This window comes from Stenotrophomonas sp. CC22-02 (genome assembly GCF_004365115.1).
Classification (GTDB): Bacteria; Pseudomonadota; Gammaproteobacteria; order Xanthomonadales; family Xanthomonadaceae; genus Stenotrophomonas; species Stenotrophomonas forensis.
In genome coordinates this window covers 55,053-112,723 of record NZ_SOCO01000001.1, presented here as the reverse complement: position 1 = coordinate 112,723, position 57,671 = coordinate 55,053, and the positions used below count along the sequence as shown (strand labels likewise).

The 57,671-nt window shown below is 64.7% G+C and carries 46 protein-coding genes; 24 read left to right on the top strand and 22 right to left on the bottom strand.

The features are described 5' to 3' along the window. The first annotated feature begins 33 nt into the window (after positions 1-33). Genes N440_RS00510 through N440_RS00495 form a run of 4 tightly spaced genes read left to right on the top strand, consistent with a single transcriptional unit; the run spans position 34 to position 3,552 of the window. Positions 34-1,155 (top strand): ABC transporter permease, encoded by a 1,122-nt coding sequence (locus tag N440_RS00510; RefSeq protein ID WP_004154116.1) that lies wholly within the window; start codon positions 34-36, stop codon positions 1,153-1,155. 1 nt (position 1,156) lies between these two features. Then, a complete protein-coding gene (locus N440_RS00505; protein ID WP_133933750.1) occupies positions 1,157-1,984 on the top strand; it encodes an ABC transporter ATP-binding protein in 828 nt (275 codons plus the stop codon). Positions 1,985-1,987: 3 nt separating this feature from the next. Further along, positions 1,988-2,914 carry an MlaD family protein gene (locus tag N440_RS00500; RefSeq protein ID WP_004154114.1) on the top strand — a complete coding sequence of 309 codons (927 nt, stop codon included), beginning with the start codon at positions 1,988-1,990 and terminating at the stop codon, positions 2,912-2,914. Further along, positions 2,911-3,552 carry an ABC-type transport auxiliary lipoprotein family protein gene (locus tag N440_RS00495; RefSeq protein ID WP_133933749.1) on the top strand — a complete coding sequence of 214 codons (642 nt, stop codon included), beginning with the start codon at positions 2,911-2,913 and terminating at the stop codon, positions 3,550-3,552. Before N440_RS00500 ends, N440_RS00495 begins: the two co-directional genes overlap by 4 nt. Before the next feature lie 43 nt (positions 3,553-3,595). Here the strand turns inward: N440_RS00495 and N440_RS00490 are convergent, their stop codons facing one another. After that, the gene (locus N440_RS00490) at positions 3,596-4,183 is read right to left on the bottom strand and encodes an alpha-ketoglutarate-dependent dioxygenase AlkB (RefSeq protein WP_133933748.1); all 588 of its coding nucleotides are present in this window, start codon (positions 4,181-4,183) and stop codon (positions 3,596-3,598) included. A gap of 118 nt (positions 4,184-4,301) precedes the next feature. Here N440_RS00490 and N440_RS00485 point away from each other — a divergent pair, with 118 nt between their 5' ends. After that, positions 4,302-6,350: a glycoside hydrolase family 99-like domain-containing protein gene (locus N440_RS00485; protein WP_133933747.1), complete on the top strand. Its 2,049-nt coding sequence runs from the start codon at positions 4,302-4,304 to the stop codon at positions 6,348-6,350. 41 nt (positions 6,351-6,391) lie between these two features. On the opposite strand, the gene N440_RS00480 is transcribed toward N440_RS00485, so the two are convergent. Beyond that, positions 6,392-7,024 (bottom strand): CoA transferase subunit B, encoded by a 633-nt coding sequence (locus tag N440_RS00480; protein WP_133933746.1) that lies wholly within the window; start codon positions 7,022-7,024, stop codon positions 6,392-6,394. Position 7,025: 1 nt separating this feature from the next. Then, the gene (locus N440_RS00475) at positions 7,026-7,760 is read right to left on the bottom strand and encodes a CoA transferase subunit A (RefSeq protein WP_004154108.1); all 735 of its coding nucleotides are present in this window, start codon (positions 7,758-7,760) and stop codon (positions 7,026-7,028) included. Between the two features lie 139 nt (positions 7,761-7,899). On the opposite strand from N440_RS00475, the gene N440_RS00470 reads away from it, so the two are divergent. Together N440_RS00470 and N440_RS00465 are read left to right on the top strand one after the other, a co-directional pair. Next, positions 7,900-9,246 carry a phosphomannomutase gene (locus tag N440_RS00470; RefSeq protein ID WP_133933745.1) on the top strand — a complete coding sequence of 449 codons (1,347 nt, stop codon included), beginning with the start codon at positions 7,900-7,902 and terminating at the stop codon, positions 9,244-9,246. 11 nt (positions 9,247-9,257) lie between these two features. Beyond that, positions 9,258-10,661, top strand: coding sequence for a mannose-1-phosphate guanylyltransferase/mannose-6-phosphate isomerase (locus N440_RS00465; RefSeq protein WP_004154105.1), 1,404 nt, complete (start codon positions 9,258-9,260; stop codon positions 10,659-10,661). Between the two features lie 75 nt (positions 10,662-10,736). Here N440_RS00465 and rfbD read toward each other — a convergent pair whose 3' ends face one another. The 4 genes from rfbD to rfbB are packed head-to-tail and all read right to left on the bottom strand — an operon-like array spanning position 10,737 to position 14,138. Then, positions 10,737-11,630: a dTDP-4-dehydrorhamnose reductase gene (gene rfbD / locus N440_RS00460; protein WP_133933744.1), complete on the bottom strand. Its 894-nt coding sequence runs from the start codon at positions 11,628-11,630 to the stop codon at positions 10,737-10,739. Continuing rightward, positions 11,627-12,184: a dTDP-4-dehydrorhamnose 3,5-epimerase gene (gene rfbC / locus N440_RS00455; RefSeq protein ID WP_133933743.1), complete on the bottom strand. Its 558-nt coding sequence runs from the start codon at positions 12,182-12,184 to the stop codon at positions 11,627-11,629. Before rfbC ends, rfbD begins: the two co-directional genes overlap by 4 nt. After that, complete coding sequence (rfbA, locus tag N440_RS00450) at positions 12,181-13,068, bottom strand: glucose-1-phosphate thymidylyltransferase RfbA (protein ID WP_049458173.1); 888 nt, start codon at positions 13,066-13,068, stop codon at positions 12,181-12,183. The genes rfbC and rfbA overlap by 4 nt, the downstream gene beginning before the upstream one ends. 14 nt (positions 13,069-13,082) lie before the next feature. Then, positions 13,083-14,138 carry a dTDP-glucose 4,6-dehydratase gene (rfbB, locus tag N440_RS00445; RefSeq protein WP_133933742.1) on the bottom strand — a complete coding sequence of 352 codons (1,056 nt, stop codon included), beginning with the start codon at positions 14,136-14,138 and terminating at the stop codon, positions 13,083-13,085. A 297-nt stretch (positions 14,139-14,435) separates the two neighbouring features. Here rfbB and N440_RS00440 point away from each other — a divergent pair, with 297 nt between their 5' ends. From N440_RS00440 to wecB, 11 genes are all read left to right on the top strand, one after another. Then, positions 14,436-15,182 carry an electron transfer flavoprotein subunit beta/FixA family protein gene (locus tag N440_RS00440; RefSeq protein WP_133933741.1) on the top strand — a complete coding sequence of 249 codons (747 nt, stop codon included), beginning with the start codon at positions 14,436-14,438 and terminating at the stop codon, positions 15,180-15,182. Next, on the top strand, positions 15,182-16,120 hold the full coding sequence (locus tag N440_RS00435; protein WP_133933740.1) for an electron transfer flavoprotein subunit alpha/FixB family protein: 939 nt from the start codon (positions 15,182-15,184) through the stop codon (positions 16,118-16,120). Before N440_RS00440 ends, N440_RS00435 begins: the two co-directional genes overlap by 1 nt. Before the next feature lies 1 nt (position 16,121). Next, positions 16,122-17,090, top strand: a complete 969-nt coding sequence (locus N440_RS00430; RefSeq protein WP_279587418.1) for a lysylphosphatidylglycerol synthase transmembrane domain-containing protein — start codon at positions 16,122-16,124, stop codon at positions 17,088-17,090. Positions 17,091-17,211: 121 nt separating this feature from the next. Continuing rightward, positions 17,212-18,633: a UbiA family prenyltransferase gene (locus tag N440_RS00425; RefSeq protein ID WP_133933738.1), complete on the top strand. Its 1,422-nt coding sequence runs from the start codon at positions 17,212-17,214 to the stop codon at positions 18,631-18,633. Further along, on the top strand, positions 18,630-19,943 hold the full coding sequence (locus tag N440_RS00420) for an FAD-binding oxidoreductase (protein ID WP_133933737.1): 1,314 nt from the start codon (positions 18,630-18,632) through the stop codon (positions 19,941-19,943). Before N440_RS00425 ends, N440_RS00420 begins: the two co-directional genes overlap by 4 nt. Before the next feature lie 2 nt (positions 19,944-19,945). Then, positions 19,946-20,677: an SDR family oxidoreductase gene (locus N440_RS00415; protein ID WP_133933736.1), complete on the top strand. Its 732-nt coding sequence runs from the start codon at positions 19,946-19,948 to the stop codon at positions 20,675-20,677. Position 20,678: 1 nt separating this feature from the next. After that, the gene (locus tag N440_RS00410) at positions 20,679-21,623 is read left to right on the top strand and encodes an NAD-dependent epimerase/dehydratase family protein (protein WP_133933735.1); all 945 of its coding nucleotides are present in this window, start codon (positions 20,679-20,681) and stop codon (positions 21,621-21,623) included. Positions 21,624-21,651: 28 nt separating this feature from the next. Further along, a complete protein-coding gene (locus tag N440_RS00405) occupies positions 21,652-22,959 on the top strand; it encodes an NAD(P)/FAD-dependent oxidoreductase (RefSeq protein WP_049458165.1) in 1,308 nt (435 codons plus the stop codon). Next, the gene (locus N440_RS00400) at positions 22,956-23,363 is read left to right on the top strand and encodes a GtrA family protein (RefSeq protein WP_049458164.1); all 408 of its coding nucleotides are present in this window, start codon (positions 22,956-22,958) and stop codon (positions 23,361-23,363) included. The genes N440_RS00405 and N440_RS00400 overlap by 4 nt, the downstream gene beginning before the upstream one ends. A 49-nt stretch (positions 23,364-23,412) precedes the next feature. Next, positions 23,413-25,062, top strand: coding sequence for a hypothetical protein (locus N440_RS00395; RefSeq protein ID WP_133933734.1), 1,650 nt, complete (start codon positions 23,413-23,415; stop codon positions 25,060-25,062). Positions 25,063-25,247: 185 nt separating this feature from the next. Beyond that, complete coding sequence (wecB, locus tag N440_RS00390) at positions 25,248-26,375, top strand: UDP-N-acetylglucosamine 2-epimerase (non-hydrolyzing) (protein WP_208322772.1); 1,128 nt, start codon at positions 25,248-25,250, stop codon at positions 26,373-26,375. Between the two features lie 85 nt (positions 26,376-26,460). Here the strand turns inward: wecB and N440_RS00385 are convergent, their stop codons facing one another. From N440_RS00385 to N440_RS00340, 10 genes are all read right to left on the bottom strand, one after another. After that, positions 26,461-27,087, bottom strand: coding sequence for a tetratricopeptide repeat protein (locus N440_RS00385; RefSeq protein ID WP_133933733.1), 627 nt, complete (start codon positions 27,085-27,087; stop codon positions 26,461-26,463). 22 nt (positions 27,088-27,109) lie between these two features. Then, entirely contained in the window at positions 27,110-30,676 is a 3,567-nt protein-coding gene (locus N440_RS00380; RefSeq protein ID WP_166671526.1) for a glycosyltransferase, read from the bottom strand. A 121-nt stretch (positions 30,677-30,797) separates the two neighbouring features. Continuing rightward, complete coding sequence (locus N440_RS00375) at positions 30,798-33,059, bottom strand: class I SAM-dependent methyltransferase (RefSeq protein ID WP_166671525.1); 2,262 nt, start codon at positions 33,057-33,059, stop codon at positions 30,798-30,800. Continuing rightward, positions 33,056-34,489: an ABC transporter ATP-binding protein gene (locus N440_RS00370; RefSeq protein WP_133933730.1), complete on the bottom strand. Its 1,434-nt coding sequence runs from the start codon at positions 34,487-34,489 to the stop codon at positions 33,056-33,058. The genes N440_RS00375 and N440_RS00370 overlap by 4 nt, the downstream gene beginning before the upstream one ends. Beyond that, positions 34,479-35,303, bottom strand: a complete 825-nt coding sequence (locus N440_RS00365) for an ABC transporter permease (protein ID WP_004154081.1) — start codon at positions 35,301-35,303, stop codon at positions 34,479-34,481. The genes N440_RS00370 and N440_RS00365 overlap by 11 nt, the downstream gene beginning before the upstream one ends. A gap of 116 nt (positions 35,304-35,419) precedes the next feature. After that, positions 35,420-36,601, bottom strand: a complete 1,182-nt coding sequence (locus tag N440_RS00360) for a cystathionine gamma-synthase (protein WP_133933729.1) — start codon at positions 36,599-36,601, stop codon at positions 35,420-35,422. 133 nt (positions 36,602-36,734) lie between these two features. After that, complete coding sequence (locus N440_RS00355; protein WP_004154078.1) at positions 36,735-38,105, bottom strand: pyridoxal-phosphate dependent enzyme; 1,371 nt, start codon at positions 38,103-38,105, stop codon at positions 36,735-36,737. A gap of 301 nt (positions 38,106-38,406) precedes the next feature. Continuing rightward, positions 38,407-38,643, bottom strand: coding sequence for a YdcH family protein (locus N440_RS00350; protein WP_004154075.1), 237 nt, complete (start codon positions 38,641-38,643; stop codon positions 38,407-38,409). Between the two features lie 323 nt (positions 38,644-38,966). Beyond that, positions 38,967-39,851, bottom strand: coding sequence for an OmpA family protein (locus tag N440_RS00345; protein WP_133933728.1), 885 nt, complete (start codon positions 39,849-39,851; stop codon positions 38,967-38,969). Next, positions 39,848-40,213 carry a DUF4398 domain-containing protein gene (locus N440_RS00340; RefSeq protein WP_005415160.1) on the bottom strand — a complete coding sequence of 122 codons (366 nt, stop codon included), beginning with the start codon at positions 40,211-40,213 and terminating at the stop codon, positions 39,848-39,850. Before N440_RS00340 ends, N440_RS00345 begins: the two co-directional genes overlap by 4 nt. A gap of 121 nt (positions 40,214-40,334) precedes the next feature. Here N440_RS00340 and N440_RS00335 point away from each other — a divergent pair, with 121 nt between their 5' ends. The 3 genes from N440_RS00335 (at position 40,335) to N440_RS00325 (ending at position 44,311) form a co-directional block, all read left to right on the top strand. Beyond that, the gene (locus N440_RS00335) at positions 40,335-41,462 is read left to right on the top strand and encodes a PilT/PilU family type 4a pilus ATPase (protein ID WP_053508796.1); all 1,128 of its coding nucleotides are present in this window, start codon (positions 40,335-40,337) and stop codon (positions 41,460-41,462) included. Positions 41,463-41,586: 124 nt separating this feature from the next. After that, positions 41,587-42,870, top strand: coding sequence for a putative DNA modification/repair radical SAM protein (locus tag N440_RS00330; RefSeq protein WP_133933727.1), 1,284 nt, complete (start codon positions 41,587-41,589; stop codon positions 42,868-42,870). Then, positions 42,851-44,311: a UdgX family uracil-DNA binding protein gene (locus tag N440_RS00325; protein WP_133933726.1), complete on the top strand. Its 1,461-nt coding sequence runs from the start codon at positions 42,851-42,853 to the stop codon at positions 44,309-44,311. The genes N440_RS00330 and N440_RS00325 overlap by 20 nt, the downstream gene beginning before the upstream one ends. A 46-nt stretch (positions 44,312-44,357) precedes the next feature. Here N440_RS00325 and maiA read toward each other — a convergent pair whose 3' ends face one another. Next, complete coding sequence (maiA, locus tag N440_RS00320) at positions 44,358-45,026, bottom strand: maleylacetoacetate isomerase (RefSeq protein ID WP_133933725.1); 669 nt, start codon at positions 45,024-45,026, stop codon at positions 44,358-44,360. Between the two features lie 14 nt (positions 45,027-45,040). Next, positions 45,041-46,030 carry a fumarylacetoacetate hydrolase family protein gene (locus N440_RS00315; RefSeq protein ID WP_133933724.1) on the bottom strand — a complete coding sequence of 330 codons (990 nt, stop codon included), beginning with the start codon at positions 46,028-46,030 and terminating at the stop codon, positions 45,041-45,043. 875 nt (positions 46,031-46,905) lie between these two features. Here N440_RS00315 and N440_RS00305 point away from each other — a divergent pair. Next, positions 46,906-48,327 carry a DEAD/DEAH box helicase gene (locus tag N440_RS00305; protein WP_049455876.1) on the top strand — a complete coding sequence of 474 codons (1,422 nt, stop codon included), beginning with the start codon at positions 46,906-46,908 and terminating at the stop codon, positions 48,325-48,327. Positions 48,328-48,848: 521 nt separating this feature from the next. On the opposite strand, the gene N440_RS00300 is transcribed toward N440_RS00305, so the two are convergent. Beyond that, positions 48,849-51,443 (bottom strand): M14 family metallopeptidase, encoded by a 2,595-nt coding sequence (locus N440_RS00300; RefSeq protein WP_133933723.1) that lies wholly within the window; start codon positions 51,441-51,443, stop codon positions 48,849-48,851. A gap of 74 nt (positions 51,444-51,517) precedes the next feature. After that, entirely contained in the window at positions 51,518-54,157 is a 2,640-nt protein-coding gene (locus tag N440_RS00295; RefSeq protein ID WP_133933722.1) for a TonB-dependent receptor, read from the bottom strand. Between the two features lie 193 nt (positions 54,158-54,350). On the opposite strand from N440_RS00295, the gene queD reads away from it, so the two are divergent. Both queD and N440_RS00285 read left to right on the top strand, forming a co-directional pair. Continuing rightward, complete coding sequence (gene queD / locus N440_RS00290; RefSeq protein WP_053448692.1) at positions 54,351-54,713, top strand: 6-carboxytetrahydropterin synthase QueD; 363 nt, start codon at positions 54,351-54,353, stop codon at positions 54,711-54,713. Between the two features lie 116 nt (positions 54,714-54,829). Continuing rightward, the gene (locus N440_RS00285) at positions 54,830-55,177 is read left to right on the top strand and encodes a phasin family protein (RefSeq protein WP_133933721.1); all 348 of its coding nucleotides are present in this window, start codon (positions 54,830-54,832) and stop codon (positions 55,175-55,177) included. A 435-nt stretch (positions 55,178-55,612) separates the two neighbouring features. Here the strand turns inward: N440_RS00285 and asnB are convergent, their stop codons facing one another. Further along, the gene (asnB, locus tag N440_RS00280; RefSeq protein ID WP_133933720.1) at positions 55,613-57,514 is read right to left on the bottom strand and encodes an asparagine synthase (glutamine-hydrolyzing); all 1,902 of its coding nucleotides are present in this window, start codon (positions 57,512-57,514) and stop codon (positions 55,613-55,615) included. Between the last annotated feature and the right edge of the window lie 157 nt (positions 57,515-57,671).

Sequence of the window (57,671 nt, the reverse complement as noted above, 5' to 3'; positions counted from 1 at the left end):
TGCCCAAGACAGACCGGTTATGCTGCGACCCGAATGGCCCAAGTGACCCCGAACCTCGCCCCCCAGCTCGAACAGGACGCCCATGACCCGGGCCTGATCCGCCTGTCCGGCACCTGGACCCTGAAAACCGCGCTGGCCGCGGCCGAAGTCCTGCGCGGCGTTCCCGAAAAACTGACCGGCATCGATGCCACCGGCATCGAGCAGATGGATTCGGCCGGCGTGCTGCAGGTGCTGCGCGTGGCGCATCGCGCCGATCTCGGCGAAGACGCGCTGCAGTTCCGTCAGGACCACCAGGCGCTGGTCTGCACCATCGAAGAGGTCGCCGACGACCGGCCCAAGCCCAAGCGCGACTTCGGCGTGCTGGCGGCACTGGAGCGTCTGGGTGTCAGCGTCCATGCCACCGGCCACAACATCAAGGCGCTATGCAGCTTCCTCGGCGAGAACCTGGTCAAGGCCGCGCGCCTGGTCAAGGAACCCCGCCGCTTCCGGCTGACCGCCACCGTGCACCAGATGGAGCAGGTCGGGCTGGATGCGGTACCGCTGGTGGCGTTGTTGTCCTATCTGGTCGGCGCGGTGATCGCCTTCCTCGGCTCGACCATCCTTCGCGATTTCGGCGCCGAGATCTACGTCGTCGAGCTGGTCAACATCGCCTTCCTGCGCGAGTTCGCCGTGCTGCTGACCGCCATCGTGCTGGCCGGCCGCACCGCCAGCGCCTTTACCGCGCAGATTGGCGCGATGAAGGCCCGCGAAGAGATCGATGCGATGCGCACCCTCGGCCTGGACCCGGTCGACCTGCTGGTGCTGCCACGCTTGCTGGCGCTGCTGGTGACCCTGCCGCTGCTGACCTTCATCGCCATGGTCGCCGGCCTCGCCGGCGGTATCACCGTCGGCGCATTCGACCTGGACATCCCGCCACAGATGTACATCGCGCGCATGCACGAGACGATGGAAGTGCGGCACATGCTGGTCGGCCTCTCGAAGGCACCGGTGTTCGCGCTGGTCATCGGCCTGATCGGTTGCCTGGAAGGACTGAAGGTGGAAGGCACCGCGCAGTCGGTCGGCGAACGCACCACCTCCAGCGTGGTGCAGACGATCTCGCTGGTGATCATCATCGACGCCTTCGCGGCGTTGTGGTTCATGCACATGGACTGGTGACATGAGCACATCCGCCCGCCCCGAAATCCTCGACATGCGTGACGACCAGGGCCATGAACTGGCGATCCGCGTGCGCGGCCTGGTCAACCGCTTCGGCAGCCAGACCGTGCATGAGGACCTGGACCTGGACGTGCGCCGCGGCGAGATCCTGGGCGTGGTCGGCGGCTCCGGTACCGGCAAGTCGGTGCTGATGCGCTCGATCCTCGGCCTGCGTACGCCCGACGAAGGCCAGATCGAAGTGCTGGGCCGCGACGCGCGTGCCGACGATGCCGAGAGCCGCCTGCACATCGAGCGCAACACCGGCGTGCTGTTCCAGGACGGTGCCCTGTTCTCCTCGCTGACCGTGGGCGAGAACGTGCAGGTGCCGCTGAAGGAGCACCACCGCGAGCTGCCCGAGCGCTGGCACTACGAACTGGCGCTGCTGAAGGTGAAGCTGGCCGGCCTGCCCGCCGACGCGATCAACAAGCTGCCGTCGCAGCTGTCCGGCGGCATGCGCAAGCGCGCCGGCCTCGCCCGCGCATTGGCGCTGGATCCGCCGCTGCTGTTCCTGGACGAGCCCACCGCCGGCCTCGACCCGATCGGCGCGGCCGCGTTCGACCGTCTGATCAAGACCCTGCAGGAAGCGCTGGGACTGACCGTGTTCCTGATCACCCACGACCTGGACACGCTGTACGCCATCTGCGACCGCGTTGCCGTGCTGGCCGACCGCAAGGTGGTGGCCAATGCACCGTTGCCGGAAATCGAGAAACTGGATCATCCGTGGATCCAGGAATACTTCCACGGACCGCGCGCGCGTGCTGCGCGCGGCGAACAGATCGAGAGTGCCTGAGCCATGGAAACCAAAGCCAATTACGTGCTGATCGGCGCGTTCACCCTGATCACCGGCCTGGCCCTGCTGGCCTTCGGCCTGTGGGCCGCCAAGTACTCCTCCGACCGTACCTGGCAGGAATACCGCGTGGTGTTCCGCGAAGCGGTGACCGGCCTGTCGGTGGGCAGCCCGGTGCAGTACAACGGCATCGCAGTCGGTTCGATCACCGAGCTGAACCTGGTGCCGGACGATCCGCGCCAGGTGGTCGCACGCATCCGCCTGAACTCGACCACGCCGGTCAAGACCGATACCCGCGCCAAGCTGGCGATCACCAGCCTCACCGGCCCGTCGATCATCCAGCTCAGCGGCGGCACGCCGCAGTCGCCGGCGTTGACCACGGTCAACAAGGACCCGGCACCGATCATCCCGACCACGCCCTCGGCGCTGCAGAACATCACTGACGTGGCCAACCGCATCGTCGAGCGCATGGACCAGATCCTCAGCGACCGCAACGTGGCTTCGATCAACGCAACGCTGGCCAATCTTGAAACCATCAGTGGTGGCCTTGCCGACCGTGACCAGGGCACCCAGGCACTGCTGCTCAGCGCGCGCGATGCCGCACGCAGCCTGGACACCACCCTGAAGACCACCAACGGCACCATCGAGCGCCTGGACAAGAACCTGGTGCAGCAGCTGCCGGGCATCATCGACAAGCTCGACGCCACGCTGGGCAAGCTCGACTCGGCCGCCGGCAATGCCGATTCGATCCTGGGCGAGAACCGCGCGGCGATCAACAGCTTCGCCAACGACGGCCTCGGCCAGCTTGGCCCGACGCTGACCGAGCTGCGTGGCCTGATCCGCGACCTGCGCCGGGTCAGCGACCGCCTCGAGAACAACCCCGCGCGCTACCTGCTGGGCCGCGACGCACCGAAGGAGTTCGAACCCAAATGAGCACGACCACCCTTCCGCGCCTGCTGCTGGCCGCCTCGATGGTCACCCTGCTGGGCGGCTGCTCCATCCTTGGCAGCAGCGAGAAAACCGCAGTGACCCTGTACTCGCCTGCGGTGCAGGTGAAGGCGGATCCGACATGGCCACAGGCCAGCTGGCAGCTGGTACTGGCCAAGCCCAGCGCCGCGCGCATGGTCGACAGCCCGCGCATCAACGTGCGCCCGACGCCGTCGCAGATGGAGATCTACAAGGGCGCCAGCTGGGCACAGCCGGCCACCGACATGATCGAGGACACCCTGCTGCGCGGTTTCGAGGACTCCGGCCGCATCCGCGGCGTGGCGCGCAGCAGCGCGGGCATCCGGGCCGACTACAAGCTGTCCACCGACGTGCGCCGCTTCGAATCGGATTACCAGGGCCAGGCCACGCCGACCGTGGTCATCGAGGTCAACGCCAAGCTGATCCACGTCGCTGACCAGCGCGTGGTCGCCGACCGCACCTTCCGCCAGGCGCAGCCGGTCGGCAGCACCGACGTCCCGGCGGTCACTGCCGCGTTCGAACGCGGCCTGCAGCAGCTGGCACAGGACGTGGTCGGCTGGACGCTGGTGAGCGGGCAGGCCGACCAGCCGGGCGTCACGCGCTGACCCCAAGCCCCGGTAGCGCCGGGCGATGCCCGGCGGCCGCCCATCAGCGCGGCGCAATCCAGCGGAACGTCAGGTTGATGCGCTCTCCCAGCACCCGCGCCATCTTCGGTAGCGCGTGCTGGTAGAACCGCTGGGTCTGTCCGGCCATCAACAACAGATCGCCATGGCCAAGCAGGAACTCTGCCTTGCGCGTCGTGTCGTCTCGCCGCCGCAGCAGGAAACGCCGGGCCGCCCCCAGGCTCAGCGACGCAATCACCGGCGCCGGGCCCAGTTCGGGCTCGTCATCGCTGTGCCAGCCCATATGGTCAGTGCCGGCGCGATAGCGGTTCAGCAACACGCTGTTGAAGCGACCGATGCCCGCGGCCTGCAGGCGCTCACGCAGGGCCTGCAACACAGGTGGCCAGGGGTGTGGCACGAACTCGGCACCGGAGTAACGGTAGCGGGCCTGTGGGTCGCCGATCCAGCAGCTCAGCCGCGGCGAATCCACCCAGTTGCCGAACATGCGGATGCGATGGACTTCCCATGGCACTTCGGCCTGCAGCGCGGCCATCAGCCGGTCGGCGTCAGCCGAAGCCAGCCAGCCCGGCAGGTGCTGGACATGGGCATCGGGCAGGTCGTGGGGGAACAACATGGCTACACGCTAGCATGCTGGCGTTTGCCGTCGCGGCCGCCAGCACCGAAAATGAACCCATGACCGTCGCCCTTATGCTGATTCACTCCGCTTGCCCTCCTCCGCGGGGCCTCGCCCGATGAGCGTGCGCCAGTCGCTGTTCCCGTTGCTGCGCGCCGTGTTCCGGGCCATGCCACTGTCCCAGGCGCAGCGTGACCGGATACGTACCCGCCTGCTGGCGCGGCATGGCGACTGGGTTCCGCCCCCACCAAAGGGTCAACAGGATTCCGCTGGCCCGCGTGCAAGCGCACAGCTGCGCTGGCGTGCCGACGAGCCCGCGATCGGCCATCGCACATGGCAGCAGCAGGCGTTACCCACCTCGATGCCGGCAACCCTGGTCGCGTTCTACCTGCCGCAGTTCCACACGTTCCCGGAGAACGATGCCTGGTGGGGAAAGGGCTTTACCGAGTGGCGCAATGTGACCCGCGCCCTGCCGCAGTTCGAGGGCCACATCCAGCCGCGTCTGCCTGCAGACTTGGGTTTCTACGACCTGCGCAACCCGCAGGTGATGCGTGACCAGGCGCGCCTCGCCGCTGAGTACGGCATCGGCGCGTTCTGCTTCTACTACTACTGGTTCAGCGGCCGTACCCTGATGGAGGACCCGCTGCGTCAGTGGCTGGCCGACGACAGCATCGATCTGCCGTTCTGCCTGTGCTGGGCCAACGAAAACTGGGCACGACGCTGGGATGGCCGCGATGAGGACATCCTGATCGGCCAGCAGCACAGCGCAGAGGACGATCTGGCCTTCATCGCCCATGTCGCGCCTTACCTGCGCGACCGGCGCGCGTTGAAGGTGGAGGGGCGGCCGATGCTGCTCGTCTATCGCCCGCACCTGCTGCCCGACGCCCATGCGACCGCCGGGCGCTGGCGTAGCTGGTGCCGCGACAACGGTGTCGGTGAGATCCACCTGGCCTACGTACAGGGCTTTGAACGGCCGGATCCCCGCGACATCGGCTTCGATGCCGCCGTGGAATTCCCGCCGAACATGAGCAACCCGCGTTCCCTGTCGGCACAGCAATGGCTGCTCAATCCGGCGTTCAACGGCGATGTCCGCGACTGGCGCGAACTGGCCGCAGAGATCGCAGCCCGGCCGCTACCGGACTATCCGCTCTATCCCGGGGTGAATCCGGGCTGGGACAACGAGGCACGGCGCTCCGGCCGCGGCCGCGTGTATCTGCACGCGTCACCGCGTGGCTACCGCGATTGGCTGCGCACCACGATCCATGAACGCCTGTCCGCAGTACCGCAGACGCAGCGAATGGTCTTCATCAATGCCTGGAACGAGTGGGCCGAAGGCGCCGTACTGGAACCGGACGCACGCCTCGGGCATGCCTGGCTGCACGCTACGCGCAATGCGTTGATATCGGCTCCGGCACTGCGTCAGCAACCGGCAGTGCACGTTCACGCCTGGTATCTGGAAACCCTGCCGGAGGTACTGTCCGCGCTGCGCGATGCCGCCCTGGACTGGACCATCGTGGTGACCACCCCGGAGCACCAGCTGGACCAGGTCCGGCGCGCCCTGCTGGATCACGGGTTGCAAGGTGACGTCATTGCCGTGGACAACCATGGCCGCGACATTCTTCCCTTCCTGCAGGTCGCCGAGCGGCTGATGCAGGCGGATCATGATGTTGTGCTGAAGCTGCACACCAAGCGCTCGACCCATCGCAACAATGGGGACCAGTGGCGGCAGGAACTGCTGCAGCGCCTGATACAGGATGGACGTGCCGCGCGCATCCACGCCGTGTTCCAGGCCGACCCCGGCCTGGGCATGGTGGTGGCGGAAGGGCATCTGCTGCCCGTTGCCGATTTCGTAGGTGGTAACGGTCCTGCGCTGACACGACTGCAGACGCGGCTCGGGCTGAGGAAACCCATAGACGCCAGCCAATTTGGTGCGGGCAGCATGGGCTGGTGGCGGCTTCAGGCACTTCGCCCGCTGCTGGACGCGCACCTGTATCGCAGCGACTTCGATTCCGAACAGGGCCAGGTCGACGGGACGCTGGCGCATGCCATTGAACGCGCGTTCGGCGCCTGCTGCGAACACGCCGGACTGCGCATCGCAACGGCGGCAGCGTGCCTTGGTGAGGCCGACAACAACGACGGCGAATATGCCTACGCGCGGCGCAGTTGAGGGCAAACGAGGGGGGCGCAAGCGCCCCCTGTTCACATCAATCAGGCGCGCTGGAACGGCACGCCGGTCTTTTCCGCCAACTCGTCATCACTGACGCCCGGTGCCGCTTCCACCAGCAGCAGGCCCTTGTCGGTCACGTCGAACACGGCCAGGTCGGTGATGATGCGATCGACCACACCGACGCCGGTCAACGGCAGCGTGCATTCGGACAGGATCTTGTGCTCGCCGTTCTTGGCGGTGTGCTCCATCAGCACCACCACGCGCTGCACGCCGGCCACCAGGTCCATCGCACCGCCCATGCCCTTGACCATCTTGCCGGGCACCATCCAGTTGGCCAGGTCGCCCTTCGCCGTCACCTGCATGGCGCCGAGGATGGCCAGGTTGACGTGACCACCGCGGATCATCGCGAAGCTGTCGTGGCTGCCGAAGTAGCTGGCACCGGCACGCGCGGTGACGGTCTGCTTGCCGGCATTGATCAGATCGGCGTCGACTTCAGCGTCGGTGGGGAACGGGCCAATGCCAAGCAGGCCGTTTTCCGACTGCAGCCACACATCCACGCCTTCGGGAATGTGGTTGGCCACCAGCGTCGGCAGGCCGATGCCCAGGTTCACGTAGGCGCCATCGGTCAATTCCTGGGCAGCGCGGGCCGCCATCTCATCACGGGTCCACGCCATGTCAGTTGCCCTCCGCGCGGATGGTGCGCTGTTCGATGCGTTTTTCAGGGTGTGCGTTGTGCACGATGCGGTGCACGTAGATGCCCGGCAGGTGCACCTGGTCCGGATCAATGGCACCGACCGGCACCACCTCTTCCACTTCCACGATGCAGACCTTGCCGGCCATCGCACAGGCCGGGTTGAAGTTGCGCGCGGTCTTGCGGAACACCAGGTTGCCGGCCTCATCGGCCTTCCAGGCCTTGACCAGCGCCACGTCAGCGCGCAGCGCGGTCTCCATCACGTAGTGCTTGCCGTCGAACTCGCGGGTTTCCTTGCCTTCGGCCACCACCGTGCCAAAACCGGTGGCAGTGAAGAACGCCGGAATACCCGCGCCACCGGCACGCAGGCGCTCGGCCAGGGTGCCCTGCGGGTTGAACTCCAGCTCCAGTTCGCCGGCCAGGAACTGCCGCTCGAATTCCTTGTTCTCGCCCACGTAGGACGAAATCATCTTCTTGATCTGGCGGGTTTCCAGCAGCTGGCCCAGGCCGAAGCCATCGACACCGGCATTGTTGGAGATCACGGTCAGGCCCTTGGCACCGCTGTCGCGCAGGGCGGCAATCAGCGCCTCGGGAATGCCACACAGACCGAAGCCGCCCACGGCCAGGGTCTGGCCATCGGCGACCACCCCCTGCAGGGCCTCCGCCGCGCTGGCGAAGCGCTTGCTGCGCTTTCCGCCGGTCGTTGCCGGGTTGCTCATCTACGCCCTCACCTCGTTGATGTAATCCGCCCATTCTAGGCCAGCACTGCCACCGGTCACGTGGCGTTGCGGCATGGAAACGATTCCCATACAGGACTGGGACTACAATCGCAGGCTGAGCTCCCCAAGGATCCGATCGATGCCCCTGCCCGCCTTCAAGGCCTATGACATCCGCGGCCGCGTGCCGGAAGAACTGAACGAAGCGCTGGCCCGCCGCATCGGCGTGGCGCTGGCGGCGCAGCTTGCGCCGGGCCCGGTGGTACTGGGCCACGACGTGCGCCTGACCAGCCCTGCGCTGCAGGACGCGCTGGCTGCAGGCCTGCGGGGTACCGGGCGCGAAGTGATCGATATCGGCCTGTGCGGCACCGAGGAAGTCTATTTCCAGACCGACCACCTGGGTGCGGCCGGCGGCGTGATGGTCACCGCCAGCCACAACCCGATGGACTACAACGGGATGAAGCTGGTCAAGGAAAACGCGCGTCCGATCAGCTCCGATACCGGCCTGTTCGCGATTTCCGATGCGGTTGCCGCCGATACCTCCGAGGCGCAGGCGCCGCGCGCCGGGCAGAGCGCCCAGCACGACAAGAGTGCGTACATCCAGCACCTGCTGAGCTACGTCGATGCCGGCAAGCTGCGCCCGCTGAAGCTGGTGGTCAACGCCGGCAACGGCGGCGCCGGTGCCATCGTCGATCTTCTGGCACCGCACCTGCCGTTCGAATTCATCCGCATCTGCCATGAGCCGGACGGCAGCTTCCCCAATGGCATTCCCAACCCGCTGTTGCCGGAAAACCGCGCCGCCACCGCCGATGCAGTCCGCGAACACGGTGCTGATTTCGGCATTGCGTGGGACGGGGACTTCGATCGCTGCTTCTTCTTCGACCATACCGGCCGCTTCATCGAGGGCTACTACCTGGTCGGCCTGCTGGCCAAGGCAATCCTGGCGCGCAACCCGGGCGGCAAGATCGTGCATGACCCGCGCCTGGTCTGGAACACCGTGGACATGGTCGAGCAGGCCGGCGGCGTGCCCGTACAGTGCAAGAGCGGCCACGCCTTCATCAAGGAGAAGATGCGCGCCGAAGACGCGGTGTACGGCGGCGAGATGAGTGCCCACCACTATTTCCGCGAGTTTGCCTATGCGGACTCCGGAATGATTCCGTGGCTGCTGATCGCCCAGCTGGTCTCCGAAAGCGGCCGCTCGCTGGCCGACTGGGTCGAAGACCGCATGGCTGCCTACCCGTGCAGCGGCGAAATCAATTTCAAGGTGGTCGATGCCAAGGCCGCCGTCGCCCGCGTGATGGAACACTTCGCGGCGCAGTCGCCCGTGCTGGACCACACCGATGGCATCAGCGCAGATTTCGGTGACTGGCGCTTCAACCTGCGCAGCTCCAACACCGAGCCATTGCTGCGCCTGAACGTTGAAGCCCGAGGCGATGCTGCGCTGATGCAGGCGCGCACCGACGATATTTCCCGCCTCATCCAGCAGTAACCGAGGAACACATGAGCAGCATCCAGCCCGTCATCCTGTCCGGTGGATCCGGTACCCGCCTGTGGCCGCTTTCGCGCGAGGCGTACCCGAAGCAGTTCCTGCCTTTGGCGGGCGAGCTGACGATGCTGCAGGCCACCTGGAAGCGCGTGGCGCCGATCGCCGCGCGTGGGCCACTGGTGATCGCCAACGAAGAACACCGTTTCGTCGCCGCCGAGCAACTGCAGCAGGTCGGCGCCGAGCCGGCCGCGATCATCCTTGAACCGGTCGGCCGCAACACTGCCCCGGCCATCGCCGTTGCCGCGCTGGAAGCCACCCGCGACGGTGGCGACGCACTGCTGCTGGTGCTGCCGTCCGACCATGTGATCACCAACGAGGCCGCCTTCCGCAGCGCGGTGCAGGCCGCAGCCGGTGCCGCCGAGGCCGGCAAGCTGGTGACCTTCGGCATCGTGCCGACCGGACCGGAAACCGGCTACGGCTATATCAAGGCCGCCGAAGGGCGGGGCCTGCGCGCGGTCGAGCGATTCGTCGAAAAGCCTGACCTGCAGACCGCCTCCGGTTACGTCAGCAGCGGCCAGTACTACTGGAACAGTGGCATGTTCCTGTTCAAGGCCTCGCGCTACCTGCAGGAGCTTGAGCGCTTCCATCCCGCCATGCTGGCCGGCAGCCGCCAGGCCTGGCAGCAGGCGCGCCGCGATGCCGACTTCACCCGCCTGGACAAGGACGCCTTCACTGCGGTTGCGTCCGATTCGATCGACTATGCAGTGATGGAGAAGACCGCCGATGCGGTGGTGATTCCACTGGATGCCGGCTGGAACGATGTCGGCTCATGGACCGCGCTGCGCGATGTCTCGCAGCAGGACGGCGATGGCAACGCCCACCAGGGCGACGTTATCGCCATCGACTGCCGCAACACCTACGCCTACGCCCAGCGGTTGGTGGCCCTGGTCGGTCTGGACGATGTGATCGTGGTCGAGACCGATGACGCGGTGCTGGTCGGCAAGGCCGACCGCATGCAGGAGGTCAAGACCGTAGTGGCACAGCTGAAGGCCGAGGGTCGCAGCGAGGCCACCTGGCATCGCAAGGTCTATCGCCCGTGGGGCGCCTACGACTCGATCGACAACGGCGAGCGGTTCCAGGTCAAGCGGATCACGGTCAAGCCGGGCGGCACGCTCAGCCTGCAGATGCATCACCACCGCGCCGAGCACTGGATCGTGGTCAGCGGCACCGCCGAGGTGACCCGAGGCAACGAGGTCATCCTGCTCAGCGAGAACCAGAGCACCTACATTCCGCTGGGTGTGACCCATCGCCTGCGCAATCCCGGCAAGCTGCCGCTGGAACTGATCGAAGTGCAGTCCGGCAGCTACCTCGGCGAAGACGACATCGTGCGTTTCGAGGATACCTACGGGCGCAGTTGACCCGGCGCCCGCTGGTGGCTGCCGACCGTTGGTCGGGGTGGGTGCCGACCGTTGGTCGGCACGTCGCCTACCGGGTCAGGCAATCTCCGCCATCACCCGCTTCAGGCCGTCCTGCCATGCAGGCAACGCGATGCCGAAGTCCTGCTGCAGCTTGCGGTTGTCCAGCACCGACCAGGCCGGGCGCTTGGCCGGGGTCGGGTACTCGGAACTGGCAATCGCCTCGACCGTCGGCACCTTGGCCAACACGCCAGCCGCCAACGCTTCGGCGAAGATCGCCTCGGCGAACCCATGCCAGCTGGTCTGGCCGCTGGCGGTCAGGTGCCAGGTCCCGGACAGCTGCCCCGGATGCTGCAGCGCCTGCACGGTGACATCGGCGATCAACGCGGCAGGCGTCGGCGTACCGATCTGGTCGGCCACCACCCGCAACGCATCGCGCTCGGCGCCCACCCGCAACATGGTGCGCAGGAAATTCGCGCCGTGCGAGGCATACACCCACGCCGTGCGGAAGATCAGATGACGGCCGCCGGCCGCGCGCACCGCATCCTCGCCATCGCGCTTGCTGGTGCCGTACACGCCCAAGGGCGCGGTCGGCTCGTCCTCGCGGTAGGCCGCGCTGCCCTGGCCATCGAACACATAGTCGGTGGAGTAATGCACGAACGGCACATCATGTGCCGCGCACCAGCGCGCAATCACGCCCGGCGCCTGCGCATTGGCAGCGAAGGCAGCTTCGGCCTCCTGCTCGGCACGATCAACGGCGGTATACGCGGCGGCATTGACCACCACTGTCGGCTGCAGGCGGTCCAGCAGTGCCGTCAGGCTGTCAGGCTGCACAAAATCCGCCACTTCGCAGGGGCTGCCGTCGGGCAACTGGCCGCTGCGGGTGGTAGCCATCACCGCACCCAGCGGCGCCAGCGCGCGCAGCAGTTCCTGGCCAACCTGGCCGTTGCCACCGAACACCAGCACCGTCATGCGGCGTATACCGGCAGTCGGTCTTCGGCGATGTCCTTCAGGAACGGCGCGTTCTCGTCCTTGGCCGACAGCGTTGGTGCGCTCACCGGCCAGTCCACCGCGATGTCGGCGTCGTTCCAGCGGACACCGGCATCGAAGTCCTTCAGATAGACCTCGGTGCACAGGTAACTGAACACCGCACGCTCGGACAACACGGCAAAGCCATGGGCAAAGCCCTCCGGGATCCAGAACTGCTTCTTGTTCTCCGCGCTCAACACCACCGCTTCCCACTGCCCGAAGGTTGGCGAGCCGCGACGGATGTCCACGGCGACGTCGTAGACCTCACCTTCCAGGACGCTGACCAGCTTGCCCTGCGGGCGCGGCCATTGGTAATGCAGGCCACGTAATACGCCCTGCGCCGAGGTCGACACGTTGCTCTGCACGAAGCGGTCCGGCAGGCCCAGAGCAGCAAAGCGCTCGGCATTCCAGGTTTCGAAGAAATAGCCGCGTGCATCGCCGAACACGGCCGGTTCGATCACCACGCAGCCCGGCAACTTGGTTTCAATCACTTTCACGGAACGACTCCACGCAATGCGAGTTTGTGCAGGTACTGGCCGTAGCTGTTCTTGATCAACGGCGCGGCCAATGCTTCCAGCTGTTCCGCGCTGATCCAGCCCTTGCCGAAAGCAATTTCTTCGGGGCAACACACCTGCAGGCCCTGGCGGGTCTGGATGGTCTCGATGAAGTTGGATGCCTCCAGCAGCGACTGGTGGGTGCCGGTATCGAGCCAGGCGTACCCTCGACCGAGCGCTTCCAGGTGCAGGCTTCCCTCGTGCAGGTAACGCTGGTTAAGGTCGGTGATCTCCAGCTCGCCGCGCGGCGACGGCTTGAGCTCGGCCGCGTAGTCGCTGGCATTGCCGTCATAGAAATACAGGCCGGTGACCGCATAGTTCGACCGCGGATTCTCCGGCTTTTCGACCAGATCGATGACCTTGCCGTTCTTATCGAACTCGGCCACGCCGTAGCGTTCCGGGTCGTTCACCCAATAGCCGAACACGGTGGCCCCATGGCTACGCTGATCGGCACTACCCAGCACTTCGCGCAGACCGTGGCCGTGGAAGATGTTGTCGCCCAGCACCAGGCAGCTGGGCTTGCCGGCCACGAAGTCGCGGCCGATCAGATAGGCCTGGGCCAGCCCATCGGGGCTCGGCTGCACCGCGTACTGGATGTCCATGCCCCACTGTGAGCCGTCGCCCAGCAGCTGCTGGAACAGCGCCTGCTCGTGCGGGGTGTTGATGATCAGCACCTCGCGGATGCCCGCCAGCATCAGTACGCTCAGCGGGTAGTAGATCATCGGCTTGTCGTACACCGGCAGCAGCTGCTTGCTGACGCCCTTGGTGATCGGATACAGCCGGGTGCCGGAGCCGCCGGCCAGGATGATGCCTTTACGCTGCGTCATTTTCTCTTCCGGATTCAGGCCGCAGTGCCGATGCGCTGCAGGCGGTAGCTGCCGTCGAGCACGCCGTTGACCCATTCCTGGTTGTCAAGGTACCAGTCGACAGTGAAGGCAATGCCCTGCTCGAAGGTATAGGCCGGCTCCCAGCCCAGGTCGTTCTTCAGCTTGGACGCGTCGATCGCGTAGCGGCGGTCGTGGCCCGGGCGATCGGCCACGTAGGTGATCTGGCTGCTGCGCGGCTGGCCGTCCTCGCGCGGGCGGCGCTGGTCCAGCAATGCACAGATGGCCTGCACCACCTCGATGTTCTGCTTCTCCGAGTTCCCGCCCACATTGTAGGTTTCGCCGACCTGGCCCTTGGCCAGCACGGTGCGGATCGCTTCGCAGTGGTCGGACACGAACAGCCAGTCGCGTACCTGCTTGCCATCGCCGTACACCGGCAGCGGCTCGCCGGCCAGCGCCTTGGCGATCACCAGCGGGATGAGCTTCTCCGGGAAGTGGTACGGACCATAGTTGTTCGAGCAGTTGGTGGTCAGCACCGGCAGCCCGTAGGTATGGTGGAACGCACGCACCAGGTGGTCCGAGGCCGCCTTGGACGCCGAGTACGGAGAGTTCGGGGCATACGGCGTGGTTTCGCTGAACTTGCCGGTTTCACCCAGCGTGCCATACACCTCGTCGGTGGACACATGCAGGAAGCGGAACGCCGAGGCCTGTTCTGCCGGCAGCGCCTTCCAGTAGTCACGGACCGCTTCCAGCAGGCCCAGCGTGCCCACCACGTTGGTCTGGATGAAGGCGCCCGGGCCGTCGATGGAACGGTCGACATGGCTTTCGGCGGCGAAGTTCAGCACCGCGTCCGGCGTGTGATCGGCCAGCAGCCGGGTCACCAGCGCGGTGTCACCGATATCGCCCTGCACGAACACATGGTTGGGATTGCCGTCCAGGCTGGCCAAGGTCTTCAGGTTGCCCGCGTAGGTCAGTACGTCGAGATTGATGACCTTGATGCCGCGAGCAACCGCCTCGAGAACGAAATTTCCGCCAATGAACCCGGCGCCGCCGGTGACAAGCCATGTGGGCACTACCCATTCTCCTGTTCGATATTCCATTACCGGAGCGCACACTGCGCCCGATAGAGCGACACAGGATACATCGCAGGCTTGCTCCAGACTGCCCGGATGACGTGAACGTGACAGGTTCAGGAACGCCTCCTCCCGAGCAGCATGCTGCGCCGCAGCACACCATACGCATTCGCATGGTCGCGCCGGGCCAGCTAGAATCGGGATCCCACCCCCGAACCGGTTGCTGTTGCAGGACCGGATGTTCCCCCAGCAAATGTGAGCCGGCCGGCGGCCGGCACTACAAGGACCCCGTACCAGATGAAAATCCTCGTCGCGTACAAGCGCGTGGTGGACTACAACGTCCGCATTCAGGTCAAGCCGGACGGTTCCGGCGTGGTCACCGACGGCGTCAAGCTGTCCCCCAATCCCTTCGATGAAATCGCCCTGGAAGAAGCCCTGCGCCTGCGCGACAAGGGCATCGCCAGCGAAGTCGTGGTTGCGACCATCGCACCGGCCGACGCCCAGGCGCACCTGCGCAACGGCCTGGCCATGGGCGCGAACCGTGCCATCCATGTGGTCACCGACCAGGCCATCCAGCCGCTGACCGCCGCCCGCACCCTGCTCAAGCTGATCGAGAAGGAACAGCCGGACCTGGTGATCCTGGGCAAGCAGGCGATCGACGACGACGCCAACCAGACCGGGCAGATGCTGGCCACGCTGTGGGGCCGTCCGCAGGCGACCTTCGCCAGCAAGCTGGACATCGCCGACGGCAAGGCCACGGTCACCCGCGAGGTCGATGCCGGCCTGGAAACGCTCGAAGTGGACCTGCCGGCGGTGGTCACCACCGACCTGCGCCTGAACGAACCGCGCTTCATCAAGCTGCCGGACATCATGAAGGCCAAGGCCAAGCCGCTGGAGACCCTGCAGCTGGCCGACCTCGGCGTTGAAGCCGCCGATACCTTCAAGACCACCCACTACGCCGCGCCGTCCAAGCGCAGCAAGGGTGTGATGGTCAAGGACGCAGCCGAACTGGTTGCCGCACTCAAGCAGAAGGGGCTGCTGTAATGAGCAAGATTCTCGTCATCGCCGAGCACCACGACGGCAAGCTCAATGCCGCCACCGCCAAGACCGTCAGCGCCGCCGCCGCCATCAGCGGTGCCAGCATCGACGTGCTGGTGCTGGCCGCCGATCCGGCCGCCGTCGCTGCGGAAGCGGCGAAGATCGCCGGCGTCGCCAAGGTCCTGACCGTGGCCAACGCCGCCAATGCGCAGGCCATCGCCCAGGTGCTGGCACCGCAGATCGCGCAGCTGGCCAAGGGCTACACCCACGTGTTCGGCCCGTCGACCACCTTCGGCAAGGACCTGATGCCGTGCGTGGCGGCCCTGCTCGGCGTCAACCAGGTCTCCGACCTGATGAGCGTCGAAGGCAGCCACACCTTCAAGCGCCCGATCTACGCCGGCAACGCGATCATCACCGTCGAGGCCCCGGCCGACCAGATTGTGGTCGCCACCGTGCGCGCCGCATCGTGGCCGGAGGCCGCCCAGGGCGGCAGTGCCGCCATTGAAGCGGCCAGCGTCGATGCCGCGCTGCCGACCCACACCCGCTTCATCGGCCTGGCCGCCGGTGCCAGCGACCGCCCGGACCTGCAGAGCGCCAAGCGCGTGGTTTCCGGTGGACGCGGCGTCGGTTCGGAAGAGAACTTCAAGGTCATCTTCCAGCTGGCCGACAAGCTCGGCGCCGCCGTCGGTGCCTCGCGCGCCGCCGTCGATGCCGGCTATGTTCCCAGTGACCTGCAGGTCGGCCAGACCGGCAAGATCATCGCGCCGGAGTTGTACGTGGCCGTCGGCATCAGCGGTGCGATCCAGCACCTGACCGGCATCAAGGACGCCGGTACCATCGTCGCCATCAACAGGGACGGCGATGCGCCGATCTTCGAGATCGCGGATATCGGCCTGGTCGGGGATCTGTTTGCGATCCTGCCGGAACTGGAAGCAGCCCTTTAAGTTGGGCGAAGGCGCCTCCACCACTGCGCCCGCCCCGTCACGACGGGGCCGGGCACTGGGATGGTTGGCAGGCGTTGCCGTCGTGTACCTGGTGGCCTTGTGGTACCTGGATCGCGACAAGAATGTGCTTTCACGACTGGGCGACCTGGCCGCGCCTCTCATGTTGTGCGCAACTGCGCAGCTGGTCAGCTACGGGGTCCGATACCAGCGCTGGCGCATGCTGCTGCACGTGCAGGGCCACTCCAAGTTCGCATGGTGGCCAGGCCTGGCGGCCTATCTGGCGGGATTCGCCTTCACCGCGTCACCCGGCAAGGCCGGTGAGCTGCTCCGGATACGCTATTTTTCCCGATGGGGCGTACCGCCGCAGACCACGCTTGCAACGTTCATCCATGAGCGCGCATTGGATCTGCTGGTCATCACCCTGCTGGCGACCGGCGCTGCCGGCCTGGTGCCCCTGTTTGGCGTCCTGACCGCAGTGGTGCTGACCGTCATTCTGGGGGTGTGGCTGGCTGCGGGGTGCTCCGCACTCCAGCAGCTTGCACGGGGTGTGGTCGCGCGACTGCCCAGCCGGAGGCTACGCCAGCTATGCATGTTCCTGCTCGGCGGAATCCATGCACTGCGTCCCCTGCTTCGCCCCGGCCTGACCCTGAAAGCTGCGGCCCATGGCACCGCAGCATGGCTGCTGACTGCCGCTGCTTTCGCCTGGCTGTGCCACGCGCTGGGCATCACGCTCGCCTGGCAGCACGCTGTAGCCATCTACCCCCTGGCGATGCTGGTAGGCGCCCTGTCTTTCATCCCCGGTGGCGTGGGCACTACCGAAGCGGCGATCGTCCTGATGCTCACCCATACCGGTGCCAACCTGGATGTGGCACTGACGGCGGCGATCGGTATCCGGCTCGCCAGCCTCTGGCTGGCGATCCTGGTGGGAATGACCGCCATGGCTGGCCTGGAAGCGCGGCGATCGGGTTGAAACAGGTCCCCTCCTTCGCATGATCTTGCAACATGTATCCGTATACTGATTGGTCGAATCCCACGCGCGAGGCGCCCATCGCCATGTATTGCCCCGGCACGTTTGCAGGAGTTGCTTCGTCTTGAACGCTCAGAATCGCCGCGCGCTCTGTGTTGATCTGGACGGCACTCTGCTCCGTTCCGACATTCTGTATGAATCACTGCTTGCACTACTGGCGCGCAATCCGCTCTATGTGTTCCTGCTGCCGTTCTGGCTGCTGGGCGGAAAGGCTTCGGTCAAGCGCCAGCTGGCCCTGCGCGTTCAACTGCCCGCCGAGACACTGCCCTATGACGAAAGGGTGCTGGACATGCTGCGCAATACCACGCAGCGGCCACGCGTGCTTTGCACGGCCTCGGACCAGCTTCTGGTCCAACCCATCGCCGACTACCTGGGTCTGTTCGATGAGGTCATCGCCAGCGATGGCCATACCAACCTCTCCGGCCACAACAAGGGCAGGACTCTGGCGGCAAGGTTCGGCGAGCGCGGATTCGATTACATGGGCAATGGCCGCGTCGACCTGCAGGTGTGGGCGCATGCCGGCGGCGCCATCGTGGTCAACAACGGTGCAGGGCTGGCCAACGCCGCAGCCAGGCACACCGAAGTACTGGCTCACCTGCCCTCGCAGAACGGTGGCCTGATCACGTGGATCAAGGCGCTTCGCATTTACCAGTGGCTGAAGAACCTGTTGGTGCTGGTCCCGCTGCTGACCGCGCACCGCTTCTTCGATCTCGATTCAATCATCGATGCAGGCGCGGCGTTCCTCGCCTTCAGCCTGTGTGCGTCCGGCGTGTACCTGCTCAACGATCTGCTCGACCTGACCCCGGATCGCATGCATCCACGCAAGCGCAAGCGGCCCTTCGCGGCCGGCACGTTGCCACTGCTGCATGGCCTGATGGTGGCTCCGCTGATCACCCTGGCGGGCTTCGCCCTCGCCCTGGCCTGCAGCCCGGCCTTCGCGGGCGTGCTGCTGTGCTACTACGTGATGACGCTGAGTTATTCGCTCAAACTCAAGCGCATCGTGATGATCGACGTCGTGCTGCTGGCTGCGCTCTACACCGTACGCATCATCGGTGGCGCGGTGGCCATCAACTCCGAACTGTCGTTCTGGCTGCTGGCGTTCTCGATGTTCGTGTTCCTGAGCCTGGCCATGCTCAAGCGCTATACCGAACTGGCGTCGGCGCTGGCCAGCGGCAAGGAAATGGCGATCGGCCGTGGCTACTCGGTCGCCGACCTGCCGCTGGTGCAGTCGCTGGGTGCGGCCGCCGGTTACATCGGCGTGCTGGTGTTTGCTCTGTATATCAACAGCCCGGAAAGCCTGGCGCTGTACGGCAACCCCAAGCTGCTGTGGCTGCTGTGCCCGATTCTGCTGTATTGGATCAGCCGCATGTGGATTGTCTCCCACCGTGGCGACATGCATGACGATCCAATCGTGTTCGCTGCCACGGACCGTGTCAGCCAGATCGTCATCGGGCTGTGCGTACTGATCGTGCTGATTGCAATATGAGTGCAGCGTCCGGCCAATCCTGGGGCCGCTACCCGCGCGTCGAGCAGCAGATCATTCCGGTGCTCGACCGCGCGTCGGTGCTGCCGTTGCCGCCGGAAGGCGGCACGGTGCTTCCGCATGGCAATGGCCGCAGCTATGGCGACAGCTGCCTCAATCCGGATGCCTCGCTGCTGATCAGCCGCGCACTGGACCGGTTCATCGGCTTCGATCCGGCCACCGGCATCGTGCGCTGCGAGGCCGGTGTGACCCTGGCCGACATCCTCGACATCGCCCTGCCCCGCGGCTGGTTCCTGCCGGTCACGCCCGGTACCCGATATGCCACCGTTGGCGGGGCCATCGGCAACGACGTACACGGCAAGAACCACCATCGCGCAGGCACCTTTGGTCATCACGTGCGCTGCCTGGAGCTGCTGCGCAGCGACGGTTCACGCCAGCAGCTCACGCCTGCCGATGACAGCGGACTGTTCGCCGCAACGCTGGGGGGGCTCGGCCTGACCGGGTTCATTACCTGGGTTGAGCTGCAGCTGCGGCGTGTGCCAGGGCCCTGGATCGAAACCGAATCGATCCGCTTCGACAACCTGGATGCCTTTTTCGAGCTGTCACGCGAATCTGCCAGCGACTTTGAATACACCGTTGCCTGGATCGACTGCCTGGCCACTGGAGCAAGACTCGGCCGCGGTCACTTCCTGCGTGGCGACCACGCACCAGGCGACGCACGGGCGGCCGCGCCCGGCTCGTCCCCTCGCCGCAGCATGCCCTTCGTGCCGCCGGTGTCACTGGTCAATCAGCTCACCCTGCGTCCGTTCAATACCCTGTACTACTGGCGCCAGCCAGCACGTCGCGCCCGCCACCTGTCGCACTACCAGAGTTATTTCTATCCTCTGGACGGCATCAATCACTGGAACCGCATGTATGGCCCACACGGCTTCCTGCAGCACCAGTGCGTCCTGCCGCCCGATGTCGCCCGCGACGCCACCGCCGCCCTGCTGGCGGAGATCGCGCGCAGCGGACGCGGCTCGTTCCTGGCGGTGCTGAAGGAGTTCGGCGAACGCCCTTCGCCGGGGCTGCTGTCGTTCCCGCGACCCGGTACCACGCTGGCCCTGGATTTCCCCAATGACGGACCGGATCTGCTGAAGATGCTCGACCGCCTGGACCGCATCGTCAGCGAGGCCGGCGGCGCGGTCTATCCGGCCAAGGACGCGCGCATGTCCGGTGCATTGTTCCGCCAGGCCTACCCGGCCTGGGAAGCATTCTCCCGCTTCATCGACCCCCGATTCTCATCCGGCTTCTGGCGCCGGGTGATGGAGTAAGCATGCAGAAGATCCTGATCATCGGCGCGACCTCGGCCATCGCCGAATCCGTCGCGCGCCTGTACGCCACGCGTGCCGCCGCGCTCTACCTGGTCGGCCGCAGTGCCGGGAAGCTGGACGCCATCGCCGCCGACCTGCGCGTGCGTGGCGCCCAGCACGTGCATACCGGCGTGCTGGACGTGAATGACCTGTCCGCACACGGCACGCTGCTGGACGAGGCCTGGTCGGCGCTGGGCGGCGTGGATACGGTGCTCATCGCCCACGGCACGCTGCCTGACCAGGCAGCCTGTGATGCATCGGTAGAACTGTCACTGCGCGAGTTCGCCACCAACGGCACCTCCACCATCGCTCTGGCAGCGGCCTTGGCCCAGCGCCTGCGGTCCGGCGCCACCCTGGCCGTCATTTCCTCGGTCGCCGGTGACCGCGGCCGCGCCAGCAACTACCTGTACGGCAGTGCCAAGGCGGCAGTCACTGCCTACCTCAGCGGCTTGGGCCAGCGTCTGCGTCCGGCCGGTATCAACGTTCTGGTGATCAAGCCAGGCTTCGTCGATACCCCGATGACCGCAGCGTTCAAGAAGGGAGCGCTGTGGGCGACCCCGGACAAGGTGGGCGCCGGTATTCTCAAGGCCATCGGCAAACGCCAGGCCGTCGCCTACCTGCCCGGCTTCTGGTGGGCGATCATGATGATCATCAAGAACATTCCCGAATTCGTCTTCCGCAGGATCAAGCTCTGACATGACCGACAAGCACGCCAAGATCGTCATCACCGGGGCTGCCGGGCTGGTCGGGCAGAACCTGATTGTCGAACTCAAGCAGCAGGGCTATACCCGGCTGGTGGCCATCGACAAGCACGCGCACAACCTGGACATCCTGCAGAAACTGCACCCGGATGTCCGCGTGGTGCTGGCCGACCTGGCCGAGCCGGGTGCCTGGGCCCATGAGTTCAACGGCGCTGCCTGCGTGGTGCAGCTGCATGCACAGATCACCGGCAAGACCACCGACCTGTTCGTGCGCAACAACATCACCGCCACCAGCCACGTACTGAAGGCAACCCAGGACGCTGCCGTGCCCTACATGGTCCACATCAGTTCGTCGGTGGTGAACTCGGTGGCCAAGGATGACTACACCAACACCAAGCGCGAGCAGGAGGAGATGGTGGTCGCAAGCGGCCAACGCCACTGCGTGCTGCGCCCGACGCTGATGTTCGGCTGGTTCGACCCCAAGCACCTCGGTTGGCTGTCCCGCTTCATGGCACGTACGCCGGTATTCCCGATCCCCGGCGACGGCAGGTTCATGCGCCAACCGCTGTATGAACGCGACTTCTGCCGCTGCATCGCCAAGTGCATCGAGACCGAACCGGATGGCAATGTCTTCGATATCGTCGGCGATACCCGCGTCGATTATGTGGACATCATCCGCACCATCAAGCGGGTCAAGAAGCTGCATACGGTGATCGTGCACATCCCGATCGGCTTCTTCGGCTTCCTGCTGAAGGTCTACAGCCTGTTCAGCAGCAAACCGCCTTTTACTGCCGACCAGCTCAAGGCTCTGAGTGCCGGCGATGACTTCAAGGGCATCGACACGGAGGCCGTGTTCGGCGTCAAGCAGACACCGTTTGAAGAAGCCATCCGCGAAAGCTATACCGACCCGCGCTATTGCAGGATCGTTCTGCAGCGCTGATTCCCTGGAACTGAAGAAGACTTCTCACATGCGAAACTTTGCGATCATCGGCAGCGGCCCCATGGGCCTCATGGCAGCCATGGAACTGCTCAAGCAGGGGCATAAGGTCGACATCTACGAGCGCGATGATCGCATTGGCGGGATGTCGGCGGATTTCGATTTCGACGGCCTGCGCATCGAGCGCTACTACCACTTCATCTGCAAGACCGACTATCCCCTCTTCAAGCTGCTCGAACAGTTGAAGATGTCCGATCGCCTGCACTGGACGGATACCAAGATGGGTTACTACTACCAGGGCAAACTGCACAAGTGGGGCACGCCATTTGCGCTGCTGGGGTTCCCTCACCTGGGGATCATCGACAAGATCCGCTACGCCCTGCATGTCATGCACACCAAGGGCATCCAGGACTGGACTGCCCTGGACAGGGAGAATGCGCGCGATTGGATCACCCGCTGGATCGGCCCCAAGGCGTACAAGGTGATGTGGGAGAAGGCGTTCGCGCTGAAGTTCTTCGAGTACCAGGACAAGCTGTCGGCTTCCTGGATCGGCACCCGCATCAAGCGCGTGGCGCTGTCCCGCCGCAACCTGTTCAATGAAAGCATGGGCTACCTGGAAGGCGGCTCGGCTGTACTGCTGCAGAAGATGGCCACCGAGGTCGAGCGCCTGGGCGGGCGCATCCTGCTGTCCCAGCCGATCGAGGAGGTGGTGTCGGTGAACGGCAAGGTGACCGGCATCCGCACCGCCGATGGCCATCAGGCGTATGACGCAGTGGTATCCACCGCTCCGATCCAGTATGTGCCGAAGATGGTCCCGGGGCTTCCGAAGGCCTTTGCTGATCAGGTGGGCGCGATCGAGAACATACCCGTCGCCTGCGTGATCCTGAAGCTGTCGAAGCCGGTCAGCGAGAACTTCTGGATGAACATCAGCGATGAACGCATCTCCATTCCCGGTCTTATCGAGTACAGCAATCTCAATCCGGGCAAGGGCCCCGGCGAGCATATCGTGTATGCGCCGTACTACATGCCCAAGACGCATCCCAAGTGGCAGTGGAGCAATCAACAGTTGATCGACGAAGTCATCAGCTACCTGCCGATGATCAACCCTGCATTCAAGCCTGAGTGGATCCGGGCTACACATTGCCATCGCTATGAATTTGCCCAGACCATCTGCCCTCCGGGCTTCCAGGACATGCTGCCGCCGATGAAGTCGCCGGTCGAGGGCTTCTACATGGCCGATACGGCGTACTACTACCCGGAAGATCGATCGATCAACGAGAGCATCGATGTTGGTGCCAAGCTTGCCCACCTTGCGTCAGGCGTGAAGGCGTCGGCGTGATCACACGTCAGTTCCTGATGTTTCTTGTTGCCGGTGGTGTTGCCGCCGCCGTCAACTTTGGTTCGCGCATCATGCTCAGCGAATGGCTGCACTACGTGCCTGCCATCGTGATCGCCTACTGCCTGGGCATGGTCACAGCGTTTGTGCTCAACAGGGTGCTGGTGTTCCAGCAAGCCGCCAATGCACTGAAGCACCAGATCACCTGGTTCGTGATAGTCAACCTGGCCGCAGTGCTCCAGACCATTGCGATCAGCCTGCTCCTGGCCAGATGGCTTTTACCTGCCATCGGCGTGGATTTCCACAACGAGACCATTGCTCACGGCATCGGCGTTGCGATTCCGGTGGTGACCAGCTACTTCGGCCACAAATACCTTTCTTTTTCATCCTCCTCCGGCAAGCGCTAACGGAGCATGCAATTCATGCGGCGTCGGTGAAGAACTCATGGGGAAATGCTTGAACAGTCCATCCAGCTCCAGAAATGCGACGCTCCTCCTGTGCGCGCTCACCCTGGCGGCGGTATTCGTCGCACTCAGCTTCAGGTCGACCCAAGCGGTCGGCATCGATCTGTTCCATCCCGGCCTCTGGGGCGAGGATGGCAGCATCTTCGTCAATGAAGCGCGTGATGCCGGATTGGGCTTCCTGTTCAAGCCTTATGCCGGGTACATGCACCTGATACCGCGAGCCATCTCGTACCCCGCCTCATTCCTGCCGCTGGAGTATGTGCCGCTCGCTTTCCACCTTGCATGGATTGCTGCGTTCTTCACGACGATCTACATCCTGCAATCGCGGCTGTCTTCCATTGGCGTACCCGCCGCACTCTGTGTCTGGGCATTGGTGCTGGTAACGCTGCAACCGCAGGCCGGCGAGGTTTTCTTCACCCTGACCAACATCCAGTGGTTCACGGGGCTGGCGTTGATCACGTATCTGGCCTTCCCGATCACATCGCGCGTGAGCATCGGACAGCTGGCATTGCTGACCATTGCAGGCCTCACCGGGCCGTTCAGCGTACTCGCACTTCCGGTCCTCGCGCTGCGGGCCGTTCTGTTCCGGGACCTGCTCACCAATCGCCGGGTCTACGTTACGGTCGCGATCTGTGCCGCCATTCAAATCGGCTTCATCGTGTTTTCTCCGCGACCGATTGCGTCCAACCCGTCCAGCTTCGATCCGGCGCACCTCCTCGCCGCCATGGTCAAGTTCGTCAGCTTCGGCGGCGTATATCCACTGGCGACCCTGTTTGCGTTCGTGTTCTGGGCGAGCCTGCCCTGGCGACGCATCTTCAATGCAACCGTGTCCCATGCCAGGAACCGGTCTGCACTGGATACCCATGCGGTGGCGCAGTTGACCGCCTTGATCCTGATCCTGACTGCGTTCGGGCTGATACTGGTCGGTTTCCTGCGCGATGATCCCGCCACCATGGGGCCGGTGATCCTGCCGACGGGTGCTGCAGGAGGCAGTCGCTACTATCTCATTCCCTACAGCCTGTTGATCCTGGCTGCGGCAGTATCGAACCATCGGGATTACCCGCGCGCGATCGTCGCACTGGCGGCCTTCTCGATCATCTGTGCCGCCAACCTTGTAAGGCCTGATCGCATCGACCACCAATGGCATGCTTACGCCCAACTCGCACGGGTGATGCCCGGTTCGATCATTCCCATCGCTCCCCGTACCGAGAGCATTCCCGGCTGGTCGGTAGACGCAAGCCAGGCCTATCAGCAGGGCGCCAAGCCAAAGGGCGAGGCCATCATCCCGCTGACGGCCATGGAGGTCAGCAATGGCGAGGTAGCCAGTACCGACGGAAAGCTGGTCATCAGATCAACGTCCGACAGTCTTCTACTCACACTGTCTGCCCGCCCCTGCCCCAGCAGCACCAGCATTGCACTGGAAGTCAAGGGTCGACGCGAGGCTGGCGGATGGATCCAGATCCTTTGGGCCGCAGGTGAGGGGTTCAGCGATCGGGATGGCGTACTGCGGTACTACCCTGCAGGAGACTTCACGGGCATGTTCGCCTTCGACCGTACGCTGGACCAGGACAAGGTCAGGATTCGCCCGGTATTCGCCCCTGGAAAGGCCGAGATCCATCAGGTCAGAATGATCTGTCTCTGATTTCCACCTGGCTGCAGGCAGGAGCTGAACCGCCCGGCCCGCAGCCCGCCTTCGGCCGGAGTCGCCGGGCCAGGGCCTGGGTCAGTTGACGTAGAATGTTGGGGATATACCAACTGAATCTACCAGCTCGCCAGCAGTCGTCCGTCTGACCACTGGCCGAGCGCAGACATGGGATCGAAGGCAAAATGACGCGTCGCAAGAAGGTAATGATGGTTTTCGGCACCCGCCCGGAGGCCATCAAAATGGCTCCGCTGGTCGCCGCCCTGAAGAAGCGTCCGGACCTGGACACCATTGTTGCCGTGACTGCGCAGCACCGCCAGATGCTTGACCAGGTCCTGGAACTGTTTGAGATCACCCCGGATGAGGATCTCAACGTCATGCGGCATGGCCAGACCCTGCCCGATCTGACCTCGCGTATCCTGCAGGACATGGGGAGCGTGATCGCAAAGCACGCCCCGGACATCGTGATGGTGCACGGCGATACAACGACGACCTTCGCTACGTCCCTGGCCGCCTTCTACCAGCGGACTGCCATTGGCCACGTCGAGGCCGGGCTGCGCACCGGCAACCTCTATTCGCCTTGGCCCGAGGAGGCCAACCGCAAGCTGACCGGCGTGCTGGCCAATCTGCATTTCTCGCCCACTCAGACATCTGCCGACAACCTGCTGGCAGAACAGGTGCCCGCTGCGAGCATCCACATCACCGGCAATACCGTGATCGACGCGCTGTTGACGGTTGTGGACAAGATCCGGGACACGGCCAGCCTGCAGTCGGAGCTGGCCGCCCGCTTCCCGTTCCTGGATTCGTCCAAGCGCCTGATTCTGGTCACAGGCCATCGGCGCGAGAACTTCGGCGATGGCTTTGAGCAGATCTGCCACGCCCTGAAGAACGTTGCCTCGCGGGGCGACACCCAGGTGGTGTATCCGGTACACCTCAATCCCAACGTCCAGGAGCCCGTCAACCGCATTCTTCGGGATGCGCCTTCGGTACACCTGATTGAACCGCAGGAGTACCTGCCGTTCGTCTACCTGATGAGTCGCGCGCATATCATCGTCACGGACTCGGGCGGCATCCAGGAAGAAGCCCCTTCGCTTGGCAAACCCGTCCTGGTCATGCGCGACACTACGGAGCGTCCGGAAGCCGTGGCCGCCGGTACCGTGCGCCTGGTTGGCACCGACAGCACCCGTATTACGGCCGAGGTCTCGCGACTGCTCGATGACCCGGACGCTTACGAAACGATGAGCAAGGCCCATAACCCCTATGGTGACGGCAAGGCTTCGGAACGAATCGCGGCAATCATCGCCAACAGCTGAATCCGCGCAATGAAAAGGCCAGCCCGGTCAAGGGCTGGCCTCTTCGTCATCAGCAACGGGATCGTTCTGCCGATGCTCCGTTGGCTTACTTGGCCTCCAGGGCCTTCAGCTTCTCGGCGGCCTGCGCGTTACCCGCATCTGCCGCCTTCTGGTACCACGAACGCGCCTCACCGGCGTTGGCAGGCACGCCCTTGCCTTCCTGGTAGATCTCGCCCAGCTTCAGGGCTGCATCGCCGTTGCCGGCCTGACCCGCCTTGAGATACAGGTTCAGCGCCTCACCTTCGTTCTTCTCGATGCCTTCGCCCTCACCGTACATCGTCGCCAGCTTGTACGCGGCGTCAGCGTTTCCGGCGCCGGCCGATGCCAGCAGCAGGTTGACGGCCTCACCCGAGTTCTGCGCGACGCCCTTGCCTGCCTGATACAGCTTGGCCAGTTCGAACTTTGCCGCGGCGTTGCCGTCTGCTGATGCCTTCAGCAGCAGGTTGGCGGCATTCTCAGCGCTGCCCGGGGCATTGGATGCGATCAGGGCAAGGGCTTCCTGGTAGTTCTTGTCCGCTTCGCTGACCGGGGCAGGTGCAGTGGCGGCTGCACCTGCAGCGTCAGCGCCCTGCGATTCCGGAGCCGCCGCAGCGCCTTCCGGGGACGGCTTGGAGCAGCCAGCGACCACGGAAACCAGCAACAGCGAAGCAGCGGCAATAGTTACTTTCTTCATGACGGAGTACCGACTCGTTGGATTATTGGAGAGCGACGGGATGTTCTTTCAGCGCCGACAGCAGGCGCGCATACTTCATGTAGGCAGAATCCTTCTGCAGCGATGCAAGCTGCTTGCGATCAAAGCCTGGACGGACAGGATTACACCACACCTCGATCATTTTTTCCGTCAGATCGGACACGAAGCCGGCACGGGAAACCAGCCCATCTATTGAGCCCTGGTAATCCAGGATATCAACAGCTGGCTCGACCAGATGCACACCGGGCAGGCCGTCGTACTCACTGGCAACTCCCACCCTCGGGAAGATCACAGGCAGATCACTGGCCAAGGCTTCGAGGAACGTCAATGGCCCACCTTCGAAGAAGCTGGCACCAACAAATGCATCTGCCATCGCATACAGCTCCCATGGCGCACTGGTCGGCTCAATGAGCAACACCCTTGATCCGAGCCCGGCCTGCTTCACCAGCGCCTGCAGCTCAGCATGCAGGCCCTTTTCGTAGACCGGGCCCACTACAACCAGCTTCGCATTGTCACAGCCGTGCACGGCGTGACTGAAAGCCCGGACAACATCAATGTGGTTCTTCTGATGATTGACTGCCGCCATATCAAGGAAGATGAAGTCATTGACTCCGATGTTGTGCTGGCGACGCAGCCGGTTGCGGACCGCCATGCGGTCGATGGAGGTGAAGCGGTCAACGTCGATGCCGTTGTTGATCACGCTGCAGCGATCTGCCTCGACACCAATACGGCGCACCGAGTATTCCTTGACCGTCTCCGACACTGCAACGAACCGGGTAGTGAGCGCAGCCGCCTCCTGGAAGCGCCGCAGCTCTTCGCCCGCCAGCCACATGTAGATGTTGTGGATGACCTGGACGACAGGCACATCCAGCTCACGGCAAACGTCGATCCCCTCGATCGAGTAGTGCGAGAGCAGCACTTTCGGCTTGAGCCTCTGCAGCACCTCGCGATAGGCCGACGCCGAGTACTCGATGGCAACCAGTTGCTGGCCGAGACGGCGCGCGCGCTCAGCAGCCGGCCCCTGCGTTCCCAGCACCAGCAGGGTCAAGCGCATTCCGCAGCCACGGAGGAACTCGTTGAGTTCAACCACAACGTTTTCCAGGCCCCCGGCTTCAAAGTTGCCCACCTGCACCAGCACGTCCACCTCGGAGTGCTCCGGCACATCCTGGCCCATCGGCCTACCGGAATCGCCCAGCAGATAATCCGCCAGCTCCAGTGCTCCACGATCCCGCGCCGACTTGATCCGCTGGTAGACGCCGAAATTGAACTGAGCCATCTCGGAGATCCTGGCGCGTTCGGGAACGCGGCCGGCGTTGAACTCGTCAACCGGAATCGACAGCATGCCCAGATCGGAGAAGTCACCGATCTGGTCCGAGTCGATGATGGGCACGATGCCGTTGGCAAGATATTCAACAATCTTGGTCGGGCACGCGACGTTGTTGACGACTGAATCCTCACGAAGGATGAAGCCAAAGTCGCACTTGCGATAGAAGCGCATCAGTGCGTCGTGACTCATCGAGTCGAACACGACCTTGTTGTCCGGGTCGATATCCGCAGCGATCTCACTTGCGGTTTCCGGATCGGGGGAAAGGAAGTAGCTCGTGCAGTGCTCCTGTACAGCAATCATGCTGCGCAGGGTCTTCTCCGGCTGCTGCCACTTGTGCAGACCGCCGGCATAGACCGCAATCGGCTTCGCGTTGTTCTTCTCGCCGAGGAAGGGCACGAAGCTGGGGAACATCGGGAAATGCACGAATTCCGGAGACGGGTGATTCCGGTATTTTCCCTGCAGGTACTTCTGCATCACACCGGAAACGACCACAACCCGACCGGCGTGGGCAAACGCGTACTCTTCCAGACGCTCGTACTTGACCGCATTGAAATAGTCGTGATGCATCCGGAACTCTTCCGGAACCACGCCATGGATATCGACCACCGATTTAACGAACGGCAGCCGCAGCAGCCTGGAAACGCCCAGGCCACTCATCCGCAGCACGCTATGGAAATAGATCTTGCGGGAACGGAGCACGAATGCCAGCACGGTTGCCCAGAGCACCGCCTTCTTCAGGCGGCTGCCGATCGGACGAATAACGATGACCCTGGGTTGCGGACGATCGATTACCGACGTACGGCCCACCAGGTCTGCGGTCTCGACATACAAGCGCCACTGGTCCGACACCAGCCGGTCCACCATCTGAATCCGCTGGAAGTAGCCGTCCTTCTCCCGCTCGGGATAGAAGTAGCCCCCGAAGAACACGGTGCCCCGGAAGTTCAGCAGTGTCTGCAGCCCTTTCCTGACTCCCCAGAGCAGCTTGCCAATTCCGGAGCGCTGGGCCCACTCCTGCTTCACCCATTCGGTACTGGCCGCGGCGGCTTGTGCGCCACCAGCCGCGCCCCCACGCAGCGAGGCATTGATGCTGAAGTTCGCATCCACCACAGACCAGATATGTTCCAGCAAACGCTCGCCACGGGTGACAAGTTCGGCGGGGTCAACGGCCGCATGGCCAGGTGACGACAGCCATTGCTTCACGTCAGCATTGAAGCCATTCCACTCAACGGCAAGAGGAGCGAACGCATCCGCACGTTCAATCGCCGTACGCACCCGCGTGGAACGCTTGGCGGAATGGAGGAATTCACCCTTCAGATTGACGTATTCGACGGCATGGTGGGCAACCAGCCTATCGACCGTGCCAAGGTGCAGCTGCAGCAGATGCACCTGATCCGCGCTGGCGTCATTGGCTTCGCGAACCACATGCCTGAAGTCCGCCAGGAAAGAGGCCAGCGGCTTCTCAGGTCGGCGTCGCCATGAAACCCCATGCTTCGATTCCAGATAACGCAGATTCTCCTTCGCGCGGCCTGCGAAATAGCTGTAATCAAGCTTCCCGAATGATGCAGATCCAAAATGATGGATGTACACGTCGCGGGCAAGTGCAATGGCGTAGCCCTTCTCGCTCAGGCGCAGGCAGTAGTCGTCGTCCTCGAATCCACCGGGGAAGAATGTCTCATCGAGCAGGCCAACATCCTCAAGCGCTCCGCGTTCAATGAAAACGCAGAAGAACGTGACGTCACATTCCTGTACGCAACCACGGAACTCCCTGTAACGCTGCTCCGCCTGGTCGGCTACCTGCTGGTACGCCTTGTCGAAGGCCTTTGCAGATGCGGCAACCTGCTGCAGGTCCAGCGCATTGAGATCTGGAACGCATTGTTCGCTGTCGGCCCGATTGGTAACCGCGCTTACCACCGGATACCCATGCGCCAGCTGGCGGTCCATCCAGCCATTGGTGACGATGACATCGCTGTTCAGCAGACAGATCTGGCTGATCGTCGAGTCCTCGAGCAGCGCTTTGATCCCGACGTTGTTACCGCCACTGAACCCCAGATTCTGCTCGTTCTGAATGTAGGTCCACTGTCCGCTGGCGAACTCCGGAGCTGACGTGACGTACGCCTGGATCCTCTGGCGCTCTTCGGCGGAAGAGGCATTGTCGACAATGATCAACTTGTAGGTTGCATCATTCTTCGCCCTTGAAACACTCCGCAACGTAACAATCGCAGCATCCGCAGCGTTGTACGTCACCATCACGATCCCTATCACTTCACTGCCCCTGATTCCATTGCGCTCATTACGGCACCACATCCATTTCTGTGAATTTGATCACACATACCGCCCCACTGGCTACCTGCCACCGAGAGCAGCGTCATCGCTTCCGCAACTGCGTCTCAAGCATCGCGATAATCCTGTCGCGGGATGCAATTTCCGACTGCATCTCCCGGGCCAGATTCTGCGAGTGCGAATCGAGCTCAACGATCTTTCCAGCAAGCTCCTCGACCCGGCTGTGCTCCCTGATTACTTCACCAGCCAGTTCTTCGGCGCGGGCATTCTGGCGCATTATCTCGGCAGCCAGCTCGTCATTACGCTGGTTGCGCTCGATCACCTGCGAAGCGAGGGCATCGGCATGGGCCTGGAGCCTCTGCATGCCCGCGTTCAGATCCATGGCCTCGAGCGTCTTGGCGCTGTTGCCGGAATGGACCGCTCTCAATTCAGCCTTGAGGTGATCAATCTGACGTTCGAGGAATCCGCGGGACTCCCGCGCGAACGCGCCAGGACGTTCGGCAGCCGTTCCCACCACAGCCAGCATGTAGGCGGCACGCGCACTCTTGTCGAACAGCAAGGCCATTTCGGCGAGTCCGAAAGGCAGCGGCGCGTGCTCGGCACCTATGACGTTCAGCCATGCAGCCAGCCAACTGTTCTTCGGGCCGCCTGTTGAAAGGCGCCGGACCAGACTGATGGATCGGTACAGCAGACCACGGACCTGATCGAATTCATTGCGCCCGGCATGGATCACCGCGCGCAGGAACAGCGCATCCAGCGTTTTGTTGCCGAGGATGGGGCTATAGGGAACGGGGTCAATTTCCGAGCAGACGGTGAGATAGTGCTCAGCCTCGGCCATATTGCTCTGGAGAAACTCCGAGAAGCCCCATGCATAGGCAATCGACACTCTCCAGCGACGCTGGTGAGGATTGGTCAACTTGCCTTCAAGATAGCGGTCAACCGCCCGCTTCAGCGCCTCGCGCTCATCATGCCTGCCACTTTCAATCTGCTCATAGACCAACCCGCACAGCGCGGCACCAGAATCAACGGACTGCGGCGGAGCGCTGGCGAACACCTTGCGACGGAAACGGGCAAGCAGGTTCGGATTGGTCGAACGCTGGCCAATAGCCACCATCGCCTTGACCAGCCACGGATTGAGATAGTCACGCGCGAACGCAGACACATTGAAGCGCGACGAACTCGGTATCTCCCATGCGGTTTCCTTGAAAACCGCCCCACCCGGCTCGGTAGGATCCTTCATCCCGAGAAACACCACCCATTCGGCCTCTTCATACTCCGGCTCGTTGACATCCACCTCTCGCCACGACCGGGGCGAGAAATGGCATTTCATCGCACCGCCAGCTACCTGGATGAAGGCCTTCTCCAGAAGGAACGTCGAAGAAACTTCAGCCCTCAGCTTGTCCCAGGTATAGACATGCAGATGGAAGGGATTCGGGTCACGCCCCGTCTCATCGGTCCAATCGTTGGGAGCGCAGAGCATGACCCTGCCGCCGGGTGCCAACACACGCTTCAGCTCGCGGAGATAGCGATCAGGATGAGGGACGTGTTCGATGGTTTCGAACGCTGCAATGAAATCAATGCTCGCATCAGCGATGCCGGTCAGCGATTCCGCATCTCCGACCGCATACTGGACCTTGCCTGGAAGCGCATAATGGGCACGAGCATACTCGATACCAAAATCGCTCAGATCCACACCAAGAACCGAACCGGCCAGCGTGGTTTCGAACAGCATGCGGGAGCCATAACCCAGGCCACAGGCGACGTCGAGCACGCGATCACCGGGCCGGATGTACTCGGCGGCGTATCGATACCGGACACAGTGCGCATCACTGCGCCGGCCCGTCTCGCGAAGCATATCGGTGTGCAGCAGGCGCTCTTCGTCCAGAACCTCGAGGTTGAAGCTCTTCAACGCATCATCGGGTACACGCTCGAAGGGCGCCACGAAGCAGCCCTGGGCGACATTGAGCGATGCATATGGATTGACATCGTAGTAGGCCGCCGCTTTACGGTAACCGACAGTGATCACCCGTCGTTCCAGCGCCTCCCGCTCTCGCAGTGCGGCCTCAGCCTGCTCCTGGATATCGTGGATGACCAGAATGTAGCGGACGCGATCGGCATAAAGCTCTGGAAGGTTCGCAAGAACCTCATCCACTGCCCCCCGAAGATCGAGAACTACAGCATGTGGCACCTTCCCTTCGACAGGCTCATCGATCGCATCCAGCAGGTTCCCGCGCAGGGCTGCGGCGATTTCCTTTGCATCCCTACCGATGCAGAGGTAGTAGCCAAATCCAAACGCATCGCGCACGTCATTGGAGAACCTGCCGATGTCAAAGGTACGCTCGGTCACCATGTAGCACTCATCCTCAGGTCGAAACTTCCGCCAAAATGGTAGGCCTTCTGGTCCAGGAACACCTGGAAAAATGCCGCTTCATCCTTCCAGTGAAGGATGGTCTGATCAGAGTAATCCGGCTGTCCTTCATGCGAAATGATGGCCTGGATCTCGTAGAACCCTGGACCCAGCGGGCACACGAAGTCGAACAAGGCCGAGGCTTCTTCGCCCTTGTCGAATTTCCGCTCCCAGAACACAGGCGCCTGACTCATCCCGGCCGCGACCTGCATGTCCTGGTTGAGTGTTCCCCACGAGTAGATCTTCAGGCCTTCGCGATTGCGGATCCGTAGCGATACGTTCAGGTTCTTGAGGTCGACCTGCGCCTTGAACTGAATCTGGATCCTGACCTTCTCGCCCGGATAGAACACGGCACACGGCTCACCCGTTTCATCAAGGGTGACCACTCGCTGCACCAGTGCGTGCCCGGTTCCGGTCGACGTTTCATCGATCTCCGGAACCTCCAATGCGGTGACATCTTCAGTCGCCGGGTCAGGGGCCACGGGCGCATCCTCGGACGGCATGACGCTTGCCGGCAGCGCCACCTCGTTGCCGTCAGCCGATGGGTCGATACCTTCAACCACGATATGCCGCTCCGCCAACGAGGCGAAGTACTTGGACTCTTCGTTGTTGATCAGGCGCCGGTACGCACGCAGCGTCTCCGAAGACGTGCCCATCGCAATGGCGCGCCCCTGGTGCAGAAGCAGCGAGCGCCGGGTAACCGTCCGCACTGTTTCCTGATCATGGGACACGAACAGGATGGTCACCCCATCATCGGCCAGCCGGTTGATACGGGCAAAGCAGCGCTTCTGGAACAGCGCATCACCTACCGCCAGAGCTTCATCGATGATGAGAATATCCGGATCGATCTGCACCTGCACTGCGAAGGCCAGGCGTACCAGCATGCCACTGGAGTAGGTTTTGATCGGCCGCTCGAGATGCTCACCGATATCGGCGAAAGCAGCAATTCCGTCGAAGCGCGCATCGATCTCCGCGCGCGACAGACCCAACAGCATGCCGTTGAGATAGACATTCTCGCGACCGGAGAATTCGGGATTGAACCCCGACCCCAGCTCGAGCAGCGCCGCAATGCGTCCACGCGTCTGCACCGAGCCCTGCGTAGGCGTCAGAACGCCGGTGATCAGCTGCAGAAGTGTGCTCTTGCCGCTGCCGTTGCGGCCAATGACGCCAAAGGCCTCACCGCGGGGCACTTCAAAACCGATGTCCCTGAGAGCCCAGAACTCGGAGAAATACTTGGGTGGCGTCCTTCCCAGTGCGCCATGGACGCGGTTGGCGAGCGCCTGCTTCATTCGCGTGGCGGGATTGGGATAGATCTGGTAGCACTTGCCCAGATCCTCGACTCGAATGGAAATATTGGTATCAGAGGACATCGGCAAACCCGGCTCGTGAACGCTGGAAGACCCAAAGTCCGAAAGATGCCACCACAACGGACACACCCAGGTAGATGAACCACTGTTTCCAGTCGATCATCACGCCGTGGTAAAGCAGTGCACGCACCTGCTCAACGGCAACGCTGATGGGGTTGAGCATGATGGCCCCGCGGTACTTTTCGGGCAGGGCGGTGATGGGATAGAAAATGGGAGCAAGGAACATCAATGCAGCCAGAAGCCCCGTTACGATGTGGGTGATATCGCGGACGTAGGTGCCGAGGGCTGCAAGGCTCCAGCAGATCCCGAGGGTGAGAATGCCAAGCGGAATCAGCGGCAGAACCACCAGAGGTACAGTCGCGTGCAATCCGCCCTTGATGACGAGATAGAACACAACCCAGATCACAAAGCCGATCAATGCGTGGAACAGGGCACTGATCAGATTGATGATCGGCAGCAGCTCCAGAGGGAACACGATCTTCTTGACGTAGCTCTGATTGGTGAGGATCAGGGTTGGCGCCTTGGCCACGCATTCGGAAAAGAACGTGAACACCAGCAGGCCCGGGAACAGCACCAGTGAGAAATCGATGCTCGACTGCTGCGCGATACCCTGCCACTTCGAACGAAGTACTTCAGTGAAGAAGAAGGTGTACACGCCCAGCATGATCATGGGATTGAACAGCGCCCAGAGGACGCCCATGGTCGCGCCTCTATAGCGGATTTCGATCTCGCGCCGTGACAGGCCGACAATCAGATCGCGATTGTCAACCAGGGTCCGGCCGAGCTTCAGCAGAGACCCACTAAATTGTTGTGCCATCAAGCCAACTCCAAAGTTCCAATCAATTGCAGACAGGCATCGGTGCCTGGATGCAGCACCCTGTCCATGCGGGGCGCATGAAGCAAAGCGCATTCGCCCTCTCTGCGCCGGCAGTACTAGTGCGCTGCAACCAGTGCCCGTTCCAGATCCACCTGCAGATCCCCCAGCTCTTCAACACCCACGCTCAACCGCACCAGCGCGTCACTGATGCCCAGCTGTTCGCGGCGTGCGACCGGGATCGAGGCATGCGTCATCACCGCCGGGTGGTTGACCAGGCTCTCCACGCCGCCCAGCGACTCGGCCAGGGTGAACAGCTCGGTCTTCTCGCAGAAACGCTTGGCCGCCTCGAAACCGCCCTTGAGCACGATCGAGACGATACCGCCGTAGCCGGCCATCTGCTTGCCGGCGAGTTCGTGCTGCGGATGCGACGGCAGGCCCGGGTAGATCACCTTCTCCACCGCCGGGTGCTTTTCCAGCCACTGCGCCAGCGCCAGCGCGTTGGCACAGTGCGCCTTCATGCGCAGCGGCAGGGTTTTCAGGCCACGCAGGGCCAGGAAGCTGTCGAACGGACCCTGCACGCCCCCCACCGAGTTCTGCAGGAAGGCCATCTGCTCGGCCAGTTCGGCGTTGTCGCCCACCACGACCATGCCACCGACCATGTCCGAGTGGCCATTGAGGTACTTGGTGGCCGAATGCAGGACCAGATCGGCACCCAGTTCCAGCGGCCGCTGCAGCATCGGCGAAGCAAAGGTGTTGTCCACCACCACGATCAGGCCATGGCGCTTGGCGATGGCGGCGACCGCGGCGATGTCGACGATCTTCAGCATCGGGTTGGTCGGGGTCTCGATCCAGACCATCTTCGTCTTCGGCGTGATCGATGCCTCGAACGCATCCAGATCGGTCAGGTCGACAAAGCTGAAATCCAGCCCGGCGGTGCGTCGACGCACGCGCTCGAACAGGCGGAAGCTGCCCCCGTAGATGTCATCCATCGCCACCACATGACTGCCGGCATCCAGCAGTTCGATCACGGTGGAGCTGGCCGCCATGCCCGAGGCGAAGGCGAAGCCGCGGGTGCCGCCCTCCAGCGATGCCACGCAACGCTCGTAGGCGAATCGGGTCGGGTTGTGGGTACGCGAGTACTCGAAGCCCTGGTGCTCGCCCGGGCTGGACTGGGCATAGGTCGAGGTGGCGTAGATCGGCGGCATTACCGCACCGGTGCTCGGGTCCGGCGACTGGCCGCCGTGGATGGCCAGAGTGGCCAGGGCCAGTGCCCGGTCGGGCGAAGAGGAGTGGGACATGTCGTTTCCTGAATGGCGCCGACCTGCGGCGCCGTCAAAGGATCGGGAGTCTACCAGCGAGGCCTTAACGACCTTTGACGCAGATAAACCGGAATTCAGTGGCGATCTGTGACGATCTACAGGGATCTTCGGCTTACTGCACGCGACGGCGCAGATAGTTCAGCAGGTCGATGCGGGTGATCAGGCCCAGGAAGCTGTTTCCATCCATCACGATCGCCACCTGGCCGCGGTCGAACACTGGCAGCAGGGCCTCGATCGGCGACTTCACGTCCAGCCGGTCCAGCTTGCTGACCATCGCGGTGGCGACGGTGTCGCGGAAGCGCGCTTCATCGCCATAGACGTGCAGCAGCACGTCGCTTTCGTCGACGATGCCGACCAGCTGATCGCCGTCCATCACCGGCAGCTGGGAGACGTCGTACAGCTTCATGCGCTGGTAGGCAGTGGTCAGCAGGTCGTTCGGGCCGATCACCACGGTGTCGCGCTGGCCGTACGGGCGCAGGATCAGGTCACGCAGGTCGCCGTGCTGCGGGCGCTGCAGGAAGCCGTTGTCCAGCATCCAGTAGTCGTTGTACATCTTCGACAGGTACTTGTTGCCGGTGTCCGGCACCAGCACCAGCACCTTCTTCGGCGTGGTCTGCTCGCGGCAGTACTTCAGGCCGGCGGCCAGCAGGGTGCCGGTGGACGAGCCACCCAGGATGCCTTCCTTGCCCAGCAGCTCGCGCGCGGTGTGGAAGCTCTCGGCGTCGCTGATGGCATAGGCCTTGGTGACACGGCTGAAATCGGAGATCGACGGCAGGAAGTCCTCGCCGATGCCTTCGACCAGCCAGCTGCCCGACTTGTCGTTGAGGTTGCCCTCATTGATGTACTCGGCCAGGATCGAGCCGACCGGATCGGCCAGCACCAGTTCGGTCTTCGGCGACAGTTTGGCGAACGCGCGCGACAGGCCGGTCATGGTGCCGGAGCTGCCGCAGCCGAACACGATGGCGTCCAGATCGCCGCCCATCTGCTCGAGGATCTCCGGGCCGGTGCCGAACTCGTGCGCGGCCGGGTTGTCCGGGTTGCCGAACTGGTTGATGAAGTACGCGCCCGGGGTCTGCTCGGCGATGGTCTTGGCCAGGTCCTGGTAGTACTCGGGGTGGCCCTTGGCGACGTCCGAGCGGGTCAGACGCACTTCGGCACCCATCGCCTTCAGGTTGAAGATCTTCTCGCGGCTCATCTTGTCGGGAACGACCAGGATCAGCTTATAGCCCTTCTGCTGGGCGACCAGCGCCAGGCCCAGGCCGGTGTTGCCGGCGGTGCCCTCGACCAGGGTCGCGCCCGGCTTCAGATCTCCCCGCTGCTCCGCCGCCTCGATCATCGACAGGCCGATGCGATCCTTGATCGATCCGCCCGGGTTGGCGCTCTCGAGCTTCAGATAGAGCTCGCAGACGCCGGTGTCCAGGCGCTGGGCCTTGACGATCGGGGTCTGGCCGATGAGTTCGAGGACGGAAGAATGGATGGGCATTCGGGGACTGTCGGTTCGCGCCGCACTGGGCAGGACCGATGATTATCCGCCGGATGGCGTTGAATGTCAGGTCGGAATCGGCCTACCCGGACGCCCGCCCTGAAAGAGATGCGGGCGGCCCCGGATCGACGAGGAGACCGGTACCGCCCGCATCGGTGAGTTGTGCCTGCAGGCCAAGGCACCACCGCCTGTGGTGCCTTGGCGCGGCCGCCTCATCGGCGGTGCCGCGATGCCGGGGCAGGAGCGCCCGGCGGGGCCATCACTGGCCGGGGTCACGCCGTTCCGGGCGCGACGGGGTGCGTCAAAGCGTGGGGGACGTCATCGGGAGCGGTGTTTCGTACATTCGCAGAAGTCGTTGCTTGGCCAGCAGCTTCTCGCGCTTCATGCGACCCAGGGTGACATCATCGATCGGGAGTACGCCCAACTCCGCGTCCATGCACTTCTTGTTCAACTTGCGGTGCTGGTCATGGAGTGCCCTGAACTCCGGATCACGCGCGCGACGTGCGTCGATCTCGCTCTGGGGCTGATCTTCAAACATGATGGACCTCCTTCGACAGATACACGAACGCCCCGGCCGCAAGGCACGGGGCGTTGTTCATGGAGGAGCGCCGGTCGATGGCCACCTGGACGCCTGCAACGACCTGCGGCACTGGCCTGCGCACGTCGATCTGCTGCGGTTCGCGCCCTGCTTGCATCGGCCCGGCCCTCCCATCGTCCGGTCCGCGGCATTGCGTCCCGGACGATTGACCCTACGCCTGCTCCGGGCGGGGTTCAAGCCCCTGCGTCAAAAAGACCGAACCCCGCCGGGGCGGGGTTCAGGCTGAATGCTCATCGCAACGAAAAACAAACAATATCAATCAATTACGGGGCGATGATGACCTCGGCCGAGCGCGCCCGGGTGGAGGCTGCCTTCTTGCCGCTGACCTGGATCCGGTTGCTGGCGACACCGGCCGCGACCAGGGCGTCACGCAGCGCTTCGGCCCGCTTCTGGCCCACGCCATTGGCGCTGTCGTAGGCCTCGATGCGCAGGCGGCCCTTCTTGCCGATGTTCAGGTATTCGGCCAGTGCCTTGGCCTGGTTGCGGGCGCCGCCGGACAGGCTGGAGGCGCCGGCGGCGAACGCGTCACCATTGAAGGTGAAGACCTCGCCGCGGCCATCGAACTTCGAGCCCGGCAGTTTCTGTCCGGACACCAGCTCGGCTTCCTCGCGGGCCAGCTTGGCGGCGTTCTGCTGGGCGGCGCTGAGGCGCTGCTGCTGCTTGCCGGCCACGCTGGTCAGGGCGTTCTCGGCGTCCTGACGGGCCAGGGTCTCGGCCTCGGCCGCCTGGCGCAGGCGCTCGGCCTCCTCGGCCTGCATCTGCGCCTGCATGCGCAGCTGCTCCGCTTCCTGGCGGGCGCGGGCCGCATCGCGGCGGCTGGCCTCGATCAGCAGATCGCTGCGGGTACGTTCCAGGCGGTCGACCTCACGCGCAGCCATCGCGGTACGCACGGCGGTCTCGGCGATCTCCACCCGGCGCTCGGCCAGATAGGTGGCCAGTTCCTGGTCGCGGCGCTTGGCCTTGTCCAGGGTAGCGATCGCCTGCTGGGCCTGCATGCGCTCGAAGGCGCCCAGCTCAGCGGTGTCGGGGTTGGCCTGGATGGCCATCAGGCGCTGGCTCAGCTGCGCGACCATCGGGTTGTCGGCGGCCACGGCCAGGGTCGGCAGCGCCAGCAGCGCGGCCAGGGTTGCGGCAGTCATCGGCTTCACCGGCGGTCCTCCCCGGTCGACAGCTGGCGTTGCAGCTGGTTGACCTCGTTGCGGCGCAGCTGCAGCTGCGCCGTGACGGTGGCTTCCTCGCTGCGGACGCGGGCCAGGTCGGCGTCGGCGGCGGCTCGCAGGGCCATCGCCGGGGCGTTCTTGCGCTCGCGGCGGTCGCCGGCGGCACGCTGGGCCTGCTCCAGCCCCTGGCGGGCCAGCCCGATCAGGTCCGGGGCGTACTGGTCGGCATCGGCCTGGGTGGCCTTGTCCACCGCCTGCCGGGCCTGCGCCAGTTCCAGCGCGGCGTCCTGCGCCCAGGCGGGGGCAGACAGTGCGAATGCAAACGCCATCACATACAGGCCATGGCGCATTCGTGCGAAGCTAAGTCGTTTCATTGGGGAGGCCGTACCGGTTGTCGGTTCACGGCCATTGTCGTCAAGCCGACACCGTGCTGGCAACGGGCGTCGGCCGTTTCGTTGGGGAAAATTCGCAATGGATATCGGCTACTTCCTGAAGCTGATGACCGAAAAGAACGCTTCGGACATGTTTCTGACCACCGGGGCACCGGTCTACATCAAGATCGAGGGGAAGCTCTATCCGCTGGGCAATACCGGCCTGCCGCCGGGCATGGTCAAGAAGATCGCCTACTCGCTGATGGATGAAGGCCAGGTGCCGCAGTTCGAACGCGAGCTGGAGCTCAACATGGCCATCGCCCTGCCCGATGCCGGGCGCTTTCGCGTCAACGTGTTCAAGCAGCGGGGCGAGGTCGGCATGGTCATCCGCGCCATCCGCAGCCGGATTCCGAGCATCGAGGAGCTGAACCTGCCGCAGGTGCTGAAGGACGTCATCATGACCCCGCGCGGGCTGGTGCTGGTGGTGGGGTCCACCGGCTCGGGCAAGTCCACTTCGCTGGCGTCGATGATCGACCACCGCAACAGCACCACCACCGGGCACATCCTCACCATCGAGGACCCGATCGAGTACCTGCACAAGCACAAGATGTCGATCGTCAACCAGCGCGAGGTCGGGCTGGACACCCATGCCTTCCACAACGCGTTGAAGAACGCGATGCGTGAAGCGCCGGACGTGATCCTGATCGGCGAGATCCTGGACGCGGAAACCATGGAGGCGGCGATCGCCTTCGCCGAGACCGGGCACCTGTGCCTGGCTACCCTGCACTCCAACAACGCCGACCAGACCATCGAGCGCATCCTCAACTTCTTCCCGGAAAGCGCGCACAAGAATGTGCTGATGAACCTGGCGCTGAACCTGCGCGCGGTGATCAGCCAGCGCCTGGTGAAGAACAAGGAGGGCCGTCGCCTGCCGGCCACCGAGGTGCTGATCAACACGCCGATGATCCGCGACCTGCTGCGCCGCGGCCAGGTGCACGAGATCAAGGCGGCGATGGAAGGGTCGCTGGAGGAAGGCATGGAGAGCTTCGACCAGTGCCTGTTCCGGCTGGCCAAGGCCGGCGTCATCGATCAGGAGGAAGCGCTGCGCGCGGCCGACTCACGCGATGGCCTTGCGCTGAAGTTCCGCCTGTCCGAAGGCAGCACCGGCGAGCACGACCCGTACGCGGATTTCTCGGCCGGCGCACCCAGCATCACCCACGGCTTCTAGAAAAAAGGGGACGGAGGGAATTAAGTCGTAAATGCACTTACGACTTAATTCCCTCCGTCCCCTTTTTCTGAAGAGTTCAGGAGGTGTCTCATCCGATGAGACCTCCTGTCCGTAGGTTTCCTCAATGGAAACCATCCGCAAGCTGGCCATCCTGGCCGATGCCGCCAAGTACGATGCGTCCTGCGCCTCCAGCGGCTCGGGAAAGCGCGATTCGCGTGCCAGCGGCGGCATCGGCAGCACCGAGGGCATGGGCATCTGCCACAGCTATACGCCGGATGGCCGCTGCGTATCGCTGCTGAAGATCCTGCTGACCAACTTCTGCGTCTACGACTGTGCCTATTGCGTGAACCGCGTTTCCAGCAACGTGGCCCGCGCGCGTTTCAGTGTGGACGAGGTGGTCACGCTCACCCTGGACTTCTACAAGCGCAACTACATCGAAGGGCTGTTCCTCTCCAGCGGCATCATCCGCAATGCCGACTACACGATGGAACAGATGGTGGAGGTCGCCCGGCGGTTGCGCGAGGAGCACCGCTTTGCCGGCTACATCCACCTCAAGACCATTCCCGAAGCGTCGCCCGAGCTGCTGGCCAGTGCCGGGCGCCACGCCGACCGCCTGTCCATCAACGTGGAGCTGCCCACCGAAGCCGGGCTGAGTGCACTTGCGCCGGAGAAGACCGTGCACTCGATCCGCGGCGCGATGGGCGAGCTGCGCTGGCGCATCGAGGAAGCCAGGGAGGCGCGCAGGACACCGGCCGTACTGGCACCGGCAGTCACCCGCAGCGCGCGCCCGAAGCCGCCGCGTTTCGCACCGGCAGGCCAGAGCACACAGATGATCGTGGGTGCCGATGGCGCCAGTGACCGGCAGATCCTGACCAGTGCCGACAGCCTGTACGGCAACTACCGCATGCGCCGGGTCTACTACTCCGCGTTCAGTCCGATTCCCGATGCCAGCCGCCAGCTGCCATTGCAGCCCCCGCCGCTGCAGCGCGAGCACCGGCTGTACCAGGCCGACTGGCTGTTGCGCTTCTATGGCTATGGCGTGGAGGAGATCACCGACACCACGCAAGGCGGGATGCTCGATCTGGATATCGATCCGAAGATGGCCTGGGCGATCCGCCATCCCGAACGCTTTCCGGTCGATCTGAACCGTGCGCCGAAGGAAATGCTGCTGCGGGTGCCCGGCCTGGGCGTGCGCAATGCAAAGCGCGTGCTGATGGCGCGCCGTCATGGGCGCCTGCGCGTAGCCGACATCGCCCGCCTGAAGGCTCCGATGAGCAAGCTGCTGCCGTTCGTGCTGCTGGCCGACCATCATCCGCGCAAGGCGCTGGATGACCCGGCCGCCCTGCGCGCGCAGCTGGCCCCGCCTCCGCGCCAGGGATCGCTGTTCGATGCACCGCCGGCAGCCTGACGCGCAGCGCTGGTCGCAGCGCGTGGACCCGGCCTGGTCACTGCAGGCCTGGCGCGACGGCGCGCGTGATGCGTTGCTGCGCGGCGTGCCACCCGAGCAGCTGGACTGGCTCGAAGGCAGCGAAGCGTCGCTGCTGGATGCGCCGCCGGTGCAGCAGGCAGTGGCGCCGGCAGGTGCAACCGCTCCCAACGTCCCACGCGAATTCCTCGACCTGGCCGCCACCTGCCTGTGCCATAGCGAGCCGCAGCGCCTGTCACTGCTGTATCGGCTGCTATGGCGGATCACCCATGGCGAGCGTGCGGTACTGACCAACCCCGCCGATGCCGATGTGCTGCGTGCGATGGCACTGGCCCAGGCCGTCCGCCGCGACACGCACAAGATGAAAGCGTTCGTCCGTTTCCGCGAGGTGCCCGGCCAGCCCGAGGCGTTCATCGCGTGGTTCGAACCCCAGCACCACATCGTCGATCGGGTGGCACCGTTCTTCGCGCGTCGCTTCACCGGCATGCGCTGGGCCATCCTGACGCCCTCGCGCAGCGTCGCATGGGATGGGCAGGCGCTTGCGTTTGGCCGAGGGGCACGGCGTGAGGACGCCCCGGCCGAGGACGCCCGGGAGGCCCTGTGGCAGACCTACTACGCCAGCATCTTCAATCCGGCCCGGCTCAATACGCGGATGATGATGCAGGAGATGCCGGCCAAGTACTGGCGGCACCTGCCGGAGGCGCAGTTGCTGCCGCGCCTGGTGCGCGATGCGGGCGACCGCGTGCAGGAAATGCATGACAGACCTGCGCAGGCACCCCAGCGCAGGATTCCCGTGCGTGGGGAGGCCGCGATATCGTCCCCCGATACCCGCAGCCTGCAGAATCTGCGGCAACAGGCCAGCGCCTGCCGCCAGTGCCCACTGTGGGAGACCGCTACACAGACGGTATTTGGCCAGGGGCCGGCCGATGCAAGGGTGATGGTGATCGGCGAACAGCCGGGTGATACCGAGGATCTGCGTGGCCTGCCGTTCGCCGGTCCGGCCGGGCAGCTGCTGGACCGCGCCCTGGCCGAGCTGGGCATCGATCGCGCCACGTTGTACCTCACCAACGCGGTGAAGCACTTCCACCATGAGCGCCGCGGCAGGACCCGGCTGCACAAGCCTCCGGAAAGTCGCCACATCCAGGCCTGCCGGCCGTGGCTGATGGGCGAGATCGCGCGGGTGCGGCCACGGGTCATCGTCTGCCTGGGCGCAACCGCGGCAGCCTCGGTATTTGGCCGTGACTTCAATCTGTCGCGCGACCGTGGACGCTGGCACACACTGGAGGACGGCACCCACGGCTACGCCACCGTGCACCCGGCGTGGGTGCTGCGGCAAGTCGATGACGTACGCCGCGAGAAGGCCTACCGCCTGTTCCGCGATGACCTGGCCCGGCTGCTGCAGAAAGGGGACGGAGGGGATTGAGACGTTTGTGCCACAAACGACTTAATCCCCTCCGTCCCCTCTACTTTCAGGCGGCGTCGGGCTGGTTTTCCGGACGGGCGCGGTCGAAGGCGTCCAGCGCCTGGCAGGCGGCTTCGATGCGGCGCAGGGTCGGGTACGGCGTCAGGTCCAGGCCGAAGCGGTGGGCGTTGTACAGCTGCGGCAGCAGGCAGAGGTCGGCCAGGCCGGGGCGGTCGCCGTGGCAGAAGGTGCCGGTGTCGCGACTGCTGGCCAGCATCGCTTCCATGGCGGCCAGGCCCTCGGCGATCCAGTGCAGGGTCCATTGCGTGCGGGCGTCGGCCGGAAGCTGCAGCTTGCGTTCCAGGTACTGCATCACCCGCAGGTTGTTGATCGGATGGATGTCGCAGGCCACCAGCTGGGCCAGCGCACGCACCCGCGCGCGGCCGGCGGCGTCGGCCGGCAGCAGCGGCACCTGCGGAAAGCGCTCGTCCAGATATTCGACGATCGCCAACGACTGGGTCAGCGTGTGCCCGTCATGCAACAGGGTGGGCACCAGCTGCTGCGGATTGAGCGCGCGATAGGCGTCGAGGTGCTGCTCGCCGCCCTCGCGCACCAGGTGCACCGGCCGTGCGTCCCAGGCCAGGCCCTTCAGCTCGAGCGCGATGCGGACGCGGTAGGCGGCGCTGGATCGCCAGTAGGTGTACAGCACGATGCCGTCGTCGACCGGGATCTCCATTGCCGCCTCCATGCTCAGGGCTTGGCCGCCTGCTCGATGCGCTGCTCGATCGCACCGAAGATGCTGTTGCCAGCGGCATCAAGCATCTCGATACGGACCACGTCACCGAAGGACATGAACGGCGTGCTCGGCTTGCCGTCGCGCAGCGTTTCCACCACGCGCTGCTCGGCGAAGCACGAGGCGCCCTTGCTGGTGTCCTCGTTGGCGATGGTGCCCGAGCCGACGATGGTGCCGGCGCCGAGCGGACGGGTCTTGGCCGCATGCGCGACCAGCTGGGCGAAGTTGAACTGCATGTCCACGCCTGCTTCCGGCGCGCCGAACCACTTCCCGTTGATATGGGTCAGCAGCGGCAGGTGCACCTTGCTGTCCTGCCAGGCGGCGCCCAGCTCATCGGGGGTGACGAACACCGGCGACAGCGCCGAGCGCGGCTTGGACTGCAGGAAGCCGAAGCCCTTGGCCAGCTCGCCCGGAATCAGGTTGCGCAGCGAGACGTCGTTGACCAGACCGACCAGCTGGATGTGGCCCGCCGCCTGTTCCGTCGTTGCCGCCATCGGCACGTCGTCGGTGATCACCACGATCTCCGCTTCCAGGTCGATGCCGTAGTCCTCGCTGACCACCTTGACCGCATCACGCGGGCCGTAGAAGCCGGCGCTGGTGGCCTGGTACATCAGCGGATCGGTGTAGAAACTCTCCGGCACCTCGGCGCCACGGGCACGGCGCACGCGCTCGACATGCGGCAGGTAGGCGCTGCCGTCGACGAATTCATAGGCGCGCGGCATCGGCGCGGCCAGCGCCTGCGGATCGAGGTCGAACACGCCATCGGCGTCGCCGGCGTTGAGCGATTCGTACAGGGCATTCAGGCGCGGCGCAATGTGGCTCCAGTCTTCCAGGGCCTGCTGCAGGGTGGCGGCAATGCCGGTGGCGCGCACGCCGTGGCGCAGGTCACGCGAGACGACGATCAGGGTGCCGTCGCGGCCGCCTTCCTTCAAAGAACCAAGCTTCATGGGTGGGTGTCCGGAGTCGTGGGCAAACAAGTTTCAAGTGTAATCAAATATGCGGTGACGCCAAGCTGCAGCGCGGCATCGGCCCACCCTACCGCAGTGGGGGGTTCGGCAGGGCTTGCAGCCCTGCACCTGCTTTGCAAGCCAAAGCAACGTCAAATGCCAGAGCGGCTCTCGGTTGTCCGTGGGTTGGGCGGGGCGGTGTCGGATTGCGGGGACGCCGTAAACCCATCCATGGGGGCTTGGCCGCGGCATCCATGCCGCGGACACCCCGCAATCCGACACCGCCCCACCCCCGACAGTTTCCCGATGACGGATCGAACATCCACGTCATTCATCGTCGAAATCCATCAGATATCGAGACAAATCGAATGAGATCTGACAGATCGCGGAAAACTGTCGGAGGCGGGGTGGGTCCGGTGGCAGGGGCGTGAGCGGCATGGATGCCGCGACCGAGCCTACATGGACGTATTTACGGCGTCCCCTGCCACCGGACCCACCCCGCCATCCCACGGGAAGCCAGCTTTTGACGTTGACGTTGTTCTGGCTTGAGGCTTCGGCGGGTGCAGGGCTGCAAGCCCTGCAGGCAGAACCCCTACCTGAACAGGCCTTTTTGCGTGAAGTCTCAAACATCGTTTAGACTTGCGGGGTCTGCAGCGGCCGTCCGTTTCCCTCCGGGATCGCCGGCGACCTGGGTCCGCCCTCTTCGCCCGCCCCCACTCCGACGCCGTTCGTCACGCATTCCAGCCTGCGCTTCGTGCCGGCTGCACCCAATTCTCGCAGCGCGGTTCACGGGAACGCTCCGAGTCAGCCGATCAGTTTGATCTGCCCCCGTCTGTCCAGTCGGACAGGCGTTTCTTGTACTTGGAGCAAACTCAATGTCTTTTGAATCGCTGGGCCTGGCGCCCTTCCTGCTGCGTGCGCTCGCCGAGCAGGGCTACGAAAACCCCACCCCGATCCAGCAGCAGGCGATCCCGCTGGCGCTGGCCGGGCGCGACCTGCTGGCCGGCGCTCAGACCGGCACCGGCAAGACCGCCGCCTTCGGCCTGCCGCTGCTGCAGCACCTGGGCACCGCCTCGCAGGAAGTGCGCAGCGGGCCGCGCAAGCCGCGCGCGCTGATCCTGGCCCCGACCCGCGAACTGGCCACCCAGGTGCATGACAGCCTGCGCGGCTACAGCAAGTACCTGCGCATCCCCAGCGCCTGCATCTACGGCGGCGTCGGCATGGGCAACCAGCTGGACATCCTGCGCCGCGGCGTGGACCTGCTGGTGGCCTGCCCGGGCCGCCTGATCGACCACTTGGAGCGCCGCAGCATCGACCTGTCCGGCATTGAACTGCTGGTGCTGGACGAAGCCGACCGCATGCTCGACATGGGCTTCCTGCCGTCGATCAAGCGCATCCTGGCCAAGCTGCCGAAGCAGAACCGCCAGACCCTGCTGTTCTCGGCCACCTTCGAGGACAACATCCGCCAGCTGGCGCTGGAGTTCATGCGCAACCCGGAACAGATCCAGGTGACGCCGAAGAACACCGTGGCCGAAACCATCACCCACCGCGTGCACCCGGTCGATGCCGGCCGCAAGCGCGACCTGCTGCTGCACCTGCTGGCGCAGGACAGCCGCGAGCAGACCCTGGTGTTCGCACGCACCAAGCATGGCAGCGACAAGCTGGCCACGTTCCTGGAGAAGTCGGGCATCAAGACCGCGGCGATCCACGGCAACAAGAGCCAGGGCCAGCGCCTGCGTGCGCTGGGCGACTTCAAGGCGGGCCGCGTGACCGTGCTGGTGGCCACCGACATCGCCGCGCGTGGCATCGACATCAACGAACTGCCGAAGGTCATCAACTTCGACCTGCCGATGGTGGCCGAGGATTACGTGCACCGCATCGGCCGTACCGGCCGCAACGGTGCCACCGGCCAGGCGATTTCGCTGGTGGCGCAGGATGAAGTGAAGCTGCTGCGCGCGATCGTGCGCCTGCTGGGCCGCGACATGGACATCCGCGATGTGCCGGGCTTCGAGCTGCAGACGCCGATCCGCTGGGGCAACAGTGCACCGGGCAAGGCCGAGCACGATACCGGCGAGCGCGCACCGCGCAAGAACCACGCGCGCCGTCCGCACGGTGATGCGCCGCGCCATGCGCATGCCGGCCCGAAGAAGTCCGGCGGCGGCCGTCGTGAGGGCGGTGGCAATGGCCAGCAGCGTGCGGGTGCAGGCGCCGGTCAGGGCCAGCGTCGTGGCGGTGGCGGCAATGGGGGCGGCCGTGGCCGCGGCCAGGGTGGTAACGGCGGCGGTCGCGCCGGCTGATCCCAGCTGACAGCTGTTGTGCTTCCCGCTGCGCGGGGGGCTATCGAGGGACGGCGCTGAGGCGCCGTCCTTTTTTTTGCTGGCTACCGTGAGTAGAAGCAGGCGGTGCGTTGTGCTGCGGGCGGATGGGCGTGGGGCCAGCGCAAAACACGCCGTAAACCCATCCATGGGGGCTCGGTCGGCGCATCCATGCGCCTCACGGTTTTGCGCTGGCCCCACGCCCATCCGCTTCAAGCATTGCCTGCGCCTGCTTGTCCCGCCGGGTAGCCGGGAGAAGAAAGATCAAATTCAAATTCAAGAGCAAATGCCGATGCTTTTGCTCTTGCTTTTGCCCTTGCTGCCGCCTTGGGGTTCGATGCGTCCGCGCCCGCAGGAAACTGTCGGGGGGAGGCCCGGAGGCCCAGGCAGGACCGTTGGCGCCATGGATGGCGCCATCGAGCCCCCATGGATGGGTTTACGGCGTGTCCTGACTGGGCCTCCGGGCCTCCCCCAGCCAGGTAAAAATCAAGGCGCCAAACGCCTCAACCCCGCGCTTTACTCGGATTCACCAGATTCCCGAAGAAGATCGCGTTGATCAGCAGTCGATCCGTCCCGTGCCAGTACTTGCGATGCGCTGGATCATCGGCAAACAGCACCACGTTGCCCTGCCCCTGCGCCGACACCAGCAGCCACGCGCTGCCCGCCACCCGCGTGCGGTTGCGCTCTGACAGGTAACCATTCACCCGCGGCGGCGTGTCGATGCGCACCACTGTCGAGAACGGATTCGTGCTCGGCTGCAACGTCACCGTGTTTTCCTTGTTGATCGACAGCTGCCGGCGCGGCACCCCGAACGCCAGCGGATGACTGGTATCGACGTCGGCGCTGAGGATGTTGCCGCTGACCCGCTCGATCGCGGCGATGTCACGCTGGTCGCCGAACGCGCGGCGACTCTCGCCAGCGGCCTCTTCGTCCTTGCCGAACGTCTCGCCGTCGGCCAGCTTCTGTTCGATCGCCCACTTCGAAGCGCTGCCGTAGGTCACCAGTGAGCCACCGGCCTGCACCCAGCGCTTCAATGCTGCCACCGCGGTGGCATCGACGCCGGTATAGGTACCGCCGGACAGCACGATGGTGGTGTAACGATCCAGCGGAACTTTGCCCAGCTGCTGGGGGTCCAGCTTGCTGGCCGGAAGCTGCAGCTGCTGGTCGAGCAGGAACCAGGCGGAGCCAATCTCGGTGGCCGCCACACCCTCGCCCATCACCAGTGCCACGGTCGGCTTGCGCAGCGCCTTGATGCCATCGCTGCCGAGGTCAACGCCCTCGCGGCTGCGACCAGTGGACAGCGCATGCACCTGCACGCCCGCATCGCGGGCTGCAGCACGTACCGCGTCCAGCAGCGCCACGCCCTGCAGCGGTTGCCCGGCCACCGGAATGACGATGCTGCCGGCGGCGAAGCCCGCCTCGCCCTGTGCGGTGGTGGCAGTGAACGGCTGGAAGGTTGCGCGTGTACTCAGGCCCTTGCCCTGCAGCACTGCCAGCGCTCGGCCCGCGTTGTAGTCGCGCCAGTCGATGACATAGGCAAAGCCGGCCTGGCCGCCAAGCACCTCGCCCTGTACCGGCGGAAGCGCCGCGATGCGGGCGCCACCGTCGATGCGGCTGCGACTACCGGCGAACGCCACACCGTAGGCCGGTGCGATCGCGTAGCTGGTGCTGCCATAGAACACGTCGCCCTTGATCGGCGGCGTCTCGGCGAAGATCGAATGCACCAGCCGGAACTGCGCCTGCTGCACCGGTACCACGTAGGCGTTGCCCGGCGCGAAGTGCTGCCCATCCACGGTGACCGCACGATCCAGCGTGCGCACCTCGATGCGATGCAGCAGCAAGAGCTCCAGCAGTCGACGGGTCAGTGCCGGGTCATGCGCATCGCCGAACACGAAGCTCTTCACCGGCTGCTGCGCGGCCTGCTTCAGTGCACTCTGGAAGAACTGCTTCTGCAGGTCGAACAGACCACTGCGCTCGGCAACCGCGCCACGCACCGTGCCGAGCCCGGTGGCGACCTGATTGCGGATGGTGAACGGGAACGTCAACACGCCATTCACCGATTCCTGTACACGGCCCCGTGAACTGGCCTGCTCGACGGTCACGCCGACCGCGCCGTGGAAGTCCGGATAGGTGGAGCCATATACCGGCGAGAAGTTGTCGAAGTTTTCACCGGTGTAGTACAGCGAACCCAGCGCATCCAGCGCCTGCGCATGGTACTTGGCCAGGGTCTTGTTGAATTCGTACGATGCCGCCGGGATCAACGGGCTGTGCATGCTCTTCGGCGACGGCTCGAAGTAGTAGGTGCTGTCCTTGCCCATCTCGTGGAAGTCGATCTGCACGTTCGGGTACCACTGGTGGAACACCTCCACCTTCGGCCGCGACTCCTGCTGGGTCAGCGCAAGCCAGTCGCGGTTGAGGTCGGTGAAGTAGTGGTTGGTGCGGCCCTGCGGGAACGGCTCGACGTGTTCCTTGTCGGCCGGATCGGCCGAAGCCGGGTCCGAGGCCCATGCGTTGTGCCAGTTGGCCGCGCGATCACGGCCGTCCGGATTCTGCGCCGGGTCGAACAGCACCACTGCCTGCTGCAGCCAGCGCTGGGTTTCTGCACTCTGGTTGGCCACCAGGTAGTACGCGCTCAGCATCGCGGCTTCGGCACTGGAGGTCTCGTTGCCGTGCACGCTGTAGCCCAGCCACACCACCACCGGGCTGTCACCGGCGGCGCTGCGTGGCTGCGCCGGATCGACCAGGGTCGCGTGCTGCTGGCGGATCTGTTCCAGTCGCGCGTGGTTGCCGGCGGCGGTGACGCTGGCGATCAGCAGCGGGCGTCCCTCGTAGCTGCGGCCGATCTCGCGCACGCTGATCTTGTCCGAGCGTTTCGCCAGTTCCTGGAAGTACGCCACCAGCTGGTCGTGCCGGGTGTAGCGACTACCAATCGGGTAGCCGAGGAACTGTTCCGGCGTGGGAATGGACGTATCGAATGCGGCCGCGTCGGTGGCCTGCGGGAAGAAATACGCACTCTGTGCCTGCGCCGGCTGCGGCGAGGACAGGGCGATGACGGCGGCGATCAGCAACGGAAGAACGGCACGGCGATGCAAGGACACGGTGGCTCCCCTGGAACACAACGGCAGGTAGTCGCGCGGCCGGCTCCCTTGGGTGGCCGGCCGCGGTGGGTGGATCAGAAGCGGTAGTCGAAGCCCAGCGTGAAGTAGCGGCCGCGCAGGTCGTACTGGCTGAAGTCGTACGGCGCGCGGATGCCCGGGAATGAGGCGTCGTACGGCGGCGTCTTGTCTGCCAGGTTCTGCACCTTGGCGTACACGGTGAGCTTGTCGACACCGGTGTAGGCCAGGTACAGGTCGTACTGGCTGTAGCTGCCGACGCGCTGCTGCACGGCCTTGGCCGCGGTGCTGGCTTCCTGGCGGTAGCTGCTGGTGTAGTACCAGGTCACCGCCGCGTTGAAGTCGCCATGCTTCCAGTCCAGCGTGGTGGTGGCCTTGTCCTTGGGCAGGGTCGCGCCGAGGTTGCTGCCGGCGTAGTCGACCAGCGGGCCGCCGACCACGGTCGGGCGACGGTAGTCTCGCACGTGGGTGTAGGCCGAGGACACGGTGAAGTCGCCGAGCGTGGCGGTCGGAATGCGCTGGCGCAGTTCGACGTCGATGCCCGAGGTCTTCAGTTCGCTGAGGTTCTGGTAGCGGTTGTAGACCGCCTGCAGCTTGCCGCGCTCGTCGCGCTGCACGGCGCCGGCCACGTTGTCGTTGACCAGGGTCTGGGTGTTGTTGGTGCCGACCAGGTTGTCCAGCTGGATGCGGTAGTAATCCACGCTCAGGTTGGTGTTGGCCCACGGCGACAGCACCACGCCGAAGTTCACGCTCTTGGTACGCTCCGGCTTCAGTGCATTGTTGCCGAGGGTGAAGAAGGTCGGGTTCTGGCGCGAACCGGGCACGTCCGGGTCACGCGGATCCACCACACTGCCGTAGGCGATGCTGGTGCTGTTGGAGTTCTCAGACAGCGACGGCGCGCGGAAGCCCTTCGAGGCCGAAGCACGCACCAGCAGGAAGTCCAGCGGCTGCCAGCGCAGGCCGAGCTTCGGCGAGAAGGCGTCGCCGAAATCATCGTAATGATCGGCACGCGCCGCCGCCGACAATTCCAGGGTCGAGGCCAGCGGCACATTCACTTCGGCGTAGGCGGCACTGACCTGGCGCTGGCCATGCACTTCGGCGATCGCCGGGCGCACCTGCAGGCCGGCATCGATCTGCCATGGATTGTTGGAATCCAGCTTCTCACGGCGCCACTCGGCACCGGCGGCGAAGCCGATCTCACCGGCCCAGGTGTGGCCCAGGCTGCCGGAAATCTTCGCGTCGATGCCCTGCAACTTGGACTCGGCCGGGCGCAGGGTGGCGATGTTGATCGCATCACGCACCGACTGCGGCGTGGCTGCCGGGTTGAGCAGGTTGTAGCTGCCGGTGGCCAGTGCATCGGCCAGCGCCCAGCGGTTGGCGAAGCCACCGGACACGCTCTCGCGCTCGCTGCTGCGCGCACCGAACGCGGCCACTTCCCAGTCCCACTTCGCGGTAGTGCCACGCAGGCCGAACACGCCGCGATAGGCGGTGGAACGGTTGGTCTTGAGGGTGCCGCCAAGGTCGAAGAAGGTGTACTCGATCGGGATCGCGCGGCCGTACGGGTTGTACGGATTGTTGGCCGGCAGCAGCGACGACACCGGCTCGGCCAGGCCACTGTTCGCGTTCAATGCGAAGCGCCCGCTTTCCAGGGTGAAGAACGGGCTGCTGCCGAACCACGCGGTGCTCTTGATCTGGCTGTACAGCACTTCGCCGAATGCTTCGACGTTGTCGTTCAGGCGGAAGGTACCGTTGGCGTAGGCCTGGTAGCGCCTGGTCGACGGAATCAGGGTGGTGAACGGCGCCTGGTTGAAGCCGCAGGTGTCACCAGCCAGGCCGTCGATCGGTGCGCTGGCAACGCGGGTGGTACCGGTCGGGCAGTTGCCGTTGGCATCGAGCATCGGCACCGACACGCCGTTCACCAGGTAGCGCGCGCCCTTGGCCGACCAGCCGTTCCAGCGGCCGCCCGGCTTGTCGGTGTAGATGCCGCTCTTGGTCAGGTTGCGTTCGTCCTGGTCGAGGCGCTCGCGGTTGTAGCCCTGCAGGCTGAACAGGATGTTGTAGCCATCGGTGTCGAGATCACCGAGGCCGCCGACGAACTTCAGGTTCTGCTCGTGCAGGCCGCCCTGGTCGGCGCCGCCGAAGCTGCCGCCGATCTCGGCGCCTTCGAAGTTCTGCCGGGTGATGATGTTGACCACGCCGGCTACCGCATCGGAGCCGTAGACGGCCGAGGCGCCGTCCTTGAGCACTTCGATGCGTTCGACTGCGACCAGCGGCAGCGCGTTGAGATCGACGAAGGTGTCGGACAGGCCGCCGGCCGGGAAGCCGTAGTTGGCCAGGCGGCGACCGTTGAGCAGCACCAGCGTGTTCTTCTGCGACAGGCCACGCAGGCCGATGCCGGCCGAGCCGGAGGCCCAGCCGTTGTTGGTGGTTTCGTTGCTGGCGTTGCCGGTATTGGCCGAGATCGAGCGCAGCACATCGGCCACGGTGGCCTTGCCGGTCTGTTCCAGCTGCTGGCGGCCGATCACCTGCACCGGGTTGGAGGCCTCGGTATCGGTGCGCTTGATGTTGGAGCCGGTGACGCGCACGGCGGCCAGCGTGCTGGCTTCGCCACTGGCATCGGCGGAGGATTCGGCGGCGGCGGGCAAAGGCGCGGCCAGAGCGACGGCCAGAGCCGCCACGAGCAGGGTGTGCTTGGGCATGACGATGTGGGGGAGGTGGTAAGGACGACGAAGTTCCGCAGTAGTCCATGCCTGGCCGGGGTCCGACCAATAACATCTCTTCATACGGATATAAGAGAAACTATCATCTCTTCATCCGGATGAAAAGAGTTTCTTCACGAACAACCAACATCCACCCGGCCAGAGGCGACAGCCGCGGCGTACAATCGCCGCCATGGAAATCTTCAAAGTCTTCATGCTCGAGGCGGCGCACCGCCTCCCCAACGTGCCGCCGGGGCACAAGTGCGCGCGCCTGCACGGCCACTCGTTCCGGGTGGAACTGAAGGTCGAGGGCGAGCCTGGCGCGCAGACGGGCTGGATCATGGATTTCGGTGACGTGAAGGCGGCTTTCCAGCCGATCTACGAGCGCCTGGACCATCACTACCTCAACGACATCCCCGGCCTGGAGAACCCGACCAGCGAGAATCTGGCGGTGTGGATCTGGAACGAGCTCAAGCCCAGCCTGCCGGCGCTGAGCGAGATCACCGTGCACGAAACCTGCACCTCCGGCTGCCGCTACCGCGGCCCAGCCATCTGATCAAATCATTGATCTGAAAGGTTTTCTGAAGGCGCCATGGGCGCCTTCGTTATTTTTGTTGCAATGCGGCATCAAGGGCGTATGCTGCAATGCATCAAGACGCTTCCTGATACCCCATGGCCGCCGCCTTCAGCGATCGCTTCAGTGATGCCACCCGCCAGCTCGCCGCCGCGGCAACGCGCGCGAACCGGTTGGCGTTGGAGAACGCCGAAAGCATGTTCGGCGTGCAGCTGAAGGTAATGGAGCGCAACCTGACTGCGACCGGTGGCTGGCTGGGTGAACTGGCCCGCAGCGATGACGCGGCCGGAATGCTCAGCAAGGGCACGCAGCTGTGGCAGGACAACCTGCAGCGGCTCGGCCAGGCCCAGCAGGACGTGGTCGGCCTCGGCCTGCAGGCCGGCAAGGCCTGGTCCGAACTGGTGCAGGGCTACAACGAATCAACGGCGGACGCGAACAACCACTGACGCGACGCAACGCTCATTGCATGGGTCCCTCCCCCCATGCAATCCGGACCCGGCAGATCCCTCCCTCTGCCGGGTCTTTTTTTGCCCGACGTTTGGATGGAAGAGCGCTTCTTCGTCTGGCCTCTCTGCGAACTGAATGGCCCCGCGGGGGCAGGGGGGGGCGTGGGCAAATGTCCCCCGGCGCCGGCCGTTGGCCGCCCCCTCCTCCTTTCCTTTGCCCAGCCCCCTGCCCGCCCCGACGAGGCTCGGCTTGCGGCAGGTAAAGCGCAATGCTCGCAGCAGCCTTTCAAGGAGGCGCCGATAAACTCCGAACGCAGGGCGGAGGCCCTTGTGTACGAAGTAAAGGGGGAGGTGACGGCCAACGGCCGGCGCCGGAGGACATTCGTACGCAAGGGCCTCCGCCCTGCGCCATGCAGAACAATCCGCGAAGGAACCTCAGCGCCCGCGACCACCGTGCCAGTGCTGGTACCACGCCTGGAACATCAGCACGTTCCACAGGTGCGTGTGCCACTTGCGCTCACCGCGCAGGAACGCCTCCCAGATGCCGCGCACGCGCACCGCATCGAAGCATCCCTGGTTGCGCAGCAGCTGCGGATCCAGCAGCGCCTCCGCCCAGTCGCGCAGCGGACCCGCCAGCCAGCGCGCCATCGGCGGGCCGAAGCCGCGCTTGGGGCGGTACACCAGCGGCTCGGGCAGGTAGCGCGCCAACAGGTGTTTCAGGATCAGCTTGTGCTCGCCATCGTGGTATTTCAGATGCTGCGGCAGGCGCCAGGCCAACCGCACCACCTCCATGTCCAGCAGCGGCGCACGGGTTTCAACGCCCGCCGCCATGCCCGCGCGATCGACCTTGGCGAGAATGCCCTCAGCCAGATCCATGCGGAAATCGAGCAGCTGGATGCGCGCCTCGGCTGGCAGCGCCGTGTCCTGCTGCTGGAAGATCGTCACCGGCTCGCGCGCACCCAGCACCACCTGCGCCGGCTGCCGCCAGCGGGTGACCCGCTGCAGGTAGTGGCCTTCCACATCATTGGCAGCGACCTCGGCCACCAGCGCGCGCCAGCCACCGAGGCGACCCCGCTCGACGTTCATGCGGTTGCCGCTGCGCCGCGCCAGGTCACGTACCCAGTCCGGCAGGCCGCCACACAGCCGTGCATTGCGCAGCGCGCGGCCATAACTGGGATGTCCGAAGAACAGTTCGTCGCCACCGTCACCGGTCAACGCCACCGGCTTGCGCGCGCCCAGCAATTCACTGGCCAGCAGCGTCGGCAGCTGCGAGGCGTCGGCGAACGGCTCGCACCAGACCTGCGGCAGCCGCTGCAGCAGGTCCAGGCCCTGGCGCGCGTCCATCCGATGCAGGTGGTGCTGCACGCCGAGGTGGCGCGCCACCTGCGAAGCCCAGTCGCTCTCGTCGTGGCCCGGATCGTCGAAGCCGACCGTCCACGCTTCGATCGGCAGAGTGGATTGCGCCTGCATCATCGCCGTCACCAGCGAGGAATCGGTGCCGCCGGACAGGAACGCACCACAGGCCAGCGGCGAGTGCATGCGTGCAGCGATGGCCTTCTGCAGCACCGCCTCAAGCTGGTCGGTAGCCTGCTCCAGGCTCGGCGCCGGCTGCAGGGGTTCCTGCAGTGCGCTGTGCATCGCATCGCGTGCGCACCAGTAGCGCGAACCGCCCTGCGCGGCCATGCCGGAGTGACCCGCAGCATGGTCGTTGAGGTCGATGCGCAGCATCGCGCCGGCCACCAGCTTGTGAATGCCACGGTAGATGGTGTGCGGCGCCGGCACGTAGTCATGGCGCAGCAGCAGGCTCAGGGCATCCTGGTCGATGCTCGGCGAGAAACCCTCAAAGGCCTGCAGCGCCTTCAGCTCCGAGGCGAACAGGAACCTGCCCTGGTACCAGCCGTAGTACAGCGGGCGCTCGCCCACCGGGTCACGGGCCAGCCACAGCGCGCGCGACTCGCGGTCCCACACGCTGAAACCAAAGGCGCCCTCGATGCGCGACAGCGCCCGCTCCACGCCCCACTCGACGATCGCCTGCAGCAGCAGCCGCGCATCGCTGCAGCTGCGGGGCAGATCGCGCAGTTGTGCCTGCAGGTCGGCGCGGTTGTACAGGCGGCCGTCCAGGCACAGCACATAGCGGCCGCAGTCCGAGCTCAGCGGTTGCAGGGGAGTATCGGTCGGCGCCCGGCAATGGCCCAGTGCCAGGCCAGCTTCGGCATCGGTCCAGTAGCCGATACGCCCTCGGCCTCGCTGCTGCAACGCGCGCAGCATCGGCGCCAGCTGCTGCAGCAGGTGTTCGTCTTCGGCGGGCGGCAGCCAGGCCCCGACCACGCCGCTCATCGGGCACCTCCGCAGTGGCGGCAGGACAGGTTCGGCAGGCGGAGGTTGGCGGGCGACATGGGAACGGCACGCGGGACGGAGGAGACTCCATGCTCGGCCTGCCGCCCGCCCCGCGTCAGTCGCATTGCTGTCAGCGATCGTCACCACGCGTGTGACG

What these genes read in the sequence shown, in the direction of transcription:
- maiA (WP_133933725.1), bottom strand. Translation starts at nt 45,026, where the DNA reads ATGGAGATCCCGGTCGACGACGGCATCGTGCTGTACACCTACTGGCGA.
- N440_RS00315 (WP_133933724.1), bottom strand. Translation starts at nt 46,030, where the DNA reads ATGAAGCTTGGTTCTTTGAAGGAAGGCGGCCGCGACGGCACCCTGATC.
- N440_RS00465 (WP_004154105.1), top strand. Translation starts at nt 9,258, where the DNA reads ATGAGCAGCATCCAGCCCGTCATCCTGTCCGGTGGATCCGGTACCCGC.
- N440_RS00385 (WP_133933733.1), bottom strand. Translation starts at nt 27,087, where the DNA reads ATGAAGAAAGTAACTATTGCCGCTGCTTCGCTGTTGCTGGTTTCCGTG.
- N440_RS00285 (WP_133933721.1), top strand. Translation starts at nt 54,830, where the DNA reads ATGGCCGCCGCCTTCAGCGATCGCTTCAGTGATGCCACCCGCCAGCTC.
- N440_RS00360 (WP_133933729.1), bottom strand. Translation starts at nt 36,601, where the DNA reads ATGTCCCACTCCTCTTCGCCCGACCGGGCACTGGCCCTGGCCACTCTG.
- N440_RS00410 (WP_133933735.1), top strand. Translation starts at nt 20,679, where the DNA reads ATGACCGACAAGCACGCCAAGATCGTCATCACCGGGGCTGCCGGGCTG.
- N440_RS00335 (WP_053508796.1), top strand. Translation starts at nt 40,335, where the DNA reads ATGGATATCGGCTACTTCCTGAAGCTGATGACCGAAAAGAACGCTTCG.
- N440_RS00440 (WP_133933741.1), top strand. Translation starts at nt 14,436, where the DNA reads ATGAAAATCCTCGTCGCGTACAAGCGCGTGGTGGACTACAACGTCCGC.
- rfbA (WP_049458173.1), bottom strand. Translation starts at nt 13,068, where the DNA reads ATGACGCAGCGTAAAGGCATCATCCTGGCCGGCGGCTCCGGCACCCGG.
- N440_RS00370 (WP_133933730.1), bottom strand. Translation starts at nt 34,489, where the DNA reads ATGTCCTCTGATACCAATATTTCCATTCGAGTCGAGGATCTGGGCAAG.
- N440_RS00510 (WP_004154116.1), top strand. Translation starts at nt 34, where the DNA reads ATGGCCCAAGTGACCCCGAACCTCGCCCCCCAGCTCGAACAGGACGCC.
- N440_RS00350 (WP_004154075.1), bottom strand. Translation starts at nt 38,643, where the DNA reads ATGTTTGAAGATCAGCCCCAGAGCGAGATCGACGCACGTCGCGCGCGT.
- N440_RS00325 (WP_133933726.1), top strand. Translation starts at nt 42,851, where the DNA reads ATGCACCGCCGGCAGCCTGACGCGCAGCGCTGGTCGCAGCGCGTGGAC.
- asnB (WP_133933720.1), bottom strand. Translation starts at nt 57,514, where the DNA reads ATGAGCGGCGTGGTCGGGGCCTGGCTGCCGCCCGCCGAAGACGAACAC.
- N440_RS00500 (WP_004154114.1), top strand. Translation starts at nt 1,988, where the DNA reads ATGGAAACCAAAGCCAATTACGTGCTGATCGGCGCGTTCACCCTGATC.
- rfbD (WP_133933744.1), bottom strand. Translation starts at nt 11,630, where the DNA reads ATGACGGTGCTGGTGTTCGGTGGCAACGGCCAGGTTGGCCAGGAACTG.
- N440_RS00330 (WP_133933727.1), top strand. Translation starts at nt 41,587, where the DNA reads ATGGAAACCATCCGCAAGCTGGCCATCCTGGCCGATGCCGCCAAGTAC.
- N440_RS00340 (WP_005415160.1), bottom strand. Translation starts at nt 40,213, where the DNA reads ATGCGCCATGGCCTGTATGTGATGGCGTTTGCATTCGCACTGTCTGCC.
- N440_RS00415 (WP_133933736.1), top strand. Translation starts at nt 19,946, where the DNA reads ATGCAGAAGATCCTGATCATCGGCGCGACCTCGGCCATCGCCGAATCC.
- N440_RS00485 (WP_133933747.1), top strand. Translation starts at nt 4,302, where the DNA reads ATGAGCGTGCGCCAGTCGCTGTTCCCGTTGCTGCGCGCCGTGTTCCGG.
- N440_RS00405 (WP_049458165.1), top strand. Translation starts at nt 21,652, where the DNA reads ATGCGAAACTTTGCGATCATCGGCAGCGGCCCCATGGGCCTCATGGCA.
- N440_RS00490 (WP_133933748.1), bottom strand. Translation starts at nt 4,183, where the DNA reads ATGTTGTTCCCCCACGACCTGCCCGATGCCCATGTCCAGCACCTGCCG.
- queD (WP_053448692.1), top strand. Translation starts at nt 54,351, where the DNA reads ATGGAAATCTTCAAAGTCTTCATGCTCGAGGCGGCGCACCGCCTCCCC.
- N440_RS00475 (WP_004154108.1), bottom strand. Translation starts at nt 7,760, where the DNA reads ATGAGCAACCCGGCAACGACCGGCGGAAAGCGCAGCAAGCGCTTCGCC.
- wecB (WP_208322772.1), top strand. Translation starts at nt 25,248, where the DNA reads ATGACGCGTCGCAAGAAGGTAATGATGGTTTTCGGCACCCGCCCGGAG.
- N440_RS00420 (WP_133933737.1), top strand. Translation starts at nt 18,630, where the DNA reads ATGAGTGCAGCGTCCGGCCAATCCTGGGGCCGCTACCCGCGCGTCGAG.
- N440_RS00495 (WP_133933749.1), top strand. Translation starts at nt 2,911, where the DNA reads ATGAGCACGACCACCCTTCCGCGCCTGCTGCTGGCCGCCTCGATGGTC.
- N440_RS00480 (WP_133933746.1), bottom strand. Translation starts at nt 7,024, where the DNA reads ATGGCGTGGACCCGTGATGAGATGGCGGCCCGCGCTGCCCAGGAATTG.
- N440_RS00295 (WP_133933722.1), bottom strand. Translation starts at nt 54,157, where the DNA reads ATGCCCAAGCACACCCTGCTCGTGGCGGCTCTGGCCGTCGCTCTGGCC.
- N440_RS00365 (WP_004154081.1), bottom strand. Translation starts at nt 35,303, where the DNA reads ATGGCACAACAATTTAGTGGGTCTCTGCTGAAGCTCGGCCGGACCCTG.
- N440_RS00435 (WP_133933740.1), top strand. Translation starts at nt 15,182, where the DNA reads ATGAGCAAGATTCTCGTCATCGCCGAGCACCACGACGGCAAGCTCAAT.
- N440_RS00470 (WP_133933745.1), top strand. Translation starts at nt 7,900, where the DNA reads ATGCCCCTGCCCGCCTTCAAGGCCTATGACATCCGCGGCCGCGTGCCG.
- N440_RS00355 (WP_004154078.1), bottom strand. Translation starts at nt 38,105, where the DNA reads ATGCCCATCCATTCTTCCGTCCTCGAACTCATCGGCCAGACCCCGATC.
- N440_RS00505 (WP_133933750.1), top strand. Translation starts at nt 1,157, where the DNA reads ATGAGCACATCCGCCCGCCCCGAAATCCTCGACATGCGTGACGACCAG.
- N440_RS00305 (WP_049455876.1), top strand. Translation starts at nt 46,906, where the DNA reads ATGTCTTTTGAATCGCTGGGCCTGGCGCCCTTCCTGCTGCGTGCGCTC.